47 protein-coding genes, 1 tRNA gene and 2 pseudogenes (2 of these 50 only partly in view) are annotated in these 57671 nt (G+C 72.3%); 31 read left to right on the top strand and 19 right to left on the bottom strand.

Translation table 11 applies throughout. The annotated features are described in order from the left end of the window. From FA582_RS09680 to FA582_RS09660, 5 genes are all read right to left on the bottom strand, one after another. On the bottom strand, positions 1–695 hold the 5' portion of the coding sequence (locus FA582_RS09680; protein WP_010147646.1) for an amino acid ABC transporter permease. It extends 100 nt beyond the left edge of the window; only the first 695 of its 795 coding nucleotides appear in the window; its start codon is at positions 693–695; the stop codon falls past the left edge of the window. A gap of 18 nt (positions 696–713) precedes the next feature. Beyond that, positions 714–1529: an ABC transporter substrate-binding protein gene (locus tag FA582_RS09675; protein ID WP_010147645.1), complete on the bottom strand. Its 816-nt coding sequence runs from the start codon at positions 1527–1529 to the stop codon at positions 714–716. An 86-nt stretch (positions 1530–1615) separates the two neighbouring features. Beyond that, positions 1616–3157: a glycerol kinase GlpK gene (gene glpK, locus FA582_RS09670; RefSeq protein WP_010147644.1), complete on the bottom strand. Its 1542-nt coding sequence runs from the start codon at positions 3155–3157 to the stop codon at positions 1616–1618. 53 nt (positions 3158–3210) lie between these two features. Next, positions 3211–3966 carry an MIP/aquaporin family protein gene (locus FA582_RS09665; RefSeq protein WP_010147642.1) on the bottom strand — a complete coding sequence of 252 codons (756 nt, stop codon included), beginning with the start codon at positions 3964–3966 and terminating at the stop codon, positions 3211–3213. Between the two features lie 51 nt (positions 3967–4017). Then, the gene (locus FA582_RS09660) at positions 4018–5781 is read right to left on the bottom strand and encodes a glycerol-3-phosphate dehydrogenase/oxidase (protein WP_010147640.1); all 1764 of its coding nucleotides are present in this window, start codon (positions 5779–5781) and stop codon (positions 4018–4020) included. Positions 5782–5942: 161 nt separating this feature from the next. Between FA582_RS09660 and FA582_RS09655 the strand changes: the two genes are divergently transcribed. Beyond that, positions 5943–6797 carry a GNAT family N-acetyltransferase gene (locus tag FA582_RS09655; RefSeq protein WP_010147639.1) on the top strand — a complete coding sequence of 285 codons (855 nt, stop codon included), beginning with the start codon at positions 5943–5945 and terminating at the stop codon, positions 6795–6797. Positions 6798–6821: 24 nt separating this feature from the next. Here FA582_RS09655 and FA582_RS09650 read toward each other — a convergent pair whose 3' ends face one another. Then, positions 6822–8903 carry a prolyl oligopeptidase family serine peptidase gene (locus FA582_RS09650; protein ID WP_147899802.1) on the bottom strand — a complete coding sequence of 694 codons (2082 nt, stop codon included), beginning with the start codon at positions 8901–8903 and terminating at the stop codon, positions 6822–6824. Positions 8904–9063: 160 nt separating this feature from the next. Between FA582_RS09650 and FA582_RS09645 the strand changes: the two genes are divergently transcribed. The 4 genes from FA582_RS09645 (at position 9064) to FA582_RS09630 (ending at position 14716) form a co-directional block, all read left to right on the top strand. Then, positions 9064–10656, top strand: a complete 1593-nt coding sequence (locus FA582_RS09645; RefSeq protein WP_010147637.1) for a M28 family peptidase — start codon at positions 9064–9066, stop codon at positions 10654–10656. A gap of 110 nt (positions 10657–10766) precedes the next feature. Then, positions 10767–11975: a cysteine desulfurase-like protein gene (locus FA582_RS09640; RefSeq protein ID WP_010147636.1), complete on the top strand. Its 1209-nt coding sequence runs from the start codon at positions 10767–10769 to the stop codon at positions 11973–11975. 127 nt (positions 11976–12102) lie between these two features. Then, positions 12103–13905 carry a proline--tRNA ligase gene (locus FA582_RS09635; RefSeq protein WP_033228930.1) on the top strand — a complete coding sequence of 601 codons (1803 nt, stop codon included), beginning with the start codon at positions 12103–12105 and terminating at the stop codon, positions 13903–13905. A gap of 10 nt (positions 13906–13915) precedes the next feature. Continuing rightward, complete coding sequence (locus FA582_RS09630) at positions 13916–14716, top strand: TSUP family transporter (protein ID WP_010147634.1); 801 nt, start codon at positions 13916–13918, stop codon at positions 14714–14716. A 56-nt stretch (positions 14717–14772) separates the two neighbouring features. On the opposite strand, the gene FA582_RS09625 is transcribed toward FA582_RS09630, so the two are convergent. The 3 genes from FA582_RS09625 to FA582_RS09615 form a co-directional block, all read right to left on the bottom strand. Then, positions 14773–15933 carry an LCP family protein gene (locus FA582_RS09625; RefSeq protein ID WP_010147633.1) on the bottom strand — a complete coding sequence of 387 codons (1161 nt, stop codon included), beginning with the start codon at positions 15931–15933 and terminating at the stop codon, positions 14773–14775. A gap of 67 nt (positions 15934–16000) precedes the next feature. Further along, positions 16001–17932: a thioredoxin domain-containing protein gene (locus FA582_RS09620; RefSeq protein ID WP_010147632.1), complete on the bottom strand. Its 1932-nt coding sequence runs from the start codon at positions 17930–17932 to the stop codon at positions 16001–16003. A 46-nt stretch (positions 17933–17978) separates the two neighbouring features. Further along, positions 17979–18947: a DUF4439 domain-containing protein gene (locus FA582_RS09615; protein WP_010147630.1), complete on the bottom strand. Its 969-nt coding sequence runs from the start codon at positions 18945–18947 to the stop codon at positions 17979–17981. A gap of 105 nt (positions 18948–19052) precedes the next feature. Between FA582_RS09615 and FA582_RS09610 the strand changes: the two genes are divergently transcribed. The 9 genes and pseudogenes from FA582_RS09610 (at position 19053) to FA582_RS09565 (ending at position 29448) form a co-directional block, all read left to right on the top strand. Next, positions 19053–19568: a ribosome maturation factor RimP gene (locus FA582_RS09610; protein ID WP_010147629.1), complete on the top strand. Its 516-nt coding sequence runs from the start codon at positions 19053–19055 to the stop codon at positions 19566–19568. Next, on the top strand, positions 19568–20599 hold the full coding sequence (gene nusA / locus FA582_RS09605; RefSeq protein ID WP_010147628.1) for a transcription termination factor NusA: 1032 nt from the start codon (positions 19568–19570) through the stop codon (positions 20597–20599). The genes FA582_RS09610 and nusA overlap by 1 nt, the downstream gene beginning before the upstream one ends. A 1-nt stretch (position 20600) precedes the next feature. Further along, entirely contained in the window at positions 20601–21005 is a 405-nt protein-coding gene (locus FA582_RS09600) for a YlxR family protein (RefSeq protein WP_147899801.1), read from the top strand. A 108-nt stretch (positions 21006–21113) separates the two neighbouring features. Next, positions 21114–23950 (top strand): annotated as a pseudogene (infB, locus tag FA582_RS09590) (translation initiation factor IF-2). A gap of 127 nt (positions 23951–24077) precedes the next feature. After that, positions 24078–24530, top strand: a complete 453-nt coding sequence (gene rbfA, locus FA582_RS09585; protein ID WP_010147624.1) for a 30S ribosome-binding factor RbfA — start codon at positions 24078–24080, stop codon at positions 24528–24530. Further along, a pseudogene (truB, locus tag FA582_RS09580) lies at positions 24527–25455 on the top strand (tRNA pseudouridine(55) synthase TruB). Before rbfA ends, truB begins: the two are co-directional and overlap by 4 nt. Positions 25456–25465: 10 nt before the next feature. Next, positions 25466–26431 carry a bifunctional riboflavin kinase/FAD synthetase gene (locus tag FA582_RS09575; RefSeq protein ID WP_010147621.1) on the top strand — a complete coding sequence of 322 codons (966 nt, stop codon included), beginning with the start codon at positions 25466–25468 and terminating at the stop codon, positions 26429–26431. A gap of 7 nt (positions 26432–26438) precedes the next feature. After that, the gene (rodA, locus tag FA582_RS09570) at positions 26439–27575 is read left to right on the top strand and encodes a rod shape-determining protein RodA (RefSeq protein WP_010147620.1); all 1137 of its coding nucleotides are present in this window, start codon (positions 26439–26441) and stop codon (positions 27573–27575) included. Positions 27576–27609: 34 nt separating this feature from the next. Beyond that, a complete protein-coding gene (locus FA582_RS09565) occupies positions 27610–29448 on the top strand; it encodes an AMP-dependent synthetase/ligase (protein WP_147899799.1) in 1839 nt (612 codons plus the stop codon). A 13-nt stretch (positions 29449–29461) separates the two neighbouring features. Here FA582_RS09565 and FA582_RS09560 read toward each other — a convergent pair whose 3' ends face one another. Beyond that, on the bottom strand, positions 29462–30790 hold the full coding sequence (locus FA582_RS09560) for an FGGY family carbohydrate kinase (RefSeq protein ID WP_010147616.1): 1329 nt from the start codon (positions 30788–30790) through the stop codon (positions 29462–29464). Positions 30791–30830: 40 nt separating this feature from the next. On the opposite strand from FA582_RS09560, the gene FA582_RS09555 reads away from it, so the two are divergent. Beyond that, a complete protein-coding gene (locus tag FA582_RS09555) occupies positions 30831–31358 on the top strand; it encodes a sugar-binding domain-containing protein (RefSeq protein ID WP_010147615.1) in 528 nt (175 codons plus the stop codon). Here FA582_RS09555 and FA582_RS09550 read toward each other — a convergent pair. From FA582_RS09550 to serC, 3 genes are all read right to left on the bottom strand, one after another. Beyond that, positions 31355–32584: an MFS transporter gene (locus tag FA582_RS09550; RefSeq protein WP_272941906.1), complete on the bottom strand. Its 1230-nt coding sequence runs from the start codon at positions 32582–32584 to the stop codon at positions 31355–31357. The genes FA582_RS09555 and FA582_RS09550 overlap by 4 nt on opposite strands. Before the next feature lie 141 nt (positions 32585–32725). Next, positions 32726–33919: a phosphoglycerate dehydrogenase gene (locus tag FA582_RS09545; protein ID WP_010147613.1), complete on the bottom strand. Its 1194-nt coding sequence runs from the start codon at positions 33917–33919 to the stop codon at positions 32726–32728. 11 nt (positions 33920–33930) lie between these two features. After that, positions 33931–35016 (bottom strand): 3-phosphoserine/phosphohydroxythreonine transaminase, encoded by a 1086-nt coding sequence (serC, locus tag FA582_RS09540; protein ID WP_238705435.1) that lies wholly within the window; start codon positions 35014–35016, stop codon positions 33931–33933. Positions 35017–35424: 408 nt separating this feature from the next. On the opposite strand from serC, the gene FA582_RS09535 reads away from it, so the two are divergent. The 13 genes from FA582_RS09535 to FA582_RS09475 all read left to right on the top strand — a co-directional run bounded on the left by FA582_RS09535 (position 35425) and on the right by FA582_RS09475 (position 46970). Further along, positions 35425–38046, top strand: a complete 2622-nt coding sequence (locus FA582_RS09535) for an Rne/Rng family ribonuclease (RefSeq protein ID WP_010147611.1) — start codon at positions 35425–35427, stop codon at positions 38044–38046. A 161-nt stretch (positions 38047–38207) separates the two neighbouring features. After that, positions 38208–38522, top strand: a complete 315-nt coding sequence (gene rplU / locus FA582_RS09530) for a 50S ribosomal protein L21 (protein ID WP_010147610.1) — start codon at positions 38208–38210, stop codon at positions 38520–38522. Positions 38523–38552: 30 nt separating this feature from the next. Further along, positions 38553–38822, top strand: a complete 270-nt coding sequence (rpmA, locus tag FA582_RS09525) for a 50S ribosomal protein L27 (RefSeq protein WP_010147609.1) — start codon at positions 38553–38555, stop codon at positions 38820–38822. A gap of 116 nt (positions 38823–38938) precedes the next feature. Beyond that, positions 38939–40444 carry a GTPase ObgE gene (obgE, locus tag FA582_RS09520; RefSeq protein ID WP_010147608.1) on the top strand — a complete coding sequence of 502 codons (1506 nt, stop codon included), beginning with the start codon at positions 38939–38941 and terminating at the stop codon, positions 40442–40444. A 126-nt stretch (positions 40445–40570) separates the two neighbouring features. After that, positions 40571–41152 carry a hypothetical protein gene (locus tag FA582_RS09515; protein WP_010147607.1) on the top strand — a complete coding sequence of 194 codons (582 nt, stop codon included), beginning with the start codon at positions 40571–40573 and terminating at the stop codon, positions 41150–41152. A gap of 31 nt (positions 41153–41183) precedes the next feature. Next, positions 41184–42308: a glutamate 5-kinase gene (proB, locus tag FA582_RS09510; RefSeq protein ID WP_010147606.1), complete on the top strand. Its 1125-nt coding sequence runs from the start codon at positions 41184–41186 to the stop codon at positions 42306–42308. A 43-nt stretch (positions 42309–42351) separates the two neighbouring features. Continuing rightward, complete coding sequence (locus tag FA582_RS09505; RefSeq protein WP_010147605.1) at positions 42352–43632, top strand: glutamate-5-semialdehyde dehydrogenase; 1281 nt, start codon at positions 42352–42354, stop codon at positions 43630–43632. 39 nt (positions 43633–43671) lie between these two features. Continuing rightward, complete coding sequence (locus tag FA582_RS09500) at positions 43672–43896, top strand: hypothetical protein (protein ID WP_010147604.1); 225 nt, start codon at positions 43672–43674, stop codon at positions 43894–43896. Between the two features lie 14 nt (positions 43897–43910). Beyond that, on the top strand, positions 43911–44480 hold the full coding sequence (nadD, locus tag FA582_RS09495) for a nicotinate-nucleotide adenylyltransferase (protein ID WP_010147603.1): 570 nt from the start codon (positions 43911–43913) through the stop codon (positions 44478–44480). Continuing rightward, on the top strand, positions 44481–44873 hold the full coding sequence (gene rsfS / locus FA582_RS09490) for a ribosome silencing factor (RefSeq protein ID WP_010147602.1): 393 nt from the start codon (positions 44481–44483) through the stop codon (positions 44871–44873). Between the two features lie 8 nt (positions 44874–44881). Next, positions 44882–45529 carry a histidine phosphatase family protein gene (locus FA582_RS09485; RefSeq protein WP_010147601.1) on the top strand — a complete coding sequence of 216 codons (648 nt, stop codon included), beginning with the start codon at positions 44882–44884 and terminating at the stop codon, positions 45527–45529. Between the two features lie 62 nt (positions 45530–45591). Beyond that, a tRNA-Ala gene (locus FA582_RS09480) sits at positions 45592–45664 on the top strand. Positions 45665–45725: 61 nt separating this feature from the next. Further along, positions 45726–46970, top strand: a complete 1245-nt coding sequence (locus tag FA582_RS09475; RefSeq protein WP_010147600.1) for an MFS transporter — start codon at positions 45726–45728, stop codon at positions 46968–46970. On the opposite strand, the gene FA582_RS09470 is transcribed toward FA582_RS09475, so the two are convergent. Together FA582_RS09470 and FA582_RS09465 are read right to left on the bottom strand one after the other, a co-directional pair. Beyond that, positions 46955–47464 (bottom strand): type II toxin-antitoxin system PemK/MazF family toxin, encoded by a 510-nt coding sequence (locus FA582_RS09470; protein WP_010147599.1) that lies wholly within the window; start codon positions 47462–47464, stop codon positions 46955–46957. The two genes, FA582_RS09475 and FA582_RS09470, sit on opposite strands and share 16 nt — an antisense overlap. Then, positions 47461–48216 carry an IclR family transcriptional regulator gene (locus FA582_RS09465; RefSeq protein ID WP_010147597.1) on the bottom strand — a complete coding sequence of 252 codons (756 nt, stop codon included), beginning with the start codon at positions 48214–48216 and terminating at the stop codon, positions 47461–47463. Before FA582_RS09465 ends, FA582_RS09470 begins: the two co-directional genes overlap by 4 nt. Positions 48217–48353: 137 nt before the next feature. Between FA582_RS09465 and FA582_RS09460 the strand changes: the two genes are divergently transcribed. Beyond that, entirely contained in the window at positions 48354–50153 is a 1800-nt protein-coding gene (locus tag FA582_RS09460) for an L-lactate permease (RefSeq protein WP_147899798.1), read from the top strand. Here FA582_RS09460 and FA582_RS09455 read toward each other — a convergent pair. The 4 genes from FA582_RS09455 to aceB all read right to left on the bottom strand — a co-directional run bounded on the left by FA582_RS09455 (position 50105) and on the right by aceB (position 55954). Beyond that, positions 50105–51529, bottom strand: a complete 1425-nt coding sequence (locus FA582_RS09455) for a (Fe-S)-binding protein (protein ID WP_010147592.1) — start codon at positions 51527–51529, stop codon at positions 50105–50107. The genes FA582_RS09460 and FA582_RS09455 overlap by 49 nt on opposite strands. Further along, positions 51529–52803 (bottom strand): FAD-binding oxidoreductase, encoded by a 1275-nt coding sequence (locus FA582_RS09450; protein WP_147899797.1) that lies wholly within the window; start codon positions 52801–52803, stop codon positions 51529–51531. Before FA582_RS09450 ends, FA582_RS09455 begins: the two co-directional genes overlap by 1 nt. Then, a complete protein-coding gene (locus FA582_RS09445; protein ID WP_010147590.1) occupies positions 52803–54278 on the bottom strand; it encodes an FAD-linked oxidase C-terminal domain-containing protein in 1476 nt (491 codons plus the stop codon). Before FA582_RS09445 ends, FA582_RS09450 begins: the two co-directional genes overlap by 1 nt. 65 nt (positions 54279–54343) lie before the next feature. Beyond that, on the bottom strand, positions 54344–55954 hold the full coding sequence (gene aceB, locus FA582_RS09440; protein ID WP_010147589.1) for a malate synthase A: 1611 nt from the start codon (positions 55952–55954) through the stop codon (positions 54344–54346). Positions 55955–56098: 144 nt separating this feature from the next. Here aceB and FA582_RS09435 point away from each other — a divergent pair, with 144 nt between their 5' ends. Together FA582_RS09435 and FA582_RS09430 are read left to right on the top strand one after the other, a co-directional pair. Then, positions 56099–56527: a GNAT family N-acetyltransferase gene (locus tag FA582_RS09435; RefSeq protein WP_010147588.1), complete on the top strand. Its 429-nt coding sequence runs from the start codon at positions 56099–56101 to the stop codon at positions 56525–56527. A 55-nt stretch (positions 56528–56582) separates the two neighbouring features. Continuing rightward, positions 56583–57671, top strand: partial view of a molybdopterin-dependent oxidoreductase gene (locus tag FA582_RS09430; protein WP_010147586.1) — the 5' portion only. Its footprint extends 435 nt past the window's final position; the window shows 1089 of its 1524 coding nt (coding positions 1–1089); it begins with the start codon at positions 56583–56585; its stop codon lies off the right edge, out of view.

Below are 57671 nucleotides of genomic sequence, written 5' to 3'. Positions count from 1 at the left end.
GCGGTGCCGGCCGAGGGTCCGCTGGTCATGAAGTCGCGCGCCATGACCGTCAGCTCCTTCTGGTTGGCCGCCATGCCGATGACGAAGAGCAGCGAGGTGTCCTTGATGAGGATGACCAGCTCGTTGGTCAGCGGCGGGATGACGATGCGCAACGCCTGGGGCATGACGACGGTGGCCATGGTCCACGGACCACTCATGCCGAGCGAGCGGGCCGCCTCGGTCTGTCCCTTCGGCACCGCCTGGATGCCGGCGCGCAGGGTCTCGGCCATATAGGCAGCCGAGACCAGCATGAGGCCGACCAGCCCCGCCCCGACCGGGCCGCCGGGCGGACGCCAGTCGAAGGCGATCGGGATGCCGAAGGCCATGAAGAGGATGACCACCAGCGCGGGCAGACCGCGGAACAGCTCGATGTAGCCGGTGGAGAGCCACCGGAAGGGAGCTGCTGGAGCGAGCCGCATCAGGACCAGCACCAGCGCCAACGCAAAGCCTCCGACGAAGGCGATCACCGTGTAGAGGATGGTGTTCTTGGCCCCGATGAAGAGGAAGTCCTGCCAGGTCTCGGTGAAGCCTTCTCGTAGGAAGAAGCTCTCCTTGATCGCCTCCCAGTCCGCCACCAGGACGAAGCCGACGATGAGCAGGACGAAGAGCGCGTAGAGGACGAGGCGGACGGCGCGTTGGCGCTGGGTGCGGGTCACGGGAGGGTGCCTCGCGGATCAGCCGTCGGAGGTGGCGGCGTCGTCGTCGCCACCTTCGGTGCTGAAGTAGGTGTCGTACATCTCGTCGTACTCACCGCTGTCGCGCAGGGCGGCCAGCTGCTCGTCGACCGCCTCCACCAGGGCGGTGTTGTCCTTGGCCATCGCGAAGCCGTAGAGCTCGTTGGTGGAGTACTCCTCGACCACCTCGAAGTCGCCGTTGCGGGCGTTGTCGAGGTTGACCGGGAGGTCCTGCAGGAGGGCGTCGACCTGACCGGCCTGGATCGCCTGGAACATCTCGGCGTTGCTGGGGAAGGCGGTGATGACCGCGTCGGGAGCGTTCTCCTCGGTGTAGGTCTCTCCCGTGGTGCCCTGCTGCACCCCGACGGTGGCCCCGGCCAGGTCACCGATGCCGGTGATGTCCGAACCACTCGGGACCAGCAGCGACTGCTGGGAGTCGTAGTAGCCCTCGGAGAAGGCGAGGTTGGCCTCGCGCTCCGGGGTGATCGTCATGGCGGAGGCGACGATGTCGCAGTCCCCGGCGTTCAGGGCCAGGCCGGACTGCAGCGCGTCGAAGGAGGAGTCCTTGACCAGCAGGTCCAGCTCCAGACCATCCGCGATCGCCTGCATCAGGTCGATGTCGAAACCGCTGTACCCGGACTCGGTCGAGGAGTCCTCCACCTCGAACGGCGGGTAGGGGATGTCCGAGCAGACGGTCAGCGTGCCGTCGGTGATGAGGTCGAGGCCCCCCGCCTCGGTGTCGTCGGAGCCACCGCACGCGGACAGGGAGAGGGTAGCTGCGGCCAGGGCCAGCACAGGAAGCATCGAGTTCTTCATGAGGGCACTGTAAGTCCTCCTGCTCCCGACGTGGGTGAGCCCCCGCCCAGAACTGGGCAGGGGCTCACCACCGCGGGGGGCGCCGGTCAGCTGGTGCCCTCGGCCTCCTCGACCGCCTCCTCGGCGGCCTCGGCGTCGTCGTCGACCCAGTCGAAGGTCCGGGTGACGGCCTTCTTCCACTGGCGGTAGAGCCGTTCGCGCTCGGCGTCCTTCATCTGGGGGCTCCAGCGCTGGCCCTCCTCCCAGTTGTCGATGACGTCCTGCTCGCCGCTCCAGAACCCGACCGCGATCCCCGCGGCATACGCCGCACCCAGGGCGGTGGTCTCGGCCACCTTGGGGCGCACGACGTCCACCCCGAGGATGTCGGCCTGGAACTGCATGAGCGTCTCGTTGGCGACCATGCCGCCGTCGACGCGCAGCTCGGACAGCTCCACCCCGGAGTCGGCGTTCATCGCGTCCAGCACCTCACGGGTCTGGAACGCGGTGGACTCCAGGGCGGCCCGGGCGACGTGGTGCTTGTTGACGTAGCGGGTGAGGCCGACGATCGCGCCACGGGCGTCGTCCTTCCAGTACGGCGCGAACAGGCCGGAGAAGGCCGGCACGATGTAGCAGCCGCCGTTGTCGTCGACCTTCGTGGCCAGGTCCTCGATCTCCGGCGCCTCGGAGATGAGCCCGATGTTGTCGCGCAGCCACTGCACCAATGAGCCGGTGACCGCGATCGAGCCCTCCAACGCATACACCGCGTCCTGCTCACCGATCTTGTAGCAGACCGTCGTCAGCAGGCCGTTCTCGCTCGGCACGATCTCGGTGCCGGTGTTGAGCAGCATGAAGTTGCCGGTGCCGTAGGTGTTCTTGCTCATGCCCTTCTCGAAGCACGCCTGGCCGAAGGTGGCCGCCTGCTGGTCGCCGAGGATGCCGGCGATCGGCACCCGGAGCTTGGTGCTCTCGCCGTAGACCTCGGCCGAGGACTTGATCTCCGGCAGCATCGAGGTGGGGATGCCCATGTCGGAGGCCACCTGCTCGGACCAGCTCAGGGTCTTGAGGTCCATGAGCATGGTGCGCGAGGCGTTGGTGACATCGGTGACGTGCACGCCGCCGTCGGTGCCGCCGGTGAGGTTCCACAGGACCCAGCTGTCGGTGTTGCCGAAGAGCAGGTCACCGGCGTCGGCCTTCGCCCGCGCGCCGTCGACGTTGTCGAGGATCCACTTGACCTTGGGGCCGGAGAAGTAGGTCGCGAGCGGCAGGCCGCAGATGTCCTTGTACTTGTCCGCGCCGTCCTCACCACCGAGCTCGGCGACGATCTTGTCGGTCCGGGTGTCCTGCCAGACGATGGCGTTGTAGACCGCCTCGCCGGTGTTCTTGTCCCACACCACCGCCGTCTCGCGCTGGTTGGTGATGCCGATGGCGGCGAGGTCGTCGTTGCCGAGGCCTCCCTTGCCCAGCGCGGTGCCGATGACCTCCTTGGTGTTCTCCCAGATCTCGGCCGGGTCGTGCTCGACCCACCCGGCCTTGGGGAAGATCTGCTCGTGCTCCTTCTGCCCGACCGAGTGGATCTCACCGCTCTTGGTGAACACGATGGCACGGGTGCTCGTGGTTCCCTGGTCGATCGCCAGGACGTAGTCAGCCATGGGTCTGCTCCTTCACGTCGTTGTGGATGTCGTTGAGCTGGTCTGCGGAGTGGTCAGATGAACAGGATCGCCGCCAGGCCGGCCAGGAGGCCGCCGAGCAGCGGGCCGACGACCGGCACCCAGGCGTAGGCCCAGTCGCTGCTGCCCTTGCCGGGGATCGGTAGGACCGCGTGCGCGATGCGCGGACCGAGGTCACGGGCCGGGTTGATGGCATACCCCGTCGGGCCACCGAGGCTGGCGCCGATGCCGACGACCAGCAGGGCCACCGCGAGCGGTCCCAGCCCCGAGGGGGTGCTGCCGAAGGCGATGACGACGAAGACGAGGGCGAAGGTGCCGATGACCTCGGTGACGAGGTTCCAGCCGTAGCCGCGCAGCTCGGGGCCGGTCGAGAAGACCCCGAGCTTGACGCCCGGGTCGGCCTCCTGGTCGAAGTGCATCTTGTAGGCCGCCCAGGCCAGGACGGCGCCGATGAAGGCTCCGAGCATCTGCGCCGCGAAGTAGATCATCGCGTTGCCGACGTTCGCCGGCACGGCCGCCAGGCCCATGTCGGGGTTGCCCGGGAAGAAGTCGGCCCCGTTGGCCCACAGGCCGACCGTCACGGCGGGGTTGAGGTGCGCCCCGGACTTGAAGGCCACGAAGACACCGGCGAAGACGCCGAGCCCCCAGCCGAAGTTGATGAGCAACCAGGCGCCGCCGCCACCTCCTCCGAAGCCCTTGGTCTTGGGCAGGATCGCGTTGGCGACCACGCCGCAGCCGAACAGCAACAGGGTGGCGGTGCCGAGCACCTCCGAGACGAAGACCTCTCCCACGGTTGACTCCTTTGTCGTGCGGACGAACCGGGCGGGCGCCCGGGCCGTTGGTCAATCTGTGGTCTGGGCGACCGACCCCATCGCCTGCAGGGGGGCCACCTCACCGAGGTGCGCGCGCACCCCGGCGGCGCTCTGGTCGTCCGGCTCCTGCGCGGCCGCGATCTCGGCCCGGGCGCGAGCGGAGTAGGCCTCGATCTCGGCCTGCTTCTTCTCCTCGTCCCAGCCGAGCTCGGCCGCGGCGATGTCGGCGATCTCAGGCACCGTGGCCAGGCCCTTCTCCGGAGCCTCGTAGATGAGCCGGGTGCGGCGCATCATGAGGTCCTCGAGGTGCAGGACCCCCTCGGTGCGGCAGGCGTGGGCCACCTCGGCGCGCAGGTATGCCGTGGAGTGCTCCAGCGTCCGCGCGAGCGAGGGGTCCTGCTCGATAAGGGCCAGGAGCTCCTCCACGAGGGAGCCATAGCGGTGCAGGAGGTGGTCGGTCAGCTGCTCGCTCCACCCGAACCGCTCGCGCAGCTGCGGCATCCGTCGCCGCATCGCCGCCTCGCCCACCGCGCCGAGCAGCGGGATCTGGTCGGTGATGCACGGGAGGTCCTCGGCGCGGCCGCCGAGCGCGAAGTCCACGGCGTCCTTGGCCATGACGCGGTATGTCGTGAGCTTGCCGCCCCCGATGACGGTGAGCCCCGGCACCGGGCTGGCGACGGTGTGCTCCCGGCTGACCTTCGCCGAGTCGGTGCCCTCCTTGGTGCCGGGCTGCAGCAGCGGCCGCAGACCGGCATACCAGCCGACGACGTCGTCGCGGGTGAGCGTCGTCTTGAGGACGGCGTTGGCGTGGTCGAGGACGTAGTCGATGTCCGACGCGGTGGCGACCGGGTTCTGGCGGTTCAGCTCCCACGGGGTGTCCGTGGTGCCGAGGATCCAGTAGCGCGACCACGGGATGAAGAACAGCACCGACTTCTCGGTCTGCAGGAAGAGGCCCGAGGTGCCCTGGATCCGCTCGCGCGGGATGACGAGGTGGATGCCCTTGGAGGCGAGGACGTTGAGCCCGCCGTCGGTGTCGGCCAGCTCGGAGACGTCGTCGGTCCACACGCCGGTGCAGTTGATGATGTGCCGGGCGCGGGCCTCGAAGCGCTCGCCGGTCTCGAGGTCGGCCACCTCGGCGCCGATCGCGGTGCCGTGCTCGTCCTTGACGATGCGGACGACCTCGGTGCGGCTGGCGGCCTCGGCGCCGTAGGTGTGGGCGGTGCGGACCAGGGTCGAGACGAGCCGGGCATCGTCGACGGTCGCGTCGTAGTACTTCACGGCGCCGATCGCCGTGTCGTGGCGCAGGTCGGGGAACTGCTTGCTCAGCCCGCCGCGGGTGGTGTGCTGGTGGATCGGCAGCGCCCGACGGCCCGGCATGATGTTGGCCAGGAGGTCGTAGAGCGTGACGCCGGCACCGTAGTAGGCGCGCTGCCACACGCGGTGCTCCAGCGGGATGAGGAAGGGCATCGGCTTGACGAGGTGCGGGGCCAGGGTCTTGAGCAGCAGGCCGCGCTCGGTGAGCGCCTCGTGGACGAGCTTGAAGTCGAGCATCTGGAGGTAGCGCAGGCCGCCGTGGACGAGCTTGGTCGACCACTGCGAGGTGCCGGAGGCCCAGTCCTGGGCCTCGACGATGACGGTGGACAGCCCGCGGGTGGCGGCGTCCAGGGCGGCTCCCGCCCCGGTCACCCCGCCACCGATGACGAGCACGTCGAGCGGCTCGCCCCCGGCGCTGGAGTCCCTCAGGGCCTGGAGGGCCTGGTCGCGGCTGGCCGGGTCGAGTGGGCGTGGCTGCATGGGTGACCTTCCTGGTGGCGGGGCGGTCCCGCGGTGGGTTCCGATCCTGCCCTGACACTACGCGACTGGCAAGGGGTGGCACAGGGCCCGGATGACGTGGCGTCCACCCCCGCGGCGTGGCCGGTGTCGCGCGGTCGGTCGGGGTGCGGCAGGCTGGGGCCATGCTGCGCACCCTGGGCTCCGGTATGTCGAGCGTGCGCGCCTACGGCCTGCAGGACGTCCGCCGTGCCCTCGACGTCTGCGCGCAGGACCCGGTGACCAACGTCTTCGTCGCCGCCCGCATCCGGGAGAGCGGCCTCATCGGCACGCGGGGGCCGCTGTTCGGCTACGAGTCCGGCGGGGACCACGCGCTGTGCTGGTGCGCCGCCAACGTCGTCCCGGTCGAGGCCGGGCCGCGCGCGTTGGGGGCGCTGGCCGGCAAGGTCGTCAAGCGCCGCGCGAGCGCCAGCTCGATCTTCGGCCCGGCCGACCAGGTGCTCGACCTCTGGGCCCGGCTCGAGCCGCACTGGGGCGAGCCTCGCGAGGTCCGCCGCAGCCAGCCCGTGATGACCATGCAGGCCCTGCCCAGCTCGGTCGGGGTGCCGATCGACCCCCTGGTCCGCCCGGCGCGGGCCGAGGAGCTCGACCTCGTCGTCCCGGCGGCGGCCGCGATGTTCACCGAGGAGATCGGCTACCCGCCCTACCGCGGCAACGCCACGGCATACCGGCGGGCCGTGGCCGGGCTCATCGACCAGTCCCACACCCTGGTGCGCGTCGAGGACGGCGAGGTCGTCTTCAAGGCCGACCTCGGCTCGGTGGCGCTCGGGGTGGCGCAGGTCCAGGGCGTGTGGGTGCATCCGCGGTGGCGCGGCCAGGGGATGGCCGCGCCGGCGATGGCGGCCGTGGTCGAGCACACGATCCGCCACGTCGCCCCGGTCGTCACCCTCTACGTCAACGACTTCAACGCGCGGGCGCTCGCGACCTACCGCCGCGTCGGCATGGTGCAGACGGGGACCTTCGCCACGGTCCTGCTCTGAGGCGGCACCGGCCCAGGCGGGCTGTCAGGACACCGGGTCGGTGATCCGCTCGTGCAGGAACGCCCAGGCGAGCGCGTGCCAGGTCGCCCACTGCGCCGCGGTGCTCGCGCCGCCGTGCCCGCCCTCGGTGTTCTCCCAGTAGGTCACGTCGCGCCCGTGCTCCTCCAGCAGCGCCGCCATCTTGCGCGCGTGCCCCGGGTGCACGCGGTCGTCGCGGGTCGAGGTCGCGAGGTAGACCGGGGGAGTGGGGCGCTCGGGGTCGAAGCGGTGGTAGGGGGAGAAGGTCTGGAGCCAACCCCACTGCTCGGGGTCGTCCGGGTCGCCGTACTCCGCCATCCACGACGCACCGGCGAGCAGCTGGTGGTAGCGCGCCATGTCGAGCAGCGGCACCTGGCAGACGATCGCCCCGAAGTCCTCGGGGTAGCCGGTGAGCATGTTGCCCACGAGCAGGCCGCCGTTGCTGCGGCCGGTCGTCCCGAGCCGTGGGACGGAGGTGACGCCGCGGGTGACGAGGTCGCGGGCGACGCAGACGAAGTCCTCGTAGGCGCGGTGGCGGTTCTCCTGCAGGGCTCCTTGGTGCCAGCGCGGGCCGAACTCGCCACCACCGCGGATGCCCGCGACGACGTGGACGTGACCGTGCGCCAGCCAGGCACGCCCGACGATGGGGTCGTAGGCGGGGGTGAGGGCATGCTCGAAGCCGCCGTAGCCGTGCAGGACGGTCGGCGTCGTGCCGTCCAGCGGCAGGTCGGCGGGCCCGACCTGCCAGTAGGGCACCCGGGTGCCGTCGGCGGAGGTGGCCCACTCCTGGGTGACGCCCAGCCCGGAGGCGTCGAAGCGCGCGGGGGCCTGACGCAGCGGCTCGAGCGCGACGCCGTCGGTGGACTCGGTGGACTCCACGAGCTGAGCCAGGGAGAGGGTCATCGGGTCGAGGAAGCCGGTGGTCACCAGCCAGAGGTCGTCGCTCGCATGGTCGTCGACCGCGGACACGCTGACCGAGCGGAGACCGATCTCCAGGGCGTCGGTGAGGTCGGTGCTGACCCACCCGTCAGCGGTGGCCCGGTGCGCCTGGACCGTATGCCGCACGTCCCGCAGCGTGGTGGTGACCAGCTGGTGGGCGGTCCACGTCACGTCGACGAGCGCGGACCGGTCGTCCGGGGTGACGAGGCGGGCCCAGGGTGCCGACGTGGGGTCGGCGAGCACCGCGGCGAGCGGGGCCACGAGCAGCGAGCCCGGTGCGTGCTCGGTGGTGCCGTCGGGCCGCCAGGCGTGGCGGAGCTCGACCGCGACCTTGTCGCCGTGCACGGAGACGGACGCGGTCTCCGGCAGGTCCAGGGCCTGCACGCCGTCCCCGGTGACGACGAGGGTCTGCTCGCGGTAGAAGGCCGGAACCCGGGTGAGGACGGTCTGCGAGCGATCCTGGTCGTGGTGCACGAAGAGTCCCAGGTCGTCCTCGGGGATGGTGTGCACCACCTCGGCCTGCTCGACGGGGGTGCCGCGGCGCCAGAGGCGTGCGGTGCGGGGGTAGCCCGACCGGGTCGCGCCGGTCGGGTCCTGCGCGGTGGTGAGGTAGACGTGGTCGCGGTCCCGCCAGGCCAGCCGGCCCTTGGCCTCGGGCTTGGCGAAGCCCTCGGGCGCGGGCACGAACTCACCGGTCCCGAGGTCCAGCTCCCGGGTGGTGCCGGCGTCGGCGCCGCCCCGCGACAGGTGGACCAGCGCGCGGTCGCACCCGGGCCGGAGCAGGCTCGCGCCCTGCCACACCCACGGCACGTCCTCCTGCGCGGCCAGCGCGTCGACGTCGACGAGGACCTCCCACTCCGGGTCCTGCGTGCGGTAGGACTCCCAGCTGGTGCGACGCCATACCCCTCGCGGGTGGTCCGCGTCGGTCCAGAAGCCGTAGAGGTGGTCTCCCGCCTGGGCGACGAGGGGGATCCGGTCGCTGGCCTCCAGGGCCTCCTGGATCCCGCCGTGGAGCTGCGCGAAGCGCGGGTCGCCCCGCAGCCCCTCCTCGCTGGCGCTCGAGCGCTCGCGCACCCAGGCCAGGGCTCGCTCGGACTCGACCTCCTCCAGCCAGACGTGGGCGTCGGTCTGCTCGGTCTGCTCAGTCACCCACCTACCTCATCACACGCGTCCCAGGACACCGCGGGGCCTCGGCCCACCGCGGTGGGGAGGTGTCGCTGCAGCAATCCACGCACGGACGCGGAGCCAGGACTACCTTGACCCCTGGGTACCCGACCGGGCACCCGTCCGGAGTGACGAAGGAGTCCTCATGACATCTCGCCTGCGCCCTCGGCGCACGCTGGGCGCCGCGGCTGCCGCCGCCCTCATCACCACCTCGCTGGTGGCCGTGCCCTCAGGGGCCGCCCCGGCAGGGAAGACCGGCTGCGACAGCCGCACCAACAACACCTACGCCAAGCTCCTGGAGTGCGTCACCCTCGACGGCGTCCTGGAGCACATGGAGGCCTTCCAGGCCATCGCGGACGCCCACGGCGGCAACCGCGCCTCGGACACCCCGGGCTACCAGGCCAGCGTCGACTACGTCGTCGAGACGCTGGAGGCGTCGGGCTGGTCGGCCGAGGTCGTGCCCTTCACCTACGACGCGGCCGACTCCGAGCTCGACCAGCTGACCCCGCTGGCCGCGAGCCATCCGCACCGCTACGCCACGGGCACCGGTGAGGGCGAGGTCACCGCCGCCGTCGTCCCGGTGGACATCAACCTCGTCGGCGACCGGGCCAACACCAGCGGCTGCGAGGCGGCGGACTTCGCCGGCTTCCCCGCCGGCGCGATCGCGCTGGTCCAACGTGGGGGTTGCGCCTTCGGGGTCAAGGCGCTCAACGCCGAGGCGGCCGGTGCCGGCGGAGTGATCATCTTCAACCAGGGCGACACGAGCGCTGGTGACCGCTTCGGTGTCCTCAACCCGACGCTCGGCGGGCAGGACATCGTCGACATCCCCGTCGTCGGCACCTCCTTCGACTCGGGCGTCTCGCTGGCCCAGGCCGGCTCGACCGCCCGCGTGTCCGTGCAGTTCACCGAGGTCACGTCCTACAACGTCATCGGCGAGCTCGCCGGCCGGGCGGAGGGCAATGTCGTCATGGCCGGTGCCCACCTCGACTCGGTGACCGCTGGTCCTGGCATCAACGACAACGGCTCCGGATCCGCCGGGCTGCTCGAGGTCGCCCAGCAGATGAGCAAGTCCCGCCCCGAGAACACCGTGCGACTCGCCTGGTGGGGCGCCGAGGAGCTCGGTCTCATCGGCTCCACCGAGTGGGTCGGACAGCGGACGCCCGAGGAGCTCGAGGAGATCGCGCTCTACCTCAACTTCGACATGATCGCCTCGCCGAACTACTACTTCGGCGTGTATGACGCGAACGAGTCCAGCTTCGAGGCCCCGGTCACGGTGCCCGCCGGGTCGGAGCACATCGAGGGCACCTTCGAGTCGTTCTACACCCTGCGGGGCGAGCCCTACGACGACTCGGCCTTCAGCGGTCGCAGCGACTACCAGGCCTTCATCAATGAGGGCATCCCCTCCGGTGGTCTGTTCACTGGCGCCGAGGTCGTCAAGACGCCGGAGCAGCAGGCGGTCTGGGGCGGCGTGGCCGGTGAGTCCTTCGACCAGTGCTACCACCAGGCCTGCGACACGATCGACAACCTCAGCCACGAGGCCCTCGAGGTCAACGCGGATGCGGTGGCCTTCGCCGTCTTCCGCTACGCCATGTCGACCGAGGGCGTCAACGGCGTCCGGGGGGCGAGCGTCCCCGGCCGGTTCACCATCCCGGCCCCGGCCGGGCCGGAGCACACCTTCGCCGGTCCGCTCGGTGGCGACGACGGCCACGACCCAGACCACGAGGGCGAGCACGAGTAACCGCCCGGCCTGTGTGGTGGATGTGGGTCGCCCTGGCGACCCACATCCACCACACCCCACGGGTGGACGAGAGGTGGGGTGGCCGGGTGGCGACACCTAGGCTGAGGGGTATGCCTCTCGACGTCGCCGCCGTCCGCGCGCAGTTCCCGTCCCTGCAGTCCGGGATCGCCTTCTTCGACGGCCCCGGCGGCTCGCAGACGCCGAGCGCGGTGGCCGAGGCGGTGGCCGCCACGCTGACCAGCGCCATCTCCAACAGGGGCGTGGTGACCGCCTCGGAGCAGGCCGCCGAGGAGGTCGTCTCCAGCGCCCGCTCGGCCCTGGGCGACCTGCTGGGCGTGGAGCCGGGGGAGGTGGTCTTCGGCCGGAGCATGACCGCGCTGACCATGGACCTCGCCCGCACCCTGGCCCGGGAGCAGCGCTGGGGCCCCGGGGACGAGGTGGTCGTGACCTCCCTGGACCACGACGCCAACATCCGACCGTGGGTCCTCGCTGCGGAGGCGGCAGGTGCCACGGTCCGGTGGGCCGAGGTCGACGCCGCGACGGGTGAGCTGCCGCTCGAGGCGCTCACCGCCGTCCTGTCCGACCGGACCCGCCTCGTGGCCGTCCCCGGGGCGGCCAACCTCATCGGCACCCGGCCCGACGTCCGGCCCCTCGCCGACGCCGCGCACGCGGCCGGTGCGCTGGTGCACGTCGACGCCGTGCACCTCGCCGCGCACGCCCGGGTGGACCGGGCCGCGCTCGGGGCCGACCTGCTCTCCTGCTCGCCCTACAAGTTCTTCGGCCCGCACCTCGGGGTCCTCGCGGCGCGGGCCGACCTGCTGAAGGAGCTGCGGCCGGACAAGCTGCTGCCCTCCAGCGACGCGGTGCCCGAGCGTTTCGAGCTGGGCACCCTGCCCTACGAGCTGCTCGCCGGCGCGGCGGCGGCCGTCGACGTCATCGCGGGCTGGGGCGTGGGCGGCTCCCGACCCGAGCGGCTCACCAGCGCCTTCGCGGCCGTCGAGGAGCACGAGGACGCCCTGCGCGAGCGCACCGAGGACGGGCTGCGACAGGTCGAGGGGCTCACGCTGTGGTCCCGGGCCGCCCACCGCACCCCGACGCTGCTGTTCACGCTCGAGGGGGTGGAGCCGTCGGCCGTCCACCGCCACCTGGCCACCCGGGGCGTCAACGCGCCGGCCTCGCACTTCTACGCCTGGGAGCTCGCCCACCGGCTCGGGCTCGGCCCGGCCGGCGGGGTGCGGGTAGGGATGGCGCCCTACACGAGCACCGACGACGTCGACCGCCTGCTCGCGGGGGTCGCCGAGGTCGCGGCCGCCCGCTGACCACATGCCAGGCCCACCCGGGCCGGAATTGGCGTCGAAGCGCTGCGGGGCCGGAAGGTACCCTCGTAGCGCCGGGAACCCGGCATACCCCGCGACACCGTTCACCGAGGAGTGCCCCCACGTGGTCATGCGCCTGTCGACCCTGTTCCTGCGGACCCTGCGCGAGGACCCGGCCGACGCCGAGCTGCCCGGGCACAAGCTGCTCGTGCGCGCCGGCTACATCCGGCGGGCCGCCCCGGGCGTCTACTCCTGGCTGCCGCTGGGGCTCAAGGTCCTGCGCAAGGTCGAGGGCGTCGTCCGCGAGGAGATGGACGCCATCGGCGGCCAGGAGCTGAGCTTCCCCGCCCTCCTGCCGCGCGAGCCCTACGAGGCGACCGGCCGCTGGACCGAGTACGGCCCCAACCTCTTCCGGCTGCAGGACCGCAAGGGCGTCGACATGCTGCTGGGCCCGACCCACGAGGAGATGTTCACCCTCGCGGTCAAGGACATGTTCAGCTCCTACAAGGAGCTGCCGCTGACGCTCTACCAGATCCAGACGAAGTACCGCGACGAGGCGCGTCCCCGCGCCGGCCTGCTGCGCGGCCGCGAGTTCATCATGAAGGACTCCTACTCCTTCGACGTGAGCGACGAGGGGCTCGACGAGGCCTACGCGCGGCACCGCGAGGCCTACATCCGGATCTTCGACCGGCTCGGCTTCGACTACGTCATCGTCTACGCCGACTCCGGCGCCATGGGCGGCTCGGCCAGCGAGGAGTTCCTCGCGGTCAGCCCGATCGGCGAGGACACCTTCGTGCGCTGCGAGGCCTCCGGGTATGCCGCGAACGTCGAGGCGGTCGTCGTGCCCCAGGCGCCCGCCGTCGACGCCTCCGTCGTCGAGGCGATCCCCGCCGCCCATGTCGAGGACACCCCCGACAGCCCGACCATCGCGTCCCTGGTGGACCAGGGCAACGCGCTGCACCCGCGGGCCGACGGCCGGCCCTGGACGGCGGTCGACACGCTCAAGAACGTCGTGGTCCTCCTCACCCACCCCGACGGCACCACCGAGCCGCTGGCCATCGGCCTGCCCGGTGACCGTGACGTCGACGCCAAGCGGCTGGAGGCGCAGATCGCGCCCGCCACCTGGCGCCCCTTCGAGGAGGCCGACTTCGCCGCCTACCCGATGCTCGCCAAGGGCTACATCGGACCGGGTGTCCTCGGGGAGAGCACCGCAGACTCGGGCGGCAGCGGCATCCGCTACCTCCTCGACCCCTCTGTCGCCGAGGGCTCGGCATGGGTCACCGGCGCCGACGAGCACGGCAAGCACGTCTTCGACCTGGTCCTCGGCCGGGACTTCACCGCCGACGGCACCATCCAGGCCGCGGAGATCCGCGAGGGCGACCCCAGCCCGGACGGCGCCGGCACGCTCACCCTGGCCAGGGGTATCGAGATGGGCCACATCTTCCAGCTCGGGCGTAAGTACGCCGAGGCGCTGGACCTCAAGGTCCTCGACGAGAACGGCAAGCTCGTCACGGTGACCATGGGCTCCTACGGGGTCGGTGTCTCCCGCGCGGTCGCCGCCGTCGCGGAGGCCACCCACGACGAGCTGGGTCTGGTGTGGCCGCGCGAGCTGGCCCCCGCCGACGTCCACGTCGTCGCGACGGGCAAGGACCAGGCGGTCTTCGAGCACGCCGAGGGACTCGTCGCCGAGCTCGAGGCGCAGGGCCTGGAGGTCGTCTACGACGACCGGCCCAAGGTCAGCCCCGGCGTGAAGTTCAAGGACGCCGAGCTGCTCGGCGTCCCGACGATCGTCGTGGTCGGCAAGGGACTCGCCGACGGCGTGGTCGAGATCAAGGACCGCCGGTCCGGCGAGCGCCGCGAGGTCACGCTCGACGCCACGGTGACCGAGGTGCTCTCCGAGGTGCGGGGCTCGACCGCCACCTCGGCCGGCTGAGGTCGCGGGGGTGCTGGAGGCTCTCGATCTCGAGCCTCGGGTCCTGGTCTTCCTCGCCCTCGCCGCCCTGGTGGCCGGGTTCATCGACGCGGTCGTGGGCGGGGGCGGCCTCATCCAGCTGCCGGCCCTGCTCGTCGCCCTCCCCGGGGCGAGCCCGGTGCAGCTGCTCGCCACCAACAAGGTGGGCTCGATCTGCGGCACCACCACCAGCGCGATCACCTACCTGCGGCGGATCCGACCCGATCTGCGGACCGCCCTGCCCCTGGCCGGGGCCGCCTTCTGCGGCGGCGCGTCCGGTGCGGTGCTCGCCTTCTCCATCTCCAAGGCGGCCTTCAACCCGATCATCCTCGGCGTCCTCGTCGCGGTCGGTGCCTACACACTCATGAAGCCCTCGATGGGGCAGATGCAGGCCCTGCGCTTCGGGCACTCGAGGCGGCGGCACGTCGGGTCGACCGTCCTCATCGGTCTGGCGGTCGGCACCTATGACGGGGCGCTGGGGCCGGGCACCGGTTCCTTCTTCGTCTTCGCGCTGGTCAGCGTCCTGGGGTATGGCTTCCTCGAGGCCAGCGCCAAGGCCAAGATCGCCAACCTGGCCACCAATCTCGCAGCGCTGGTCGTCTTCATCCCCCAGGGGGCGGTGGTCTGGTCGGTGGGACTGCTCATCGGGGCGGCCAACGTGCTGGGCGGCTACCTCGGGGCGCGGGTCGCGGTGTCACGGGGCAGCGGCTTCGTGCGCATGGTCTTCGTCGTCCTGGTCGCCGCCTTCGTCGTCAAGATCGGCTACGACACCTGGGTGCAGTTCACCGGCTGAGCGACCGGGGGGACCGGTCGACCCCTCGACCTCCCGGGGCTGCGCCGATGTGCCGGTCAGCCGCCCGGCGCGTAGCCGGTGCCCCAGCGCTCGACATACTCCTCCAGGGAGTCCTCCCGGAGCGCCTCGCCGAGGGCCGACGTCTGCTCGCGGTCCACGATGTTGACCGACTGACCGGCGATCATGTCGAAGCCGGTGATGGGGACCATGAGGGAGATCGTGTCCTCCGGGTCGAGCTCGGTGAGCAGCGGCGCCAGCGCCACGAAGTCGGCGACGTCGAGGTCACCGGTCACCTTGACGTTGTCGCGCAGGTTGGCCACGAGCTCGGGGAAGTCCTGCGGATCCTCCTCGAGGCGCTCCTGCATCCGGTCCATCATCCCGATGAGGACGGCGCGCTGACGTTCGGTGCGGTCGAGGTCGCCGAGGGGCAGCGTCTTGCGCTCACGGGAGTAGATCAGCCCGTCGGTGTTCTCCAGCCAGATCTCCCCCTCCTCGAAGACCACCTGCCGCCCGGTCGAGCCGACCGTCACCGACGAGGCGTGCTGGTTGTCCACCTCGAAGCCCTCGAGCCATCGGGTGAGGTTGATGAAGCCCTGGAAGTTGGACTGCAGCACGTAGTCGATCTCGACCCCGCCGAGCAGATCGGACACGGTGGCCCGCAGGGTGTCGGTGCCGCCCCGGGCGAAGGCGGAGTTGATCTTGCCCTGCCCCAGACCGGGGATGTCGACCCACATGTCCCGGGTCAGCGAGACCAGGGCGATCTCCTCGCGGTCCTCGGGCAGGTGCATGAGCATGATGGTGTCCGAGGCGCCACCCATGGAGGCCGGATCGCGGGAGTCGGTGCCGATGAGCAGGATGGTCACCGGGCCGCCCCCGAGCGGCGAGGCCTCCGGCTCCTGCGTCGTCGGCTCGGGGCTGCTCGAGGTCGACGTGGCCGACGCTGCGGTGTCGTCGTCGCCGGTGGCGGTCGAGCCACCCGAGCCGGTCGCGCCGGCCGAGTCGGTCGCGGTGGTCGGGACCGCCGACGCGGGGGAGTCGGCTTCCGGTGGGGCGGAGGTCACCCCCGTGTCGGGCGCCGGCCCCGCGCTGGCCGTCCCCGTCGCACTGTCCGGGTCCGCCGAGGTGGGCGCGACCTGGGTGGAGGAGGTGTCGGCGCCGCCGCAGGACGCCAGCACGAGGGCTGCGGTGGCCGTGGCCAGGGCTCGGGAGATGCGCACGGGTCCATCCTCGCAAACTCGTGCACCGGTGGGGGCGCGCAGCACCGGATATGGACGTGACGAGGGGTCAGGGCAGCGACGCGGGGTCCGATGACGGGAGGCCGCAGACCGTTCCTCGGCAGACGAGCGCCTGCCCCGGTTCGAGCCCGTCGACCGGTCCGACCGCACCCATGACCAGGGTGCCCACCGGGGTATGCCGTGCCGCCCGCACCAGCTCGGGGGACGCGTCGGGGCCGAGCTGGACCGTGACCGGCCCGGCGGCGAGCTCCTCCATCGCCACGAGCGACCAGCCGGCGAAGCGAGGTGCGTGCTGGGCGGGAGCTGTCACGACGCGCAGCGCCTCGTCAGCACGCTCCAGCAGGTCGGGGCGAGCGCCTTGGGCCCCCGCTCGGACCAGGGGGAGCGCGAGGGCCGACAGACCGCCCGGCTCGGCGTTGTCGCCGGTCGTCGTGGGTGTGACGAAGAGCTGCTCGCCGTCGTGCCCGGTGGCCGCGAAACCTCCGTCCGGTTGGCCGAAGAGGTCGACCCCACGCTCCAGCAGCTGCTCCGCCTCGACCAGCCAGTGCGGGTCACCCGTGGCGCGGTGCAGGGCCAGGAGGCCGTCGGCGAGGTTGCCGAAGTCCTCGGCGACGGCCAGCGCACCGCCGACGACGCCGTCCCGCGAGCTGCGGCGCAGCCGTCCGTCGACGACGTGCTCGCGCAGCAGGAAGCGCGCGCACCGAGCGGCCAGGTCGACCCAGTCCTCCTCGTCGAAGACCCACCCTGCGTGGGCCAGGGAGCTGATGAGGAGGCCGTTCCACGCCGTCACCACCTTGTCGTCCCGGCCCGGCTGCGCGCGCAGGCTGCGGGTGACGTCCAGGCGCTGCCGGATCCCGGCATACCACCGCCAGTCCGCGGGGTCCTCGCGCAGCTGGAGGGTCGAGCGGCCGTGCTCGAACGTTCCGCGGCTCGTGACGCCCAGCAGGTCGGCGGCCCGCTCGCCGTCCTCGGGGCCGAGGGCGGCCGCCAGCTCGGACCGGGTCCAGGTGTAGGTGGCTCCTTCGACGCCGTCGGTGTCGGCGTCCAGCGAGCTGGCGAAGGCCTCCTGCTCGGTCCACAGCTCACGCACGAGCCACTCGACGGTCTCGCGGACCACCCGCTCGGCCCACGGGCGGGACGTCTCGTCGGTGCGCGCCAGGTCGGCATACACCCCGAGCAGCAGGGCGTTGTCGTAGAGCATCTTCTCGAAGTGGGGGACCACCCAGGCCCGGTCGACGGCATACCGGGAGAAGCCGCCGCCCACCTGGTCGTAGGTGCCGGACCGGGCGAGGTGCTCAGCGGTGGACCGGACCATGTGCAGCGCCCGCTCGTCGCCGGTGCGGGCGTGGTGGCGCAGCAGGAAGGCGAGCACCATCGACGGGGGGAACTTCGGTGCCCCGCCGAAACCTCCCCACTGCGGGTCGTGCTCGGTGCCCAGCGTCGCCACGGCCGCGTGCAGGTCGAGGTCGGTCCCGACCCGCGTGGACGCGGCTCGCGCATGCGCCTCCTGCAGCGCGGAGGTGATCTGGCCCGCGCCCTCCTCGAGCCGGTCGCGGTCCTGCTCCCACTGCTCGGCGGCGGTCCGCAGCAGCTGCAGGAACTGGTCGCGGGGCAGGTAGGTGCCTGCCCAGAACGGCTCGCCCGAGGGGGTGAGCAGGCAGGTCATCGGCCAGCCGCCCTGACCGGTGAGCGCGGTGGTGGCGCTCAGGTAGGCCGCGTCGACGTCCGGGCGCTCCTCGCGGTCCACCTTCACCGCGACGAAGCCCTCCCGAAGCACCTGAGCGACCTCCTCGTCCTCAAAGGACTCGTGCGCCATGACGTGGCACCAGTGGCAGGCGGCATACCCCACGGACAGCAGGACGGGGCACCCGCGCCGACTCGCCTCGGCGAAGGCGTCCTCGCCCCACTCCCACCAGTCCACCGGGTTGTGGGCGTGCTGCAGGAGGTAGGGGGAGGTGCTGCTCTGCAGGCGGTTCGGCATGGGCCCAGTCTGCCCCGTTCGTGCGAGACCCCACGGGTGGGGCGGCTCAGGGCAGGGTCATCCCCGGGAAGGCAACCTCCGGAGTCCCCAGCTGCGCGCCCCAGAGGGTGGCCTGCATGACGAGCCGGAGGTATGCCTCGACCTGTTCGGTGTCGGCGCCCGCCCGGTCGCCCACCCTGAGCACCGACGGGGCGATGTCCTGGACCACGGCACGGGCCAGGGCCCGCCGTTCGGTGGCGTCCGCCAACGGCTCCGGCAGGTCGTAGCCCAGCGGCGGCACCGGGGCGGCGTCCCCCGCCAGGGTGGTGAGCGAACGGGTCACCGAGCGCAGGTCGGCCAGCACGGACTCATAGGTCTCGCGCTCCTCGCCCCCGGACCGGGCCGCGACCACCTCCAGGGCGAAGACCGCAGGTCGTGTGGTGGCCAGCACCGGGACCGCCGCTGTGCCGGTCGGTCCGACGAGCTCCGGCCAGTCCGTCCCGGCTCCGAGGCCCTCCGCGGCCGAGAGGTGCTGAGCGGCGAGCGCCAGCAGCATGGGCCGGTGCACCGGGGTCGAGCCCGCGAGGTCGGTGAGGACCGCGGGGAGGTCGTCCCGCACCTGACGGCCGACGTCCAGCAGGTCCAGGGGCTGACCCGAGGAGACCGCGGCATCGTCAACTGCGGCGTCGGAGGTCGCGGGCGCAGAGTCCCCCGCTCCGCCTCGCAGGGTCGACATGACCAGGTCGAGCCGCTCCACCTGCACCAGCCAGAGCTCGTCCAACGCCTGCGCCTGTCGGCGTCGGGCGCCGGGAGGAGCGGTCCGGGCGAGCAGCATCCGATAGCGCTCCACCCGGTCGCGGGCCTGCTGCAGCAGCGCGAGGTCCGGCGCCTCGCGCCCACCATCGGGTGCGGCGGTGGGGTCGGGCGACCACGGCGTCCGCAGGCGTTCACCGCTGCACCCGGCCAACACCGCGCAGGCTCCAGCCCACGCTCCCACGCGTAGCAGGCCGCGGCGGGAGGAGGCGATGGCGGGCATGACCGCCATCCTCGCAGACGGTAGGGTGTGTGACCCCGAGCAGCACCGCGCCGGGCATCCCTGGGTGCCCGGCCCGACCACAGCAGAAGAGACGAGGAGCTCCGCATGGACGCACGCGCAGCAGCCGCGACGATCACGCAGCACACCTCCGAGGCGCTGGGCCGTGGTGGTCTCGACGTGGTCGTCGACGAGGTCACCGTCCAGGAGGCCGGCCGACGCCGCCTGGTGCGGGTCTTCCTCGCCCGTGACCTCTCCTCGCTGCCCGCCGACGACCTGACCTCCCCCGTAGAGCCGCTCAGCCTCGATGAGGTGTCGGAGGCGACCCGGCTCGTGTCGGCCGCCGTGGACGGCTGCGACATCATGGGCGAGCGTCCCTACACCCTCGAGGTGAGCTCGACCGGTATCGATCGGGCGCTCACCCGCCCCGAGCACTTCCGGCGCAACGTCGGTCGGCTGCTCAAGGTGGTCCGCACCGACGGCACCAGCACCACTTCCCGCCTGACCTCCGCCGGGCCCGAGCAGCTGCAGCTGGAGGACCTGGACCACCCGCTGCCGCTGTCCGAGGTGACCCGGGCCCAGGTCCAGGTGGAGTTCACCCGTACCGACGCGAAGGACGCATGATGGATATCGACATGGCTGCCCTCCGCCTGCTCGAACGTGAGCGTGAGATCCCCATGGACGTCATCGCTGAGGCCATCGAGCAGGCCCTGCTCTCCGCCTACCAGCGGATCGACGGGCACGCCCGGCAGGCCCGTGTCGAGCTGGACCGCAAGAGCGGCCACGTCACGGTCTGGGCCCGGGAGGACGCCCCGGTGCTGGAGGACGGCACCCGCGGCGACCCCGGCCCGGAGTACGACGACACGCCGGAGGGCTTCGGCCGGGTGGCGGCCTCGACCGCCCGTCAGGTCATCACCCAACGGATGCGCGACCTCGAGGACGATGCCATCCTCGGTGACTTCCGTGGGCGAGAGGGCGACATCGTCTCCGGGATCATCCAGCAGTCCAACGACGCGCGTCGGGTCCTGGTCGACTTCGGCACCATCGAGGGGGAGCTACCGATCTCCGAGCAGGTCCCGGGGGAGACCTACGAGCACGGGCAGCGGCTGCGCTGCTACGTCGTCAGCGCCAAGCGCGGGATGCGCGGCCCGCAGATCATGCTCTCGCGGACGCACCCCAACCTCGTCCGTCGGCTGTTCGTCCTGGAGGTGCCGGAGATCGCCGACGGGACCGTCCAGATCGAGGCCTTGGCCCGGGAGGCGGGGCACCGCACCAAGATCGCCGTCCACTCGACCGTCCCGGGCGTCAACGCCAAGGGCGCCTGCATCGGGCCCATGGGCCAGCGGGTGCGGGCCGTCATGGCCGAGCTGCAGGGCGAGAAGATCGACATCGTCGACTACGCCGAGGACCCGGCAGCCTTCGTGGCCGCGGCCCTGTCCCCGGCACGGGTGTCCTCGGCGTTCGTGGTCGACCCCCGGGCCAAGCAGGTCCGGGTCGTCGTGCCCGACTACCAGCTCTCGCTCGCCATCGGCCGTGAGGGGCAGAACGCCCGGCTCGCGAACCGGCTCACCGGCTGGAAGATCGACATCAGGGCGGACACCGAGGAGCAGGTCGACGCCGAGGCCGGCGCACCGTCGGCCGACCCCGGCGTGTAGCATGAAGGGTCGGAACGGAGTTGACTCCTCCACGCGGGCAGGGCGACCTGTCCGCACCTGTGTGGGGTGTCGGCGCCGGGACGAGCAGGCCGCGCTGCTGCGGCTGGTCGCTCGACGGGACGACGACGGATCATCATCTGTCGTCGCCGACGAGCGCAGACGTCTCCCGGGGCGAGGTGCCTACGTGCATCCCCGCCCCGAGTGCGTGGAGTCCGCAGTGGCTCGTCGCAGCGTCATCCGCGCCCTCCGCCTCACGGCTACGGCGCGTATCGACCTGGCGGACGCGCCACCACGGGGCGCCGGAGCAGCACGGATGAAAGGACCTCACCGGACCGACCGGACCGGTGAGACGCAGCACGGGCGGGCCCGACGGGCCTGTCATCGAGGACACCGGAAGCGGGTTTGACGCTGATGAGCACCCGATGAGTACTCAGCGATGAGCACCCACCAGCACTAGCTGCGACCTCCCCGAGCGGGCTCGGTCGTGGCGCCAACACCAAGGAGACACCACACCGTGCCAAAGCTCAGGGTTTATGAGCTCGCCAAGGAGCTCGGGGTCGAGAGCAAAGAGCTGCTCGCCCACCTGAAGGACCAGGGAGAGTTCGTGAGGTCGGCGTCGTCGACCATCGAGCCGCCTGTCGTCCGCAAGATCCGGGAGAACCCGCCCGCCAACGCCGAGTCGGCGTCGGGCGAGGCGACCAAGGCTCCCGCCACCAAGGCCCCCACGACGCCAGGCCCCAGGCCGGGCCCGGTGCCCACCCCCGGGCCGACGCCCGCACCGGCGGCGCCGAAGACCGAGACGCCCGCGCGCCCGGAGAAGCTCGAGGCGCCGGCCCGCGCCGAGAAGCCCGCGCCGACCCGGCCCGCGCCCAGCGCTCCCGAGGAGAAGGTGCCGGCGGAGAAGGCCACGCCGGAGAAGCCGGCCGCGCCCGAGTCTGCGCCCACCCCTCAGGCGCCCGCCGCCAAGGCGACGCCGAAGGCCCCGCGCCCCGGCGCCAAGCCGGGTCCGCGCCCGGGCAACAACCCCTACAGCTCCAACCAGGGCATGGGGCAGTCGCGCGACCGCCGCGGTGGTCAGGGCGGCCAGGGGATCGCCCCGGTGCGCCCCGCGTCCGGGCAACAACCCGTTCGCGACGAGCCAGGGTATGCCGCGACCGGGCGGCAGCCGTGGTGGCAGCGGCGGCGGTGCGGAGCGTCCGGCCGCACGTCAGGGGACCGGCGCTGCCGGGCCCCGTCCCGGTGGTCCGCGCCCCAACCCCGGCATGATGCCCGAGCGCACGGCAGTGCCGCGCCCCGGCGAACGCCCCGCGCGGGGCGGCGGCCGCGGTCGACCCGGTGGGCCCCGGTGGCCCCACGGGTGGTCCCGGTGGCTTCCGCGGCCCCGCAGGTGGTCGCGGTGGCGGCCCCCGGGGTCGCGGCGGTACGGCTGGCGCGTTCGGTCGTGGCGGCGGCAAGGTCCGCGGACGGAAGTCGAAGCGGGCCAAGCGCGCTGAGTTCGAGGCGATGCAGGCGCCCGCCATCGGCGGCGTCAACGTGCCCCGCGGCAACGGCGCGACCATCACGGTGCGCCGTGGTGCCTCGCTGACCGACTTCGCGGACAAGATCAACGTCGACCCCGCGTCGCTGGTGACCGTGCTCTTCCACCTGGGCGAGATGGCCACCGCGACCCAGTCGCTCGACGAGGACACCTTCGGTGTGCTCGGCGCCGAGCTGGACTACGTCATCCGCGTCGTCTCCCCGGAGGAGGAGGAGCGCGAGCTGTTCAGCTCCTTCAACATCGACCTCGACGCCGAGGCCGACGCCGAGTCCGACGAGGACCTCGAGGCGCGGCCCCCGGTGGTCACCGTCATGGGTCACGTCGACCACGGAAAGACGCGGCTGCTGGACGCCATCCGGCAGGCCGACGTGGGCGCCGACGAGGCGGGTGGCATCACCCAGCACATCGGCGCATACCAGGTCCACACCGAGCACGATGGCCAGGAGCGCGCGATCACCTTCATCGACACCCCGGGTCACGAGGCGTTCACCGCCATGCGTGCTCGTGGTGCCAAGGTGACCGACATCGCGATCCTCGTGGTCGCGGCCGACGACGGCGTGATGCCGCAGACGATCGAGGCGCTCAACCACGCCCAGGCGGCGGACGTGCCGATCGTCGTGGCGGTCAACAAGATCGACGTCGAGGGTGCTGATGCGGCCAAGGTGCGCGGTCAGCTGACCGAGTACAACCTCATCGCCGAGGAGTACGGCGGCGAGACGATGTTCGTCGACGTGTCGGCCAAGAACCAGCTCAACATCGACCAGCTGCTCGATGCCGTGCTGCTCACCGCCGACGCGGCGCTCGACCTGCGGGCCAACCCCGACAAGGACGCGCGCGGTGTGGCGATCGAGGCCAACCTGGACAAGGGCCGCGGAGCGGTGGCGACCGTCCTCGTCCAGCAGGGCACCCTGCGGGTCGGTGACGCGATCGTCTCCGGTGGCAGCCACGGTCGTGTGCGTGCGCTGCTCGACGAGCACGGCACCAACCTGCAGGAGGCGACTCCGTCGCGGCCGGTGCAGGTGCTGGGTATGGACACCGTCGCCCGGGCGGGTGACACCTTCCTGGTGGCGCCCGATGACCGCACCGCCCGACAGATCGCCGAGAAGCGCGAGGCTGCCGACCGGCAGGCCGCGCTGGCCAAGTCGCGCAAGCGGATCAGCCTCGAGGACCTCAACCAGGCGCTCGCGCAGGGCAAGGTCGAGACCCTCAACCTCATCCTCAAGGGTGACGTGTCGGGTTCGGTCGAGGCGCTGGAGGACGCGCTGCTGCAGATCGACGTCGGCGACGAGGTCGACCTGCGGATCATCGACCGCGGCGTCGGTGCGATCACGATGAACAACATCAACCTCGCGGTCGCCTCCGACGCGGTGATCCTCGGCTTCAACGTCCGTGCGGAAGGCCAGAACGCCGACTACGCGGACAAGGAAGGCGTGGAGATCCGGTACTACTCGGTGATCTACCAGGCCATCGAGGACATCGAGAACGCGCTCAAGGGCATGCTCAAGCCGGAGTACGAGGAGGTCGAGACCGGGACGGCGGAGATCCGCGAGATCTTCCGCAGCTCCAAGTTCGGCAACGTCGCGGGCTGCATGGTCAGGAGCGGCGAGATCCGGCGCGGGGCTAAGGCACGCATCACGCGCTCCGGGGTCGTCATCACCGAGGGCCTGCAGATCGCCGGCCTGCGGCGGTTCAAGGACGACGTCACCGAGGTCCGCGAGGGCTTCGAGTGCGGTGTCAACCTCGGGTCGTTCAACGACGTCCAGCCGGACGACCTCATCACCACCTACGAGATGCGCGAGATCCCGCGCACCTGACGCGGATCCCACGGCACGCCTCCGGCCCCGTCCCCTCGGTGGGGCGGGGCCGGAGGCGCGCCCACGATCCGTAGGATGGGTCGGCCCCCGGTGCCCCGGGGGAGGCCAGCGACCCCCAGGAGGAGACATGGCAGACCAGGCACGCGCACGCAGGATCGCCGAGCGGACCAAGCAGCTGGTGACCCAGGGGCTCGCCCAGGTCGTCAAGGACGAGCGCGTCGGCTTCATCACCATCACCGATGTCCGGGTGACCGGTGACCTTCAGCAGGCCAGCGTCTTCTACACCGTCCTCGGTGACGACGCCGATCGCGAGGTGGCAGCGGAGATCCTCGAGGCCTACCGCGGGCGACTGCGCAGCTTCGTGGGCAAGGGCCTCGGCATCCGGCTCACGCCGACCCTGGAGTTCATCCTCGACGCCCTGCCCGAGGACGCCCAGCACATGGACGACCTGCTGCGGCAGGTCGCCGCCCGGGACGCCGAGCTCGCGGCGGGCCGTCGCGCCTCGGAGTATGCCGGGGAGGCCGACCCCTACCGCAAGCCCCGGACCGAGGAGGACGAGACCGGCGCCCCCGGCGCATGAGCGGGCCCACGACCCACCGCCCACCCTTCGTGGGTGACGGACTGCTCGTCGTCGACAAGCCCGCCGGGTGGACCAGCCACGACGTCGTCGCCCGGGCCCGGTGGCTCTGCGGCACGCGGAAGGTCGGCCATGCCGGCACGCTGGACCCCATGGCCACCGGCGTCCTCGTCCTCGGGGTGGGGCGCGGGACCAAGCTGCTCACCTTCCTCGTCGGTCGGGACAAGGCCTACACCGCGACCATCCGCCTCGGGCAGAGCACGCTCACCGACGACGCCGAGGGTGAGGTGACCGCGAGCAGCGACGCGTCCGGGGTGTCCGGGGCGCAGCTGCGTGCCGCGGTCCACGAGCTCACGGGCGACCTGCAGCAGGTGCCCAGCGCAGTGAGCGCCATCAAGGTCGGGGGAGTGCGGTCCTACGCGCGGGTGCGCTCGGGAGAGGATGTCCAGCTCGCGGCCCGACCGGTGCGGGTCGCGCGCTTCGACGTGGAGGACGTCCGCCCCGGCGGTGCAGTCGTCGACCTCGACGTGACGGTCGAGGTCTCCTCGGGGACCTACGTCCGGGCGCTGGCCCGCGACCTCGGCGCCGCCCTCGGCGTCGGCGGTCACCTCACCGCGCTGCGGCGCACCCGGGTCGGTGGCCTCGGGCTCGATGTCGCCACCTCGCTGGAGGACCTCGCCGCCGAGGGCGTCGCGGCCCACCGGCTGCTGCCGCTCGCCGACGCGGCCCGGGCCACCTGACCGCGCGGGAGCTCGACGAGGCCGCGACCCGCGCGCTCGGCTACGGGCAGCGCATACCCTCCGCGCAGCCTGGCCGGGCGGAGCCCGTCGCCGCGTTCGCCCCCGACGGGCACCTCGTGGCCGTCCTCGACGAGTCCGGTGAGCAGGCGCGCGCGCACGTGGTCCTGGCTCCCGCCGACGCCGGTTAGAGTGACGCCCGTGCATCGCTGGACCAGCTTGGAGGATCTCCCGGGCGACCTCGGCCCGACCGTGGCGACGCTCGGCAACTTCGACGGCGTCCACCTCGGTCACCGTGCGGTCCTGCGGACCGTGACCGACCTGGCCCGCGAGCGTGCACTGCCCGCCGTGGCGGTGACCTTCGACCCCCATCCGGTCGCCGTGCTGCACCCGGAGCGGGCCCCCAAGGAGATCGCCGGTCTGGAGCACCGCCTCGACCTGCTCGAGCAGGCGGGCCTGGACGGCGTCGTCGTCATCGAGTTCACCCGGGAGTATGCCCTGCTCCCGCCCGAGGACTTCGTCGTGCAGACCTTCGTCGAGGCGTTGCGGGCGCAAGCGGTCGTCGTGGGCCAGGACACCCGGTTCGGGCTGCACAACTCCGGTGACGTGGGCACGATGCGTCAGCTGGGACAGGTCCACGGTTTCGACGTGGTGGTCCAGCACACCGCCGGGGCGCTCGACCACGGCCAGCGGACGTGGTCCTCGACCGCGCTGCGGCAGGCCATCGCCGACGGCGACATGGGGCTGGCCCTGCGGATCCTGGACCGCCCGCACCGGGTGTCGGGCACGGTGGTGCACGGGCACCACCGCGGGCGCGAGCTGGGCTACCCGACGGCCAACCTCGGCCCCGACCGGGTCGGCATGGTGCCGGCCGACGGGGTCTACGCCGGCTGGCTGGAGCGGCCGGGCCGGTCCGTCGAGGACCCGGACCGTAGGCTGCCCGCCGCGATCTCGGTGGGGACCAACCCGACCTTCGACGACGTCGCCGAACGGACGGTCGAGGCCTACGTGCTGGACCGCACCGACCTGGACCTCTACGGCGAGCAGGTGGCTGTGGACTTCGTCGAGCGGCTGCGCGGCAACGTGCGCTTCGACTCGGTCGAGGAGCTGACCGACCAGATGCGGCGCGACGTGGACCGCAGCCGCGCCCTGCTCGCGCGGGACTGACCCGGCGGTGCGCGAGCGACTCCTGCGCACGGACTGGGCGCCCTTCGTCGCCGGACTCGGCCTGAGCCTCGTCGGGGCGGTCCTCATCTGGTCGGCGACCCACGAGTGGGCCGGTCCCGCCCTCGCGGTCCGACACCTGGTCAACACCGCCATCGGTCTCGTCCTCGGGCTGGCGGTCATCTGTCTCGACGTGCGGTGGCTGCGGGCCGCGGCCCCGTGGGTCTACCTCCTGGGGCTCGCCGGCCTCGTCCTGGTGCTCACGCCCCTGGGGCAGACCGTCAACGGGTCGAGGTCCTGGCTGTTCCTGCCCGGCGGGTTCTCGCTGCAGCCAGCCGAGCTCGCCAAGATCGGCCTGGTCGTCGGGCTGGCGATGATCCTCGCCGAGGGCCGCGACCCCTACGCCCGGCCCGGGTGGCGGGACGTCCTGCCGGCCTGGTGCCTCGCCGGGGTGCCGATCGGCCTCATCATGCTGCAGCCCGACCTGGGCAGCGGGCTCGTGCTCGGGGTGCTCACCCTCGTCGTCGTGGCGACCTCCGGGGCGTCGTGGCGGTGGACGGCCACCGCGGTGGTCGCGGTCTGCGCCGTCGTCGTGGCCGCCGTCCGCATCCCGCTGCTCGACCCCTACCAGGTCGACCGGCTGCTCGCCTTCCGCGACCCCGGCCTGGACCCGGAGGGCATCGGCTACCAGACGCACCAGGCCCGCCTGGCGATCGGCTCGGGCGGCTGGTCGGGGACCGGCCTCGGCGAGGGCCCGCAGACCCAGGGAGGGTTCATCCCCTACCAGTACACCGACTTCATCTTCTCCGTGGCCGGTGAGGAGCTGGGCTTCGTCGGTGCCTCCGGTCTGCTCGTGCTCCTCGGTTTCCTCGTCGTGCGAGGCCTGATCGTCGCGCTGCGCTGCGAGGATCCCTTCGGCCGGCTGCTGGCGGTCGGCGTGGCCTCGTGGTTCGGCTTCCAGATCTTCGAGAACGTCGGGATGAACCTCGGGCTGATGCCGGTCACCGGCCTCCCGCTGCCCTTCCTGTCCTACGGCGGATCCTCGATGTTGGCGTGCTGGCTGGCCCTCGGCCTGCTGGCGTGCGCCAGCGGGCGGGACGGTGCGGCGCGTTCCTCTTGGAGGGCGCGGCCGAACCTGCCAAGATGAGCACTCTGTAGGACCATCCGACACAGGAGTTGCCATGGCCCGCCTTGCCGACGAGACGCCCGACCTCGCGCTCATCGAGAACCGCGTCCCGAGCGTGGGACACCTCTTCCGGGACCGTGTCGTCGCGACCCCCGACACCGACGCCTTCCTCTACCCCGAGGGCGAGGAGTGGCCGGTCCTCTCCTGGGCCCAGACGGGGGAGCGTGCCTACGCCATGGCGGCCGGTCTCATCGAGCTCGGGGTGCAGCCCGAGGAGCGGGTGGCCCTGGCGTGCTCGACCCGCATCGAGTGGGTGCTGGTCGACCTCGCGGTGATGTGTGCCGGGGCCGCCACGACCACCATCTACCCCACGACGCTCTCCGACGACGTCGCCTTCATCATCACCGACTCCGGGAGCCGCGTGGTCGTGGCCGAGGACGACGAGCAGGTCGCCAAGGTGCTCGAGCACCGCTCCGAGCTCGGCGCGGTGCTCAAGATCGTCGTCATCGACGGGACCGGTGACGGCGGCGACGTCATCACGCTCGCCGAGCTGGAGGAGCTCGGGCGCCGGCGGATGCAGGCCGAGCCGGGGGTCGTGGACGCCCGGATCGACGCGCTCACCCCCGAGCACCTCGCGACGATCATCTACACCTCCGGGACGACCGGTCGGCCCAAGGGCGTGCGGCTCCCGCACTCCGCGTGGACCTACGAGGGTGCCGGGGTCGACGCGGTCCACCTGCTGGGCCCCGAGGACCTGCAGTACCTCTGGCTGCCCCTGGCCCACGTCTTCGGCAAGTGCCTGCTCGTGCTGCCCCTGCAGATGGGCTTCCCGACCGCGGTCGACGGGCGCGTCGACAAGATCGTCGAGAACCTCGCGGTGGTCAGGCCGACCTTCATGGGAGCCGCGCCCCGCATCTTCGAGAAGGCCTACGGCCGGATCACGACGATGATGGCCGACGAGGGCGGGGTCAAGGAGAAGCTCTTCGGGTGGGCCAGCGGTGTCGGCACCCAGGTCGCCGAGATCCGTGCCTCGGGCAGGGAGCCCGGCGGTCTGCTCAAGGCGCAGCACGCGCTCGCCGACAAGCTCGTGCTCTCCAAGATCCGAGAGCGCTTCGGGGGCCGGATCCGGTTCTTCATCTCCGGCTCCGCGGCGCTCAACCACGACATCGCCCGGTGGTTCGACGCGATGGGGCTGACGATCATCGAGGGCTACGGCCTCACCGAGTCCAGCGCCGCCTCGATCGTCAACCGGCCCAAGGCCGGGGTCAACAAGATCGGTACGGTGGGGTGGCCGCTGCCCGGCACCGAGGTGCGCCTCGCCGAGGACGGCGAGCTGCTCATGCGGGGGCCCGGCATCATGACCGGGTACCACCAGAACGACGAGGCGAGCGCCGAGGCCCTCCAGGACGGCTGGCTCGCGACCGGAGACATCGCTGAGATCGACGAGGACGGCTACGTCCGGATCACCGACCGCAAGAAGGATCTCTTCAAGACCTCCGGCGGCAAGTATGTCGCGCCCTCGCGCATCGAGTCGCTCTTCAAGGGCATCTGCCCCTACGCCAGCCAGCTCATCGTCGAGGGCGACGGCCGCAACTTCGTCTCCGCGCTCATCACCCTCGACCCGGACGCCATCACGGCGTGGGGCGCCAAGAACGGTATGGCGGGTGACAGCTACGCGCAGATCGTCACCTCCGACGCCGCCCGGGAGATGGTGCAGGGCTACCTCGACCAGCTCAACCAGCAGCTGGCACGCCACGAGCAGGTCAAGCAGTTCCACATCCTCGACCATGACCTGTCGATCGAGGAGGGCGACCTCACGCCGAGCATGAAGCTCAAGCGGCGGGCCGTGACGGCGAAATACAAGGACGAGCTGGACCGCTTCTACACCGACTGAGGGCCGATGTGCGTCAGCGACCGTGGACGGTCTCGAGCAGGTCCGGGTAGCGCTCCCTGACCTTCCGGGCCTGCTCCGAGGGCTGGGCCTCGAGCTGCGCCGACACCGGCACCGGCCACTGCGGCAGGTCGCCGCCGCGTAGGGTCCACGCCGCCTGGCGGGCGGCCCCCAGCGCGACGTACTCGCCTGCCGCCGGGATCACCACGGGCACCCCGAGGAGATCGGCCGCGATCTCCCGGACGGCGCGGGAGGCCACCGCACCACCGATGAGGTGCACCCGCTCGACCTCGACGCCCTCGCGCCGCAGGGAGTCGACCCCTGCTCCCACGCCGAGGATCATGCCCTCGACCATGGCGCGGGCGAGGTTGGCCGGGGTCAGGTTGTCGCGGGTGAGCCCGGACAGGGTGCCGGTGGCGTCGGGGAGGTTCGGGGTGCGCTCACCGTCGAGGTAGGGGAGCAGGGTCAGGCCGCCGGCACCGGGCTCGGCCTGCAGCGCCAGCTCCTCCAGGCCCGCGAGGTCGGTGCCCAGCACCTGCGCACCGGCGGTGAGGACCCGCGCCGCGTTGAGCGTGCACACGAGCGGGAGGAAGGCGCCGGTGGCATCGGCATACGACGCCACCTCGCCGTTGGCGTCGTGGCTGGGGGAGCCGTGCCGGGCGAATGCGGTACCGCTCGTCCCGAGCGACATGACGACGTCACCGGCGGACAGGCCCAGACCCAGGGCCGCCGCGGCGTTGTCGCCGGTGCCGGGCCCGAGCACCATCCCGGAGCCGGTCCGCCCCGCCTCGTCATGGGGTCCGAGGACCGTCGGCAGCTCGAGGTCGCGGCTGACCGCGAGACGCAGCAGCTCCCGGTCGTAGTCGCCGGTCGCGGCGTCGAAGTAGCCCGTGCCGGAGGCGTCGCCACGGTCGGTGACCCAGCCCTGCGCCCCGCCGCCCAGGCGGCGCGCGATCTGACCGGTCAACCAGTCGTGCGGGAGCACGCAGGTGGCCGCCCGCTCCACCTGCTCGGGCTCGTGCTCGGCGCTCCAGCGCAGCTTGCTCACGGTGATGGCCGCCAGCGGGACCACGCCGACCCGGTCGGCCCAGGCCTGCGCGCCGCCGAGCTCGCTCACCAGGTCCGTGGCGGCCTGCGCCGAGCGCGTGTCGTTCCACAGCAGGGCCGGGCGCACCACCTCGTCGGCCTCGTCGAGGAGCACCATGCCGTGCTGCTGCCCACCGACCGCGAGGGCCTGCACGCCGTCCAGGAGATCACCGGAGCTGGCCTCCTCGAAGGCGGTCCACCAGTGCTCCGGGTCGACCTCGGTGCCGTTGGGGTGTGCCCCCCGGCCCTCGCGGACCACCTCACCGGTTGCGCTGGAGTCGCTGCCACCGGTCGAGATCGTGCAGCTCAGCGGTGCCCTGGCAGGGATCAGCGAGGACTCCAGCTCGGTCGACCTCGTGCGCCGCGCGGGCCGGATGTCCGGGGGAGGGCGCCAGGTGTTCTTCGCCCCGCTCGTCATGCCCGACGCGGCCGGGGCCGAGGCCGTGCGCCGGGACCCGGCGGTCAGCGGGACGCTCGCGGCGGCGAGCACGGTCACCGTCGCCATGGTGGGGGTGGGGGCCTGGGAGCCCGGCCAGTCGACCATCTACGACGCGGTGGACCCCGAGTGCCGCCGTCTGGTGGCGGAGGCGGGCGTCATCGGGGAGTCCGTCGGCGCCTGCTTCGACGAGCAGGGCCAGCTCGTCGACACCTGCCTCTCCGAGCGACTCATCGCGCTCTCCCCCCACCAGCTGCGCGGCATCGCGCGGGTGATCGCCGTCGCTCACGGCGTGGGCAAGGTGGCGGCCCTGCGCGCGGCCATGACGGGCGACCTCGTCAACGGCCTGGTCACCACCCACGACACCGCCGAGGCCCTGCTGCGGGCCTAGAGGTCCTCGGCGGGCGGGTGGTCCGAGGCGGTGGTGGGGGGCGCACCCGCGGGAAGGCGCCAGGCGAGGGCCGCCGCCGGCAGGGTGAGGGCCAGGACGGTCCAGGTCATCACCGAGGTGAGGTCGTGGTGCAGGGTGAGCAGCCCCACCGCCGCCAACGTGACGAGGAAGCCGAGCTCGCCCGCGACGCTCGCCACCGAGGTCACCGTCGCCCGGGTCCGGCTGTCCTCGGCCAGGGAGTGCTGAAGGCGCGCGTCGTCGGCGAGGTAGAGGCTGCTCGCCACGGCATACCCGATGCCCAGCGCGAGCGCGCCGGACCACCCCGCACCCCACGCACCCACGCCGAGCAGCACTCCGGCCGTCACCACCAGTGCCGCGTGCCGCCAGCCGGTCAGCACCGCCACACGGTCGCTGAGGGCCGTGCCGAGCGCCTCGAGCAGCACGATCCCGGCCATGACGAGCGCGACCCGCCCGACCGAGGAGCCATCCTCGGCGAGGACGAGCGGGAAGTACTCGTCGAAGCCGACCAGGGTGACGATCGCGGCGTATCCCACCAGGACCCGTCGCACCGGACCCCGGGCCCGGGCCAGGTCGAGGCCCGCGCGCAGGGTGCGCCCCCAGGCGCGCAGGCCCGGCGAGCCCTTCGGGTGGCCGACCTCCTCGGCGGTGGCCGGCTCGGCTGGCGGTGTCACCACGCGGGGCGAGGTGGGATGGGCATCGGCGCGGGCCTCCTCCGGGGGTATGCCGTGCGGCACGGGCGGTGGGAGCCGCAGGGCTACGCCGACGTGGACGACGGCGACACCCAGGCTGAGCGCTCCCACGAGGGCGTAGCCGCCCGCCTGGTGCAGCGGTGCGGCCGCCGCGATCGCGCCGGCCATCACGAGCAGCGCCACGCTCTCGGACCGCGCCTTGACCTGGGCATACCGCGCGTTGACCCCACGCGCCCGGAGCTGGTCGAAGAGGTAGGCCTCCCACGTGCCGGAGTGCATCGCATCGGACAACGACCACAGGACGAAGCCGAGCAGGAAGCCCCAGAAGGTCGGCCAGGCCAGCCACACCCCGAAGGCCGAGGCGTAGACCAGGCCCGAGGCGATGAGCAGTCGCCGCCGGTCCAGCAGGTCCGCCCAGGCGCCGGAGGGCACCTCGAGCAGGAAGGCGCTCGCGGACCACACGGCGAGCAGCACCGAGATCTGGGTCGTGCTCAGACCCCGGTCGGCGAAGAGCAGGGCGTAGATCCCGAAGAGCGGGATCGCCTCATGGCTCGCGCGGTAGGCGATCGCCAGCGACTGGATCGGGACTCAACCCTCGCCGGAGGGATGACGGACGTGCGACATACCCCGCACCCTAGCCCTCGCGGGCCACCCGGGTCAGTCGATCTTGCGGGCGCGGATGACCCCGTCGATCCCGAGGATGGAGTCCTTGAGCTCGTCGCGGACCTCGCCCTCGACATCGACGAGGGTGTAGGCGACCTCACCCTTGGACTTGTTGGTGAACTCGGCCACGTTGAGGCCGGCGTCGGCGAGGGCGGCGGTGATCTGCCCGATCATGTTGGGCTTGTTCTCGTTGAAGATGCCCAGCCGCGTGGTGCCCGGGGTGCGGGCCATCACCACCTCGGGGAAGTTGACCGAGTTGCGGATGTTGCCGTGCAGCAGGTAGTCCGCGAGCTGGTCGGCGGCCATCACCGCGCAGTTGTCCTCGGCCTCGCTGGTCGAGGCGCCGAGGTGGGGGAGGGCGATGACCTTGGGGTGCACGGCACCGGCCTCGCTGGGGAAGTCGTTGACGTAGGCGTGCAGGTGACCCGAGTCGAGGGCCTCCAGCACCGCCTGCTCGTCCACGACGCCGGCCCGGGCGAAGTTGAGCACCACGCCACCCACCGGCATCGTCGCGATCCGCTCGGCGTTGACCAGGCCCTTGGTGGCCTCGATGAGGGGCACGTGCGTCGTGATCATGTCGGAGCGCGCGAAGAGCTCCTCGACGCTGGTCACCTGCTCGACGTTGGGCGACAGCTGCCAGGCGCGCTCGACAGTGATCGCCGGGTCGTAGCCGAGGACCTTGAGGCCCAGGGACTGCGCGGCGTTGGCGACGAGGACGCCGATGGCGCCCAGCCCGATGACGCCGAGCGTCTTGCCCGGCAGCTCGTAGCCGGCGAACTGCTTCTTGCCCGCCTCGACCTGCGTGTCGAGCTCCTTGCCCGAGAGCGCCTGGTCGGCGACGAGGCTGCGGGTGTAGTCGGCCGCGTGGTAGAGGTTGCGCGCGGCGAGCAGCATGCCCGCGATGACGAGCTCCTTCACCGCGTTGGCGTTGGCGCCCGGGGTGTTGAAGACGGGGATGCCCCGCGCCGCCATCGCGTCCACCGGGATGTTGTTGGTGCCCGCGCCGGCGCGGGCGACGGCATACAGCGAGTCCGGGATCGGGGCTGCGTGCAGGTCGGCCGAGCGGAGCAGGATGCCCCGCGGCTCGGCGATGTCGGTGCCGAGGTCGAAGACGTCCCGGTCGAGGCGCTGGAGGCCGATGGGGGAGATCGCGTTGAGCGTCTGGATGGGGTAGGTCTGGGTGCTCATGAAGGGGTGTCTCAGCCGTTCTGCTGCTCGAAGTCGGTCATGAAGTCGACGAGGGCCTGGACGCCCTCGATCGGCATGGCGTTGTAGATGCTGGCGCGCATCCCGCCGACGCTGCGGTGCCCGGACAGGCCGGAGAGCCCGGCAGCGGCCGCGGCCGCGACGAAGGGCTTCTCCAGGGCGGGATCGGGCACGAGGAAGGGGACGTTCATCCAGGAACGGGCCTGCTTCTGCACCGGGTTGGAGTAGAAGTCCGAGGCGTCGATCGCGCCGTAGAGCAGGTCGGCCTTGGCCTGGTTGCGGCGGGCCATCTCCTCCACACCGCCCTGCTGCTCGACCCACTCCAGCACGAGTCCGACGAGGTACCACGCCAGGGTGGGCGGGGTGTTGAGCATGGAGTCGGCCTCGGTCATCGCGGCCCAGTCCAGGGCTGCGGGCACGTCCGGCCGGGCCCGGTCGAGGAGGTCGCGGCGCACGATGACCACGCACAGGCCGGAGGGGCCGAGGTTCTTCTGCGCCCCGGCGTAGATCACGCCGAAGCGCGAGACGTCCAACGGGCGGGAGAGGATCGTCGAGCTCGCGTCGGTGACGACCGGCACCGGTCCGGCGTCGGGGACGTAGGGGAACTCGACGCCACCGATCGTCTCGTTGAGCGTGTAGTGCAGGTAGGCCGCGTCGCCGGGGACCTCGAAGGACCCCTGGTCCGGCACGGTGGAGTAGGTCGACGCCGACTCGTCCGCGAGGACCCGGACGTCGACGTACTTCTTGCCCTCGGTGATGGCCTTCTTCGACCACGACCCGGTGTTGAGGTAGGCCGCAGTCGCGCCAGGGGCGGCGAGGTTGAGCGGGACGCCGGAGAACTGCCCCGTCGCACCCCCCTGGAGGAAGAGGACGGCATACTCCTGCGGCACCGACAGCAGCTCGCGCAGGCGACGCTCGGCCTCGGCGGCGATGGAGACGAACTCAGGGCTGCGGTGGGACATCTCCATGACGGACATCCCGGACCCGCGCCAGTCGGTGAGCTCGGACTGGGCTCGCTCGAGGACCTCGAGCGGCATGGTGGCTGGACCGGCTGAGAAGTTGAAGACTCGCACGGGCACCTACCGTACCGTCAAGGAGCGCGTGTCCTGTCATCTGGTCGGCCGGTGGAGCAGGCACCCGGGAGCGGCGTGGCGCGGCCGGCGTCGTATGCCGTCGGGGCCGCCGCATGTGCGATACTGCGTAGCGGTCGAGCGACGTCCCACACACCGCCGCGCGGCCCGGTGCGAGCCCTAGCGGTGCGGCCCTCCAGGTCAGCACGCAGGACGCGGCGGCGATGAGGACCATCGCGTCGACAGCTGGCACCGCGCCGGAACCGGTGCCGCGCGAGCGCGCGAGCCGCAGCCGGTGACACAGGACGACTTCCGTCGCGGCCGGCCGGCCACGACGACACAGCACCCGCGTCGCGCGGGCAGGAGGCCTTGGCGCCTGGGTGTGGACTCGCACCGCGCGACCTGGAAGGACACCACGTGTCTGACGAGCGCACCTCCGCAGAAGCGGACGAGACCCTGACCTCGACCACCGAGCAGGGCACCGGCAGCACCGAGCAGGTGCCGGGGCCGGACACCCACGACGCCCCCGCCGACGAGACGCAGGAGCCCGAGGAGGAGCAGGAGGTCGAGGAGCCGGCGGACGAGCCCGCCCCCGCCGCCCCGCAGCCCTCCTTCGGTCTGGTCTTCCAGGCCCCCGACCTCACGGACCTGCCCAAGCGCCGGTCGCGGCGTGCGACGTCCGCCTCCACCGCGCCGGCTCCGGCCCCCGAGGTCGAGCCGGAGACCGACGACACCCAGGGCCCGGCGGCGTCTGACGACGACGGGGACGACGACGGTGCGCGTGGCCGGCGCCGGCGGCGCCGCGGCGGCAAGGGCCGCCGCACCCGCGGTGAGGACGGCCCCGAGCAGGAGGCCGAGGAGCAGGGCGGGTCGGAGACCTCCGACGGCGCCACGGCGCAGGACAAGCCGCAGGGCTCCTCGCGTCGACGTCGCGGTGGCGGCGGCAAGGACTCCGGCTCGAGCAGGAACGAGCCGCAGGGCGGGGAGGCCGCGCAGGGCCAGGGGGAGGAGCCCCAGGCCGGAGGCGCGGAGAGTGCGAAGGACGCCGACGGCGACGCGGACTCCTCGAGCACCACCAAGCGGCGGCGTCGCCGCTCCCGCAGCGGCACCGAGCGCTCGGCCAAGGACGAGGTCACCTCGGTCAAGGGGTCGACCCGCCTGGAGGCCAAGCGCCAGCGACGGCGGGAGGGCCGCGAGGCCGGACGTCGACGCACGATCATCACCGAGGCGGAGTTCCTCGCCCGCCGCGAGAGCGTCGAGCGGGTGATGGTGGTCCGTGGGCTCGAGGACCGCACCCAGATCGCGGTGCTGGAGGACGGCGTCCCCGTCGAGCACTACGTGTCCCGGTCGGCCCAGTCCACGATGGTGGGCAACGTCTACCTCGGGCGGGTCCAGAACGTCCTGCCGAGCATGGAGGCGGCCTTCGTCGACATCGGCAAGGGCCGCAACGCGGTGCTGTACGCCGGTGAGGTCAACTGGGACGCCGCGGGTCTGGAGGGCAACCAGCCCAAGCGCATCGAGAACGCCCTCAAGTCGGGGGAGTCGGTCCTCGTCCAGGTGACGAAGGACCCCATCGGTCACAAGGGTGCCCGGCTGACCTCGCAGGTCTCGCTGCCGGGCCGCTACCTCGTCTACGTCCCCGGCAACTCCATGACCGGCATCTCCCGCAAGCTCCCTGACACCGAGCGCAGCCGCCTCAAGAAGATCCTCAAGGAGGTCGTCCCCAGCGACGCCGGCGTCATCGTCCGCACCGCGGCCGAGGGAGCCTCGGAGGCCGAGTTGCGGGCGGACGTCGAGCGGCTCACCGCCATGTGGGAGCGGATCGAGGCCAAGGCGAAGACGGCCAACGCGCCCTCCCTCCTCCACGGGGAGCCGGACATGACGGTGCGGGTCATCCGGGACGTCTTCAACGAGGACTTCGCCAAGCTCGTGGTGTCCGGGGAGAAGGCCTGGGACGAGGTCAAGCACTACATCGACGAGGTCGCCCCGGACCTCGCCGAGCGGGTCGAGAAGGCCACCGGCACGACCGACGTCTTCACGACATACCGCGTCCACGAGGCCATCGCCAAGGCGATGGACCGCAAGGTGTGGCTGCCCTCGGGCGGATCGCTGGTCATCGACCGCACCGAGGCGATGACCGTCGTCGACGTCAACACCGGCAAGTTCACCGGCTCCGGGGGCAACCTCGAGGAGACGGTCACCAAGAACAACATCGAGGCGGCCGAGGAGATCGTGCGTCAGCTGCGGCTGCGCGACATCGGCGGCATCATCGTCGTCGACTTCATCGACATGGTCCTGGAGAGCAACCGTGACCTCGTCGTGCGTCGGCTCCTGGAGTGCCTGGGCCGTGACCGCACCAAGCACCAGGTGGCCGAGGTCACCTCGCTCGGGCTCGTCCAGATGACCCGCAAGCGGGTCGGCTCGGGCCTCATCGAGGTCTTCTCGGAGACGTGCGTGCACTGCTCCGGGCGCGGGGTCGTGGTGCAGACCGAGCCCGTCGTCCGCCACGCCGAGGAGAGCAACGGCAGCGGCAACGGGAATGGCGGCGGCAAGCGGCGCGGCAAGGGGCGCGGCGGCAACGCCGCCTCCGGCAACGGGGGCTCCGAGCCCAAGAACGTCCTGCCGACACCCAACCCCTCCGGCCCGACCCCGGCACAGATCGCCGCGGCGGCGCACGCCGCTGCCCTGAGCGCGGGAGCGACCTCTGAGGTCGCCGACGCGGCGGCCGGTGCCGCCGCGGGCGAGGTGGCCGACGCCCCGGTCACGACGCAGCCCGAGGTCGCCGCCGAGCCGGAGACGGCCGTCGTGGAGCAGGCCGAGCCGGCAGCGGCGCCCGCGGAGAGCGTCCAGGCGCCGGCGGTCCCGGTCGTCGAGGAGCCCGCTGCGCCGGCGCCCAAGCGTCGCCGTCGCGGACGCGTCGTCGCCCCGGCCGGGCCGCCCGTCGGCGAGGTCGAGACGGGGTCCCCGACCCCGGACAGCAGCGCCGAGGAGCCGGCCTCGGGCGATGACGACGCCACCCCGGCGCCTTCGTCGGCCTGAGTTTGGAGCCACGGCGTCCCGCACGGTAGTCTGGTGCGTCGGTTCGCCCTGGTGCTGGACTGGTCTCGCAGACGACACATCCCGTGTCGGCTCGACCTCGTCCATCAGCCTCCGAGGGCGCGTCCGAGCCCACCGCGACAGAAGCAGAAAGCGAGTTCAACGTGTACGCGATCGTCCGTGCTGGCGGCCGCCAGGAGAAGGTCTCCGTCGGCGACGTGCTGACCATCGACAAGGTCGGCGGCAACCCCGCGGCCGGTGACACCGTCGAGCTCGCTCCTGTGCTCCTGGTCGACGGCACCGCCGTGACCACCGACGCCGACGCCCTCGGCAAGGCCAAGGTCACCGCCGAGATCATGGGCGCCGTCAAGGGCCCCAAGATCGTCATCCAGAAGTACAAGAACAAGACCGGGTACAAGAAGCGGCAGGGCCACCGCCAGCCGCTCACCCAGGTCAAGATCACCGCGATCGACGCCTGAGCGTCAGCCGAGCCTAGGAGGAGTCAGCAGATGGCACACAAGAAGGGTGCGTCCTCGACCCGCAACGGTCGCGACTCGAACGCCCAGCGCCTCGGCGTGAAGCGCTTCGGCGGCCAGATCGTCGGCGCCGGAGAGATCATCGTCCGCCAGCGCGGCACGCACTTCCACCCCGGTGAGGGCGTGGGTCGTGGCAAGGACGACACGCTGTTCGCGCTCGTCCCCGGTGTCGTGGAGTTCGGCGCCAAGCGGGGCCGCAAGACCGTCAACATCGTCGGCGAGGCCGCGACCGTCGACGCCTGAGGCGCGACACCGCATACCTCACGACCGGCCGGGAAGACCCGGCACGCGCGACGCCGGTGGGTCCGGACCGACCCACCGGCGTCGCGCTGTCTGCACCACCTGAGAGGATCCCCACCATGGCCAACTTCGTCGACCGCGTCGTGCTCCACCTGCGGGCCGGCAAGGGCGGCCACGGCGTCGCCTCGGTGCACCGGGAGAAGTTCAAGCCCCTCGGCGGCCCGGACGGCGGCAACGGCGGACGCGGCGGTGACATCGTCCTGCGCGTCGACGCCCAGGTGACGACGCTCATCGACTATCACCACGGACCGCACCGCACCGCCCCCAACGGCAAACCCGGCGAGGGCGATGAGCGCAACGGCGCCCAGGGCGAGGACCTCGTGCTGGCCGTGCCCTCCGGCACCGTCGTCACGACCCGCGGGGGAGAGGTGCTCGCCGACCTGGTCGGTGACGGCACCGAGTTCGTCGCCGCCCGCGGCGGACGCGGCGGGCTCGGCAACAAGGCCCTCGCCTCACCGCGCCGCAAGGCCCCCGGCTTCGCGCTGCTCGGCGAGCCGGGCGAGGAGAGCGAGGTGGTCCTCGAGCTCAAGACGCTCGCCGACGTCGCCCTCATCGGTTTCCCCTCGGCCGGCAAGTCCTCCCTCGTCAGCGTCATGTCGGCGGCCAAGCCCAAGATCGCGGACTACCCCTTCACCACGCTGGTGCCCAACCTCGGTGTCGTCACCGCCGGCGGCGAGCGCTTCACGATCGCCGACGTCCCCGGGCTCATCCCGGGTGCCAGCGAGGGCAAGGGCCTCGGGTTGCAGTTCCTGCGGCACGTCGAGCGCTGCCACGTCCTCGTCCACGTCATCGACTGCGCCACCCTGGAGCCGGGTCGCGACCCCCTCACCGACCTCGAGGTCATCGAGGCCGAGCTGGCCGCCTACGTCCCGCACGGTGAGCTGGGCGGCATACCTCTGGCCGAGCGGGTGCGCGTCGTCGTGCTCAACAAGGCCGACGTCCCCGAGGCGCGCGAGCTCGCCGAGATGGTGCAGCCGGACCTCGAGGCGCAGGGGTATGAGGTGCACGTCGTCTCGGCGGTCGCTCACCACGGTCTCAAGGAGCTGACCTTCGCGCTGGCCGGGCACGTCTCCCGGGCGCGCGCCGAGCACCTCGAGATCGAGCCGGCCCGCGTGGTCATCCGCCCGAAGGCGCTGGACGACCAGGGCTTCTCCGTCCGCCGCGAGGGTGGCGGGGAGGACGAGGTCTTCCGCGTCCTGGGGGAGCGGCCCACGCGGTGGGTGCGCCAGACCGACTTCGCCAACGACGAGGCGGTCGGCTACCTCGCGGATCGTCTCGCGCGGCTGGGCGTCGAGGAGGAGCTGCTCAAGGCCGGTGCGGTCGCCGGGTCCACGGTCCTCATCGGTCCGGAGGACAACGCGGTCGTCTTCGACTGGGAGCCGACGATGGCCGGTGGCGCGGACGTCCTGGGCGGGCGCGGCACCGACCTGCGCCTGGACGACCGCTCCCGTCCCACGCGCGCCGAGAAGCGCGAGGCCTTCCACGACCGCAAGGACGCCGCCACCGCGGCCCGCGAGGAGCTGGACGCCGAGCGCCGCGCGGGCTACTGGACCGACGACGCCTGACCCACCCCATACACGCCGCCCACCACGCCCCCCTCCGCCGGAGCGACCACGGGCTAGCACGACCTCCATCGGCGAACTTCCCGATGAAGCCCGTGCTAGACCGTGGTTGGTCCCTAGGGTGGAGGTATGACCAGGACGGACATGAGGCCGACGCCAGCCGAGCTGGGCGATCTGATCGCCGCATTGGTCGGCTCGCGCTGGCCCACCACGGAGGCCGAACGCCTGGTGTGGTTCGACGAGCACGGCGTGGTCGTGGAGGGCGCGGAGTCGCTGCCGCGAGAGGGCCTCGGGGAGTCGTGGGTGGGCTCCGGGTCGGCGGACTGGGGTCGGCCCCGCTGTGGGTGGGGGTCCTTCGAGGGTGAGTTCGTCGGGCTGGTCTGGTTCCTCTGGCGAGGCACCTCGATGCAGGCGTCCGAGCGGATGGCCCGCGAGCTCAGAGACCGGTTGACGCAACGATTCGGCGACCCGACCGAGTATCTGAGCGAGCCGGAGACCGGACGGTTCACCGCCCTCTGGCAGGCTCGAGGACGCACCATCGACATGTACCTCCACGGCGGGATGCGGCCGAGGGGCGTCGAGCACCAGTTCTACGACGAGCCCGTCCTCCAGCTGCACCTCGATGATGCCGAACGATCGTCACGACGCGAGGCTGAGGCGAGGAGGCGCCCCCCGCCCGGGCGGCCTCAGCACGGTGTCACGGATGCATGAGTATGCGTGAGAGTGGAATAGTATTCGTCCCATGGGCTCGACCGTCGACCGCAGCGTCATCCGGGACGCGCACCGCATGGTCATCAAGGTCGGCTCCTCCTCGCTCACCGGCCCCGAGGGCGGCCTGGACGGCTTCCGGCTGCAGGCGCTGGCGACGACGCTGGCCAAGCTGGCCCTGGGCGGGACGCAGGTGGTGCTGGTCTCCTCCGGGGCGATCGCCGCGGGCATGGAGCCGCTGGGGCTGGAGCGCCGACCAAAGGACCTCGCCACCCAGCAGGCGGCCGCCAGCGCCGGTCAGGGCGCGCTCATGGCGGCCTACACCCAGGCCTTCACCCTGCACGGCGTGCAGGTGGGGCAGGTGCTGCTCACCGCCGACGACATGCACCGGCGCAGCCACTACGTCAACGCCTCCCGCACCCTCGAGCGCCTCCTGGAGCTGGAGGTCGTGCCGATCATCAACGAGAACGACACCGTCGCGACCGACGAGATCCGCTTCGGCGACAACGACCGGCTCGCGGCGCTGGTGGCCCACCTCGTCGACGCCGACGCGCTGGTGCTGCTGTCCGACGTCGACGCGCTCTACACCGGGCACCCCACCCGCCCCGGCTCGGCCCGCATCCCCCTCGTCTCGGGTGCCGAGGCGCTCGCCGGGGTCGACGTCTCCCGGTCCGGCTCCGGCGTGGGCACCGGGGGGATGCAGACCAAGGTCACCGCCGCGCAGATGGCCGTCGGTGAAGGGATCCCCGTGCTGCTCACCAGTGCCGAGCAGGCGCACCAGGCCCTGCTCGGCGAGGACGTCGGCACGCTCTTCACCCCGGTCGGCACCAAGAGCCCGGCCCGCAGGCGGTGGCTGGCCCACGCGAGCAGCGTCACCGGCCGGGTCATGCTCGACGACGGCGCCGTCGAGGCGGTCGTCCGGCGCCAGACCTCCCTGCTTCCCGTCGGGATCACCCGGGTGGAGGGCCGCTTCAGCGCCGGTGACACCGTCGACCTGTGCGACCCGCAGGGCAAGGTGGTCGCCCGCGGCCTCGTCGGCTACGACGCCGACGACCTCGGCGCCCTCGTCGGGCGCAGGCTGGTGCGCGACTCGGCGCTGCGCTCCGGCGCCCCCGCCCCCCGACCGGTCGTCCGCCGCGACGACCTCGTCGTGCTCTAGACCCACGTCATACCCCCGACCACCACTCGATCAGGAGAACCCGATGAGCACCATCGCCCCCGAGGTCGTGGACCACGTCGCCGATGTCGCGCGCGCCGCCCGTCGCGCGGCCCGGCAGCTCGCCTTGCTGACGCGGGCCGAGAAGGACGCCGCCCTGCTCGCCCTCGCCGACGCGCTGGACGCCGGTGCGCAGCAGGTCGTCGACGCCAACGCCGAGGATCTCGAGCGCGGTCGGTCCGGCGGCTTGCCGACCAACCTGCTGGACCGCCTCACCCTGGACGAGGACCGGGTGCACGCCGTCGCCGACGCGCTGCGCCAGGTCGCCGCGCTGCCCGACCCCGTCGGGGAGGTCGTCCGCGGCTCGACGCTGGCCAACGGCCTCCAGATCCGCCAGGTCCGCGTGCCGATGGGCGTGGTGGGGATGATCTACGAAGCACGTCCCAACGTCACCGTGGACGCCGCCGGACTCGGGCTCAAGAGCGGCAACGCCGTCATCCTGCGGGGCGGCTCAGCAGCCGCATCGACCAACGCTGCCCTCGTCTCGATCCTGCGGGCCGGGCTGGAGGAGCAGGGGATCGACCCGTATGCCGTCAACCTGCTCTCCGAGGGTGGTCGCGACGCCGCGCGCGCCCTCATGACCGCCCGCGGGCTGGTCGACCTCGTCATCCCCCGCGGCGGCGCCAGCCTCATCCAGACCGTGGTCACCGAGTCCACCGTCCCGGTGATCGAGACCGGGATCGGCAACTGCCACGTCTACGTCGACGCCAGCGCCGACCCGGACATGGCCGTCTCGATCGTCACCAACTCCAAGACCCACCGGACCTCGGTGTGCAACGCCGCGGAGTCGCTGCTCGTCCACCGGGACGCCGCCGAGCGGGTGCTCCCCGGGATCATGGCCGAGCTCGCCGCGGCCGGGGTGACCGTCCACGGTGACGAGCAGATGCGTCGGTATGCCGAGTCCGCCGGAGCGGCGTACGAGCCGGTGACCGAGGAGGACGACGACACTGAGTTCCTCTCCCTCGATATCTCGGCCCGCGTCGTCGACGACCTCGACGCCGCCATCGCCCACATCCAGGAGCACACCAGCGGCCACACCGAGGCCATCGTCACGGCGGACCGGGCCGGCGCCCGGCGGTTCACCACCGAGATCGACGCGGCGGCGGTACTCGTCAACGCCTCGACCCGGTTCACCGACGGGGGCGAGTTCGGCTTCGGCGCCGAGATCGGCATCTCCACCCAGAAGCTGCACGCCCGGGGCCCGATGGCCCTGCCCGAGCTGACGACGACCAAGTGGGTCGTGGAGGGCGACGGGCAGGTCCGCTGACCGGCAGGAGAGGGCGCGGCGGCAGGTAGAGTGTCCACCATGTCGCCCGCGCAGAGCCTGCACCTCATCGCCGCCGCCGAGGAAGGCGGCCACCACGTCGTCAACGAGCTGCCCTTCCCGCCGATCATGTTCGGCGTCTTCGGGATGATCACCTTCCTCCTGCTGCTGGGCTTCCTGTGGGCCTTCCGCAACACGCTGGCCCTGGACCCGCACGGGGTGGCCGACGCACACCACGACCCCGACCTCGGTCGAAGCCAGCACTGATGCGTCTGGGAGTGATGGGTGGGACCTTCGACCCCATCCACCACGGCCACCTCGTGGCCGCGAGCGAGGCCGCCCACCTGCTGGGGCTCGACCAGGTCGTCTTCGTCCCGACCGGCCAGCCCTACCGCAAGGACGCCAGCGAGGTCACCGATGCCGAGCACCGCTACCTCATGACCGTCATCGCGACCGCCTCCAACCCCAGCTTCACCGTCAGCCGTGTCGACGTCGACCGCGAGGGTCCGACCTACACCCTGGACACCCTGCGCGACCTGCGCGCCGAACGGCCGCAGGACGAGCTCTTCTTCATCACCGGCGCCGACGCGCTGGCCCAGATCCTGTCGTGGAAGGGTGTCGACCAGCTGTGGGAGCTGGCCCACTTCGTGGGCGTCACCCGGCCGGGCCACGTCCTCACCGACGCCGGGCTCCCCGACGACAAGGTCACGCTCCTGGAGGTGCCGGCCATGGCGATCAGCTCGACCGGCTGCCGTGAGCGGACCGCCCAGGGCGAGCCGGTCTGGTACCTCGTGCCGGACGGCGTCGTCCAGTACATCGGCAAGTACGACCTCTACCGGAAGGACCGCTGAGTGGCAGCCACCCAACGCGCGATCGAGCTGGCCCAGGCCGCGGCGGCCGCGGCCCAGGACAAGCTCGCCCAGGACGTCGTCGGTCTCGACGTGTCGGGGCAGCTGGCGCTGACCGACGTCTTCGTCATCGCCTCGGCGCCCAACGAACGCCAGGTCGGCGCGGTCGTCGACGCGGTGGAGGAGCGACTGCAGCAGCTCGGCTCCAAGCCGCTGCGGCGCGAGGGCCAGCACGAAGGACGCTGGGTGCTGCTCGACTTCAGCGACATCGTCGTCCACGTCATGCACTCCGAGGACCGCCAGTTCTACGACCTCGAGAGGCTCTGGAAGGACTGCCCGCACGTCCTGCCCGCTCAGGCGGCGCAGAGCGGGACCGCAGCCGCGGACGAGGCCTGAGCCGCCTCATGCGGCGGGTCATCGTCTGGCGGCACGGGGAGACCGCGCACAACGCCGGGGGAGTCTTCCAGGGGCAGCTGGACACCGAGCTGTCCGAGCGCGGCCGTGAGCAGGCGCGGCGGGCGGCACAGGTCCTCGCGCGTCGGGGTGCCGGACGGCTCGTCGCGTCCGACCTCACCCGGGCGATGCAGACCGCCGAGGAGCTGGCTGGGCTCACCGGACTCCGGATCGAGCCCGACGAGCGGCTGCGCGAGATCCACGTCGGGCGCTGGCAGGGCCTGACCCATGGCGAGGTCACCGCGCGCTACCCCGAGGCCCAGCGGGCCCTCGAGCGCGGTGAGGACGTCGTCCGTGGCGAGACGGGAGAGCGGGTCGCCGACGTCGCCGCCCGCACCCGGGCCGCCTTCGCGGAGGTCGTCGCGGGTCTGCCCGAACACGGCATCGCGGTCCTCGCGACCCACGGGCTCGCGACCCGGGCGCTCGTCTGCGCCGTCGTTGGACTGGACTTCCAGCAGGCCTCCCAGGGCCTCGTCGGACTGCGCAACTGCCACTGGGCCGACCTCGTCGAGCACCCCTCCGGGTGGCGCCTGGAGTCCTGGAACGCCGGTGCCCCGGACGGGGGTGGGCCGAGCACCATCGCCCACCCCGTGCCCTGACGGGGGATTTGGCGATTGCCGAACGCGCTGGGTAAAGTAGTCCAGTCCTCACGGGGAGACCCGGGGCTGTGGCGCAGTTGGTAGCGCACCTCCATGGCATGGAGGGGGTCAGGGGTTCGAATCCCCTCAGCTCCACCGGATCCGGGCCGGGCACCATCAGGTGCCCGGCCCTTTTCGCTGTCCGAGGAGGTATGCCGTGTCCGGCGGGGATCGCGCAGGTGCCGCCGGGCCCGTCTTCCGGCTGCGGGACATCGCCGTGCCCGCCTTCGCCCCGAGCGTCGTCAACGCCGTCGGTCTGGGGGCGATCACCCCGGTCCTCGCGTTGCTCGCCCGGGACCTCGGGGCGAGCGTGGGGCAGGCGGCCTTCATGGTGGCGCTGCTCGGGGTGGGGAGCCTCGCCGGTGCCCTGCCCGCGGGCGCGCTCGTCGCCCGGATCGGGGAGCGGCGGGCGATGGTGCTCGCCGGGGTGGCGGACGCCCTCGCCCTCGTGGTCGTCGCCCTCGCGCCCTCGCTTCTCGTCCTCGGTGCCGGGATCGTCGCCAGCGGCATGTCGTGGGCGGTCTTCCTCCTGGCCCGTCAGGGCTTCCTCATCGTCGTGGCACCGGTGCACCTGCGGGCGAGGGCGATGTCCACGCTCGGCGGCTCGCACCGGATCGGCGGGTTCTTCGGTCCGGTTCTCGGTGGCGTCCTGCTGGCCGCGACGGGGGAGCTGCGCTCGGTCTTCTGGCTGGCCGCCGCCATGGCCCTGCTCTCGGCCCTCGTGGTCCAGCTGGCTCCCGACCTGACGGCCGAGCACGAGCGCGCGGCGCGGGTCGGCGGCGTCCGGCCGCCACGGGTGCTGGCGGTGCTGCGCCGTCACCGGCGGACGCTGGTCTCGGTCGGCAGCGCGGTCGTGGTCATCTCCGGGGCCCGCTCGCTGCGGATGGTCCTGCTGCCGTTGTGGGCCGACCACATCGGCGTCTCCGCCGCGACGACCTCGCTGGTGTTCGGGGCTGCGGCGCTGGTCGAGATCTGCCTGTTCTACCCCGCCGGGTGGACGATGGACCGGGCCGGACGCACGGTGGTGGCGGTGCCCGTCGTGGTCCTCATCGGGCTGGGGGTACTCCTGCTGCCACTCAGCACCGACGTCATCGGCTTCACCGCCCTCGCCCTGCTCATGGCGGTCGGCAACGGCCTGGGGTCGGGCATCGTCATGACGCTGGGTGCCGACACGGCACCTCAGGAGGGCCGGGCACAGTTCCTCGGCGGCTACCGGCTCGCCGGCGACGTGGGTGGGCTGGGCGGCCCGCTGCTCGTCTCCGGGCTGACGTTGCTCGTGCCCCTCGCGGCCGCGTGCGTCGCGGTGGGCTCGCTGTGCCTGATCGGCAGTGGCTGGGTGGCCCACCGGGTGGGCAGGATCGAGCGCGGCCGGCGATCGAGGGCGGCTCAGAGCCCGGGGTAGTGCCGGCGCACCTGCGCCACGACCCGCTCGAAGATCTCCTGGTCCAGCTCGGCGCCTGTCCGTCGCACGGCGTCACGGTCGAGGCGGAGCAGCCGGTTGACGCGAGCCTCGGAGGGGCGGCCGCGGGAGTCCCACCCGCCGCTGCCGATGTCGGTCCAGAAGCGGCCGGCCGCGGCCTCCTGCTCGGCGTCGCGGTCGTGGTCCTGGCTCGTCAGCTGGAGGGCGAGCAGCTGGGCGCCGTCCCGCCCGATGACCAGGACGGGGCGGTCCTTCCCCTGGCTGGCGTCCTCCTCGTAGGGAACCCAGGCCCACACCACCTCGCCGGGGTCCGCACGGTCGTCGGCGACCGGGGCATACCCCAGGCGGGCGCCCGCACCGGTCGGCGGCGGTGCGGGAGAGGGGGCGGGGGACGCCGCCCGCCGCCCCCTCTCCGCCGAGCGTTGCGCCAGCCGCATGCCGTGCAGCAGGATCCGGCCGATCTGTCGGGCTCTCATCGTGGTGGGTCTCCCAGGGTCGTGGCGATCCGTTGCAGCTCGGGGACGATCTCGTGGGCGCGCTCCCGGGTCATCCGCTCGGTCGGCCCGCTCACCGACATGGCGACCTCGAGCCCGGCGACGGGCACCGGCACGGCCACGCACCGCACGCCGAGCTCCTGCTCCTCGTCGTCGAGCGCGAAACCTCGGTCGCGCACCCGGCCGAGCTCGGTGGTGAGCGCCCCGAGACTGGTGAGGGTATGCGGCGTCCGCGGCTCGAGCGGCGACCTCCCCAGCACGTCGGGCCAGGTGCCGGGGGGCAGGGCGGCGAGGGCGACCTTGCCGACCGCGGTCGAGTGCAGCGGGACCCGGCGGCCCACCTCGGCGAAGATCCTCAGCGTGTGGGGCGAGGGTGCCTGGGCGACGTAGACCATCACCTGGCCCTCCAGCACGGCGAGGTTCGCCGTCTCCCCGGTGGCCACCACGGCGGCGCGCAGGGCCGGTGCGGCGGAGGCCCCCAAAGTGCGGTAGGACGCGTCGCCCACCCGCATCGCGGCGGGACCGACGGCATACCTGCGGTCCGACTCCTGGCGCACCCACCCGCGGGCGAGCAGCCCGGAGACGAGCCGGTGCGCGGTGCCGGGGGCCAGGCCCACCCCGCGGGCGATCTCGGTCACCCCGAGGGGTACGCCGGCGGTGGCGAGGAGCTCGAGGATGTCGAGGGCGCGGTCGACCGACTGCACGCCGCGGGGGGGCTCCTCGCTCCGGCTCATGGCAGCGACACTACCGGTCGGGTGCGGCCCGCCGACGGACCTCGGGCGATGGCGGATCCCTGGCCCACCGGCTAGAGTCCCTGGTGAGGGGCCTTTCCCACCGCTGCGACGTCGTGCCCCTCGAGAAAGGTGTCGACGTGGACAACTTGGCCGTGCTCAGCCTGTTGGCGATCTCGCCGATCGTGGTCGTGGGGGTGCTGCTCGCCGGATTCCGTTGGCCGGCGAAGTACGCCATGCCCGTGGGCTACGTCATCACCGTCGTCATCGCGGTCGCCGTGTGGCAGATGCGCCCTACCGCAGTGGTCGCCGCCACGCTCGAGGGCCTCATCATCGCGGTGACGCTGCTCTACATCGTCTTCGGTGCCCTGCTCCTGCTCGCCACCGTCATCTCCAGCGGTGCCATGGCCACCATCCGTTCCGGCTTCACCGCGATCTCCCCCGACCGGCGGGTCCAGGCCATCATCATCGGCTGGCTGTTCGGCTCCTTCATCGAGGGCGCCTCCGGCTTCGGGACCCCCGCCGCCGTCGTGGCGCCGCTGCTGCTGGCGCTGGGCTTCCCCGCCATGGCGGCGGTCATGGTCGGGCTGATCATCCAGTCGACGCCGGTCTCCTTCGGCGCCGTCGGCACCCCGATCATCGTCGGGGTGGGCACCGGTCTGCAGGGCGGCGCCGGAGTGGAGGAGCGCGCCACCGAGCTCGGGCTGGGTTATGACGGGCTCATCGCCGAGATCGGCTTCCAGGTGGCGGCGATCCACGCGATCGCCGGACTGCTCATCCCGCTGCTCATCGCGGTCTTCCTCACCGGGTTCTTCGGGGAGCGCCGCAGCTTCGCCCAGGGCCTGCGGGTCTGGCCCTTCGCCCTCTATGCCTCCCTGGCGATGACCGTGCCCTATGTCCTCGTGGCGCGCTTCGCCGGGCCCGAGTTCCCCTCCCTGCTCGGTGGGCTGGCCGGGCTCGCCCTGGTGATGTTCACCTCCTCGCGCGGCTTCCTCATGCCCAAGGACACCTTCGACTTCGGGCCGCGGGCCAGCTGGCAGGAGCGCTGGATGGGCACCGTCGACACCGACCACCTCGGCGACCTCGACACGCGCCGGATGGGCCTGGTGCGGGCCTGGGCTCCCTACGTCCTCATCGCGGTGCTGCTGCTCGCGACGCGGCTCATCGAGCCGCTCACCGCGGCGTTGCGCTCGGAGAACCCTGCGGTGACGCTGCCCTTCGAGAACATCCTGGGCACGGGCATCTCCACGACGTGGCAGTGGCTGTACAGCCCGGGGACGGTCTTCATCCTCACCTGCCTCATCACCTACGGGCTGCACCGCATGAGCAGGGAGCAGATCCGCACGACGTGGGCCGTGGCCGGCAAGCAGATCCTCGGCACCGGGGTGGCGCTGCTCTTCGCGGTACCCCTGGTCCGCCTGCTCATCCGTTCCGGTGCCGAGTTCACCGACTCCGGGCTCGCCTCGATGCCGGTGACGCTGGCCGAGGGAGCGGCTGCGGTGGCCGGCTCCAACTGGCCGCTGGTCGCTCCGTGGATCGGCGCACTGGGGGCCTTCGTCGCCGGGTCCAACACGGTGAGCAACCTGACCTTCTCGCTCTTCCAGTTCGCCACCGGCGAGGAGATCGGGGTGGCTCCGGAGAGCGTCGTGGCGGCCCAGGCCCTCGGCGGGGCGGGCGGCAACCCGGTCGCGATCCACAACATCATCGCCGCCTCGGCCACGGTCGGCCTGCTCGGTCGTGAGGGCGACCTCATCCGCAAGACCGCGCTGATCACCGCCTACTACTGCCTGGCCGCTGGCGCGATCAGCTATCTGTGGATCTACGGCATCGGCTTCAACCTCGGCCTGCTGCAGCTCGTCCTGCTCGTGGCGCTGCTCGTCGGGCTCACCGTCTACGTCCACCGCCGCGAGCGTTCGCTCGCGGGTACCGGGGTCGGCTGAGCCTCAGCCGCGGGCAGCGACGTCCCGGTGAGGGACGCGTCGAGGACCACCGCGGTGTGCACGAAAGGCAGCGGGCGGCCGCCGCGCTCCAGCGCCTGGCTGATCTGCATGAGGCAGCCTGGGTTGGCCGTCACGAGCAGGTCGGCGCCGGTGCGCAGGATGGAGGCGGCCTTGCGGTCGCCGAGCTCGGTGGCCGGCTCGGGGTTGAGGATGTTGTAGACCCCGGCCGATCCGCAGCAGATCTCCCCGTCCGGGATCTCCACCAGCTCCACCCCGGGTATGCCGCCCAGCAGCTCGCGGGGAGCGCTGACGATGCCCTGGGCGTGCCGCAGGTGGCAGGCGTCGTGGTAGGCGATGGTCACCTCCCCCTCCGACACCGGGTGCCGTGCGGCCACCGGCCCCAGCTCGACGAGGAACTCGGCCAGGTCCCGGACGCGACCGCTGAAGGCGCGGGCCCGCTCGGCGTAGGCGGGGTCGTCGGCCAGGAGGTGGACGTACTCCTTCATCGTGGAGCCGCACCCGGCGGAGTTGACGACGACCGTCTCGACCCCGGCGTCCTCGAAGGTGTCGATGAGGCGGCGGGCGAAGGCCATCCCCTCCTCCTCGCGACCGGTGTGGACCGAGAGGGCGCCGCAGCAGCCCTGGCGCGCGGGGGCGATGACGTCGCAGCCCTCGGCGGCCAGCACGCGGGCCGTGGCGGCGTTGACGTCACCGAAGAACTCCCGTTGCACGCACCCGGTGAGCATCCCGACGACGGCGCGCCGGGTGCCCTGCGCGGGCGTCCGCTCGGGCACCTCGACGCGAGGGCCGAGCGGTGGCGCCAGCGACTGCATCACCTCCAGCTCGGGGCTGACCCGACCGACGAGCCCCGTGCGGCCCACCAGGGCGAGGGCGCCCGTGCGCTGCGCCAGCCGCAGCGGGCCCCGGAGCATCCGCAGCCGGGAGGGGTAGGGGAAGAGGGAGAAGATCAGCGAGCGCAGCGCGCGGTCGCGCCGGGGCCGGGTGACGCGCCGCTCGACCTGGGCGCGGGTCGACTCCAGGATGCGGTCGTACTTCACCCCCGAGGGGCAGCTCGTCACACAGGCCATGCAGCCCAGGCACGCGTCGAGGTGGCCGACCGTCGCGGCAGTCAGGGGGGCTCCCTCGCTGGCGGCGCGTATCTGGTCGATGCGACCACGTGGGCTGTCCATCTCCTCGCCCCACAGCTGGTAGGTGGGGCAGGTGGTGAGGCAGAAGCCGCAGTGCACGCAGTCGTCGAGCAGGTCCGGGTCCGGCGGGCGCAGCGCGTCGAAGGCAGGGTCGGCCACCACCTCGGACTCGGTCGAGCGCACCCGGGGCATCCCGAGCAGCGTGCGTCGCGACTCTGGCTCGGTCATCACAGTCCTCCCACGAAGCGGCCCGGCGCGAGGATCCGTCCGGGGTCGAACTGGTCCTTCACGGCCCGCATGAGCCCGAGTCCGGGCACCGGGCCCCAGGTCGAGTCCGGGTCGAGGCCGGACTTCACCTCCGGCGGGGCGTCCAGCACGACGGTGGAGCCGCCGAGCCCGGAGGTGGCGGCGCGCAGCCGGTGGATGCGGTCCGCGGCACCGTCGGCAGGCAGGGCGACGTGCAGCACGCCGACTCCTGCGGACCCGGTGGCCGTGCCCTCCACCTCCTCGACGGCTGCGACGAGCTGGGGTATGCCGCTCAACCGCGCGGTGGCCTTGACCAGCACCGGGCGCGAGCCCGGGGGCGGCGGGGTGCCGGCCCGCTGGCCCGGGTGCAGCAGCACACCCCACCAGGGCGGAGGAGCGTCGTGCACCTCGGCGGGGCAGTCGAGGTCGGCCAGGCTCTCGCGCAGGGCCTCGGCGCGGGCGCTCACCCCGGCCTCGGTGCCCGACAGCATCGTCACGACGGCCGGCCGCACGCCGGGGCGGACCCGGACCTCGACGGCGTGCGGCGCGAGCTGGCTGTGGACGACCTCGTGGAGGACCGTCCCCAGCGCCCGGGGGTCGACGGACGCGCCGATCCAGCGGGTCTCCGCCGGGAGCGGATGGAGGCGGACGGTCACCTCGGTGATGACGGCGAGGGTGCCGTAGGAGCCGGTGAGCAGCTTGGCCAGGTCGTAGCCGGCGACGTTCTTGACGACCTTGCCGCCGGCCTTGGCGATGGTGCCGTCACCCAGCACCAGCCGCACCCCGATGACGAGGTCGCGCAGAGGGCCCGCCCACAGCCGTCGGGGACCGCAGAGGTTGGTGGCGACGGCACCACCCAGCGTGGACCCCGCGCCCTCGACGCCGTGCCCCGCGGCGAGGTCGTCGACGACGAGCTGGTGGCCGCCCTCGGCGAGCACCTCCTGGAGGCGGGCCAACGGCATACCGGCGCCGGCGGTGGCGATGAGGTCGCCCCGGGAGTGCTCGACCAGCCCGTCCATCGCCCCCGTCTCCAGGACGACGTCGACCCGCTCGGGTGCACGGCCCCAGGCCATCTTGCTGCCGTGACCACGCACCACCACGGCGAGTCCGTGCGCTGAGCACACGCGCAGCAGCGCGGACGTCTCCTCCGCGGAGGCCGGGCGGGCCACCACCTGGGGGGACACGCCGTCGACCGAGTCCGCGGCCGTCGCCGGGCGGACCTCGCAGACGCCGCCGAGCAGCTGTTCCACCGACATCAGAAGACCTCCGCCTGCTCGAGGACGGGCTCGTCCGCCGCGTGCACGATCCGCGGGCGCTCCCCGCACATCCGAGGCGTGGGGTAGATCTTTCCCGGGTTGGCCAGCCCGGCCGGGTCGAAGGCGCAGCGCACGAGCTGCATCGTGTCGAGGTCGTCCGGCCCGAACATGCGCGGCATGTACCTCGCCTTGTCGGCGCCCACCCCGTGCTCCCCGGTGATCGACCCGCCGTGCTCGATGCACAGGTCGAGGATCATGCCGGAGACCTCCTCGGCACGCTCGGTCGCGCCCTCCTGAGCGGCGTCGAAGAGGACGAGAGGGTGCAGGTTGCCGTCGCCTGCGTGGAAGACGTTGGCCACCCTGACCCCGCGCTCGGCGCTGATCCGGCCCATCTCCCGCAGCACCTCGGGCAGCGAGGTCCGAGGGACGACGCCGTCCTGGACGATGTAGTCCGGCGAGATCCGCCCGACCGCGGCGAAGGCGGACTTGCGGCCCTTCCAGATCTCCGCGCGCTCCGCGGCGTCGGTCGCTGCCCGGAACTCGAAGGCTCCCTGGTCCCGGCAGATCTGCTCGACCCGCTCCAGCTCGTCGGCGACCTCGACCGCGGGGCCGTCCAGCTCGACGACGAGGACCGCGCCCGCGCCCTCGGGGTAGCCGCAGGAGACGGCAGCCTCGGCGGCCTCGATGGCCAGGGCGTCCATGATCTCGATGGCCGCGGGCACGATCCCCGCGGCGATGATCGCGCTGGTGGCCGCGCCGGCGTCGTCGGTGCTGCCGAAGCCGGCGAGACAGGTGTGCACGTCCTGCGGCAGCCGGGTCAGGCGCAGCGTGGCGCGGGTGGCGATGCCGAGCGTGCCCTCGCTGCCCACGAAGGCCCCCAGCAGGTCGTAACCGGGGGCGTCGGGCGCCTCGGTGCCCAGGGTGATCTGCTCACCATCGGGGGTGACGACGTCGAGGGAGAGCACGTGCCCGGCGGTGAAGCCGTACTTGAGGCAGTGCGCGCCGCCGGAGTTCTCCGCGACGTTGCCGCCGATCGAGCAGATCTGCTGGCTGCTGGGGTCGGGGGCGAAGTAGTAGCCCAGCGGGTTGGCGGCCTTGCTCACCGCCAGGTTGATGACGCCGGGGTCGGCGACGGCGCGCTGGTCCTCCGGGCGCACCTCGTGCAGCGTCCGCAGCCGACTGGTGACGATGAGCACGCCGTCGGCGTGGGGGAGGGCACCCCCAGAGAGGCCGGTGCCCGAGCCGCGGGCGACGAAGGGCACCCCGTGCCGGGCGCAGGCCCGCACGACCTGGGCGACCTGCTCGGCGCTCTCCACGAGGACGACCAGCGCGGGCCGGACGCGGTAGGCCGCGAGCCCGTCACAGGCATACGTCTCCCGCTGCGCCGGGTCGGTGATGAGGGTGTGACCGGGCAGCTGCCCGCGCAGGTCCCGATCGAGACCTCGGATCGCGGCCTGTCCGTCCGTCTGCGTCATCGCGTGTCTCCTTCTCGGCCGAGCCTCGCTGACTCGCCACCCTAGGTCACGTCCGGGGGACCGGCTCAGGGCATCGTCTCGTAGGCGGGAACGGTGAGGAAGTCGGCGAAGTCCTCGGCGACGGCCACCTGCAGGAAGAGCTCGGTGGCCTCGGCGTAGTCGGCCTCGTCGCCGGGCAGGCCGGGGAGGACCTCCTCGGTCAGCCGCTGCACCAACTCCCGCGTGACCTGCTCACCGGTGTCGGCCAGGGTCACCCCCTGGTGCAGCCACTGCCAGACCTGGCTGCGGCTGATCTCCGCGGTCGCGGCGTCCTCCATGAGGTTGTTGATGCCGACCGCGCCGCGGCCGGTGAGCCACACCGCGAGGTACTGGATCGCGACCTCGATGTTGGCCCGCAGGCCCTGCTCGGTCACCTCACCCGGGGTGGAGGCGACGTCGAGCAGGTCCGCGGCGTCGACCTGCACGTCGTCCCGCTGACGGTCCAGCTGGTTCGGTCGGTCGCCCAAGACACCGTCGAAGACCTCCAGGCACGTCGGGACCATCCCGGGGTGGGCCACCCAGGAGCCGTCGAAGCCGTCGTCGGCCTCCCGCTGCTTGTCGGAGGTGACCTTGTCGTAGGCCGCGGCGTTGACCTCCTCGTCCTTGGAGGGGATGAAGGCGGCCATCCCGCCGATGGCGTGGGCGCCGCGGCGGTGGCAGGTGCTGACGAGCAGCTCGGTGTAGGCGCGCATCATCGGCGCGGTCATCGTCACCGCGTTGCGGTCCGGCAGGACGTAGTCGGCGCCGCGGGTGCGGTAGGTCTTGATGACGCTGAAGAGGTAGTCCCAGCGGCCGGCGTTGAGGCCGGCGCTGTGGTCGCGCAGCTCGTAGAGGATCTCCTCCATCTGGAACGCGGCGGGGAAGGTCTCGATGAGGCAGGTGGCGCGGATCGTGCCCTGGGGTATGCCGAGGGCGTCCTGGGCGAGCACGAAGGCGTCGTTCCACAGCCGGGCCTCGAGGTGGTGCTCCATCTTGGGCAGGTAGAGGTAGGGACCCTTGCCGGCGTCGAGCTGGGGCTGGGCGCTCGCGCAGAGGAAGAGCGCGACGTCCACGAGGCCGCCGGCCACCCGCTGCCCGTCGACGGTGATGTGCTTCTCGTCGAGGTGCCACCCGCGGGGGCGCATGACGATCGTCGGCAGCTGCGCCTGGTCGGTCGTGGCGAGGGCATACTCCTTGCCCTCGGGGGAGGTGAAGGAGATCGTGCCGAGGATCGCGTCGCGCAGGTTGATCTGACCCTCGACGACGTTCTCCCACAACGGGGTGTTGGCGTCCTCCTGGTCGGCGAGCCACACCCGCGCACCCGAGTTCATCGCGTTGATCGTCATCTTGCGGTCGGTGGGTCCGGTCATCTCCACGCGGCGGTCCTCGAGCCCCGGAGCCGGGTCGGCGACCCGCCAGGAGGGGTCGGACCGGACCGCCTCGGTCTCCGGCAGGAACCCGAGGTCCTCGCCCGCGCTGACGCGAGCGACCACCTCGGCGCGGGCGGCCAGCCGCTCCTGACGACGCGGCTCGAGCTCGCGGTGCAGGGCGGCGACGAGCTCCAGGGCGCGCCGGCTGAGGATCTCCTCGTAGCCGGGCCGCAGCGGCGCGTCGACCTCGACGCCGTCGGGCAGGTCCAGGGTGGGTGAGGTGGTCATCGCGCCTCCGCATCATTCCGTATGCCGGAATCTTGAGTTCACTGGATGAAATGCAGCGTAGCGTCCGGAGTGGGATCCGTCCACCAGTGTGGGAGGTGTCGCCGCCGATGGCGGGGACCGCGGGCGGTGGCTACGCTGGGCCGCGTGACTGGGCACGAGATTCTCATCAGCGCCGAGGACCGCCCGACGCGGGAGGAACTGCTGGGTCTCTACGACGCCGTGGGATGGTCGGGCTACACCACCGACCCGGACACCCTGGAGACCGCCGTCGAGGGGTCCTCGAGGGTGGTCACCGCCCGCTACGGCGGCGAGCTGCTCGGCCTGGCCCGGGTCATCTCCGACGGCGCCACCATCGCCTACCTCCAGGACGTGCTCGTACGCCCGGAGCTGCAGCGCGAGGGGGTGGGGCGGGCCCTGGTGTCCGCGGCGCTCGAGCCCTTCGAGCAGTGTCGGCAGAAGGTCCTGCTCACCGACGACGAGCCTCGTCAGCGCGCCTTCTACGAGTCCTTGGGGTGGACCGAGATCCGGGAGCACCAGGACGGTCGACTGAGGGCCTTCGTGCAGCTGAGCTAGGGCCTGCGTGACCTAGGTCACAGATCCGTGGCGTCGCCAGGTTCGAATCCTGGGCATGACGACGACACCGATCCAGCGGGGCCACCGCGCAGCCGGAGCGGCCTCCGGGCTGCTCGCCGGCGCGGCCGGTGTGCTCGCCGGGGAGGGCGTCTCCCGACTCGTGGACGTGACCGGTCCGGTGGTCGCCGTCGGCAACCGCGCCGTGGACCTCACCCCCCGCCCGCTCAAGGAGTGGGCGATCGCGACCTTCGGCTCCGCCGACAAGGCCGTCCTCGTGGGCGGCGTGCTCGTCACCCTGCTCGTGGCGGTCCTCGTCCTGGGGTGGGTGGGGGCCCGCCGCCGCGGTGTAGCCCTCCTCGGCATGACCGCGCTCGTCGGACTCGCCGCGCTCGCGATGGTGCTCGACCCGGCGCAGGGTGGGGGAGCCCCGGCCCTCGTGGCCGCCGTGCTCACCATGCTCGTCGTCGGCGTCGGAGGCCTGGCCTGGCTGCTCTCGGCGCTGCCGGTGCGCGTCGGGCGGGCCCAGGGCCTGGACCGTCGGCGCTTCCTGCTCGCGACGTCGAGCGTGGTCGCCCTGGGGGCAGCGGGCGCGGCGGCCCGCACCGTGGGTGGGCCGTCCGGCTCCACCAGCCTGGACCTCCCGACCGCCGCGACGCCGGCTGACCCGATCCCGGAGGGCGTGAGCTTCGACATCGACGGTCTCACCCCGCACGTGACCCCGACACCGGACTTCTACCGCGTCGACACGGCGCTGCAGGTGCCGTCGGTCGACGCAGCCTCGCACGTGCTGCGGATCACCGGGATGGTGGACCGTCCCCTCGAGCTGACGATGCAGGATCTGCTCTCCCGCGACCTGGTCGAGCGCCGGATCACCCTGACCTGCGTGAGCAACGAGGTCGGTGGCGACCTCCTCGGCAACGCGACCTGGCTCGGCATACCCGTCCGCGAGCTGCTGGCCGAGGCGGGCGTGCAGGCCGGTGCCGACGCCGTGCGCTCGGTGAGCGTCGACGGCTACACCGCCGGCACCCCGCTCGAGGTCCTCACCGACGACCGCGAGGCACTCCTCGCCGTGGGGATGAACGGCGTCCCGCTCCCGGCCGAGCACGGCCACCCCCTGCGCATGGTCACCCCCGGTCTCTACGGC

The sequence above is a fragment of the Serinicoccus profundi genome (genome assembly GCF_008001015.1).
Taxonomy (GTDB): Bacteria; Actinomycetota; Actinomycetes; order Actinomycetales; family Dermatophilaceae; genus Ornithinicoccus; species Ornithinicoccus profundi.
Note: the sequence above shows the minus strand (reverse complement) of the source record. Positions and strands in the feature narration are given on the sequence as shown.

What these genes read in the sequence shown, in the direction of transcription:
- FA582_RS09505 (WP_010147605.1), top strand. Translation starts at nt 42,352, where the DNA reads ATGAGCACCATCGCCCCCGAGGTCGTGGACCACGTCGCCGATGTCGCG.
- FA582_RS09455 (WP_010147592.1), bottom strand. Translation starts at nt 51,529, where the DNA reads ATGACCGAGCCAGAGTCGCGACGCACGCTGCTCGGGATGCCCCGGGTG.
- obgE (WP_010147608.1), top strand. Translation starts at nt 38,939, where the DNA reads ATGGCCAACTTCGTCGACCGCGTCGTGCTCCACCTGCGGGCCGGCAAG.
- FA582_RS09545 (WP_010147613.1), bottom strand. Translation starts at nt 33,919, where the DNA reads ATGAGCACCCAGACCTACCCCATCCAGACGCTCAACGCGATCTCCCCC.
- FA582_RS09600 (WP_147899801.1), top strand. Translation starts at nt 20,601, where the DNA reads ATGAAGGGTCGGAACGGAGTTGACTCCTCCACGCGGGCAGGGCGACCT.
- FA582_RS09450 (WP_147899797.1), bottom strand. Translation starts at nt 52,803, where the DNA reads ATGTCGGTGGAACAGCTGCTCGGCGGCGTCTGCGAGGTCCGCCCGGCG.
- rpmA (WP_010147609.1), top strand. Translation starts at nt 38,553, where the DNA reads ATGGCACACAAGAAGGGTGCGTCCTCGACCCGCAACGGTCGCGACTCG.
- FA582_RS09620 (WP_010147632.1), bottom strand. Translation starts at nt 17,932, where the DNA reads ATGCCGAACCGCCTGCAGAGCAGCACCTCCCCCTACCTCCTGCAGCAC.
- aceB (WP_010147589.1), bottom strand. Translation starts at nt 55,954, where the DNA reads ATGACCACCTCACCCACCCTGGACCTGCCCGACGGCGTCGAGGTCGAC.
- FA582_RS09675 (WP_010147645.1), bottom strand. Translation starts at nt 1,529, where the DNA reads ATGAAGAACTCGATGCTTCCTGTGCTGGCCCTGGCCGCAGCTACCCTC.
- FA582_RS09640 (WP_010147636.1), top strand. Translation starts at nt 10,767, where the DNA reads ATGCCTCTCGACGTCGCCGCCGTCCGCGCGCAGTTCCCGTCCCTGCAG.
- FA582_RS09470 (WP_010147599.1), bottom strand. Translation starts at nt 47,464, where the DNA reads ATGAGAGCCCGACAGATCGGCCGGATCCTGCTGCACGGCATGCGGCTG.
- FA582_RS09610 (WP_010147629.1), top strand. Translation starts at nt 19,053, where the DNA reads ATGGACGCACGCGCAGCAGCCGCGACGATCACGCAGCACACCTCCGAG.
- FA582_RS09445 (WP_010147590.1), bottom strand. Translation starts at nt 54,278, where the DNA reads ATGACGCAGACGGACGGACAGGCCGCGATCCGAGGTCTCGATCGGGAC.
- proB (WP_010147606.1), top strand. Translation starts at nt 41,184, where the DNA reads ATGGGCTCGACCGTCGACCGCAGCGTCATCCGGGACGCGCACCGCATG.
- FA582_RS09515 (WP_010147607.1), top strand. Translation starts at nt 40,571, where the DNA reads ATGACCAGGACGGACATGAGGCCGACGCCAGCCGAGCTGGGCGATCTG.
- FA582_RS09500 (WP_010147604.1), top strand. Translation starts at nt 43,672, where the DNA reads ATGTCGCCCGCGCAGAGCCTGCACCTCATCGCCGCCGCCGAGGAAGGC.
- FA582_RS09645 (WP_010147637.1), top strand. Translation starts at nt 9,064, where the DNA reads ATGACATCTCGCCTGCGCCCTCGGCGCACGCTGGGCGCCGCGGCTGCC.
- rbfA (WP_010147624.1), top strand. Translation starts at nt 24,078, where the DNA reads ATGGCAGACCAGGCACGCGCACGCAGGATCGCCGAGCGGACCAAGCAG.
- glpK (WP_010147644.1), bottom strand. Translation starts at nt 3,157, where the DNA reads ATGGCTGACTACGTCCTGGCGATCGACCAGGGAACCACGAGCACCCGT.
- FA582_RS09465 (WP_010147597.1), bottom strand. Translation starts at nt 48,216, where the DNA reads ATGAGCCGGAGCGAGGAGCCCCCCCGCGGCGTGCAGTCGGTCGACCGC.
- FA582_RS09485 (WP_010147601.1), top strand. Translation starts at nt 44,882, where the DNA reads ATGCGGCGGGTCATCGTCTGGCGGCACGGGGAGACCGCGCACAACGCC.
- FA582_RS09565 (WP_147899799.1), top strand. Translation starts at nt 27,610, where the DNA reads ATGGCCCGCCTTGCCGACGAGACGCCCGACCTCGCGCTCATCGAGAAC.
- nusA (WP_010147628.1), top strand. Translation starts at nt 19,568, where the DNA reads ATGGATATCGACATGGCTGCCCTCCGCCTGCTCGAACGTGAGCGTGAG.
- FA582_RS09660 (WP_010147640.1), bottom strand. Translation starts at nt 5,781, where the DNA reads ATGCAGCCACGCCCACTCGACCCGGCCAGCCGCGACCAGGCCCTCCAG.
- FA582_RS09655 (WP_010147639.1), top strand. Translation starts at nt 5,943, where the DNA reads ATGCTGCGCACCCTGGGCTCCGGTATGTCGAGCGTGCGCGCCTACGGC.
- FA582_RS09635 (WP_033228930.1), top strand. Translation starts at nt 12,103, where the DNA reads ATGCGCCTGTCGACCCTGTTCCTGCGGACCCTGCGCGAGGACCCGGCC.
- FA582_RS09615 (WP_010147630.1), bottom strand. Translation starts at nt 18,947, where the DNA reads ATGCCCGCCATCGCCTCCTCCCGCCGCGGCCTGCTACGCGTGGGAGCG.
- nadD (WP_010147603.1), top strand. Translation starts at nt 43,911, where the DNA reads ATGGGTGGGACCTTCGACCCCATCCACCACGGCCACCTCGTGGCCGCG.